42 protein-coding genes are annotated in these 50,792 nt (G+C 59.8%); 15 read left to right on the forward strand and 27 right to left on the reverse strand.

Annotated features, from left to right (window positions below):
- Positions 1 to 1,611: DUF3141 domain-containing protein (locus VEJ16_11065; GenBank protein HYB10202.1), on the reverse strand; the 1,611-nt coding region annotated here is incomplete at its 3' end.
- Positions 1,612 to 2,129: 518 nt separating this feature from the next.
- Here VEJ16_11065 and VEJ16_11070 point away from each other — a divergent pair.
- The 6 genes from VEJ16_11070 to fabI all read left to right on the forward strand — a co-directional run bounded on the left by VEJ16_11070 (position 2,130) and on the right by fabI (position 10,642).
- On the forward strand, positions 2,130 to 3,206 hold the full coding sequence (locus tag VEJ16_11070) for an efflux RND transporter periplasmic adaptor subunit (protein HYB10203.1): 1,077 nt from the start codon (positions 2,130 to 2,132) through the stop codon (positions 3,204 to 3,206).
- Complete coding sequence (locus VEJ16_11075; GenBank protein HYB10204.1) at positions 3,203 to 4,294, forward strand: efflux RND transporter periplasmic adaptor subunit; 1,092 nt, start codon at positions 3,203 to 3,205, stop codon at positions 4,292 to 4,294. Before VEJ16_11070 ends, VEJ16_11075 begins: the two co-directional genes overlap by 4 nt.
- Positions 4,295 to 4,337: 43 nt before the next feature.
- Positions 4,338 to 7,436 carry an efflux RND transporter permease subunit gene (locus VEJ16_11080; protein ID HYB10205.1) on the forward strand — a complete coding sequence of 1,033 codons (3,099 nt, stop codon included), beginning with the start codon at positions 4,338 to 4,340 and terminating at the stop codon, positions 7,434 to 7,436.
- A 276-nt stretch (positions 7,437 to 7,712) separates the two neighbouring features.
- A complete protein-coding gene (locus VEJ16_11085) occupies positions 7,713 to 8,654 on the forward strand; it encodes a phosphate acetyltransferase (protein ID HYB10206.1) in 942 nt (313 codons plus the stop codon).
- 7 nt (positions 8,655 to 8,661) lie between these two features.
- Positions 8,662 to 9,846, forward strand: a complete 1,185-nt coding sequence (locus tag VEJ16_11090; GenBank protein ID HYB10207.1) for an acetate/propionate family kinase — start codon at positions 8,662 to 8,664, stop codon at positions 9,844 to 9,846.
- A 13-nt stretch (positions 9,847 to 9,859) separates the two neighbouring features.
- Positions 9,860 to 10,642 (forward strand): enoyl-ACP reductase FabI, encoded by a 783-nt coding sequence (gene fabI, locus VEJ16_11095; protein ID HYB10208.1) that lies wholly within the window; start codon positions 9,860 to 9,862, stop codon positions 10,640 to 10,642.
- 22 nt (positions 10,643 to 10,664) lie between these two features.
- On the opposite strand, the gene VEJ16_11100 is transcribed toward fabI, so the two are convergent.
- The 5 genes from VEJ16_11100 to VEJ16_11120 form a co-directional block, all read right to left on the reverse strand.
- Complete coding sequence (locus tag VEJ16_11100) at positions 10,665 to 11,435, reverse strand: SDR family NAD(P)-dependent oxidoreductase (GenBank protein ID HYB10209.1); 771 nt, start codon at positions 11,433 to 11,435, stop codon at positions 10,665 to 10,667.
- Entirely contained in the window at positions 11,432 to 12,505 is a 1,074-nt protein-coding gene (locus VEJ16_11105) for a 2-dehydropantoate 2-reductase (protein ID HYB10210.1), read from the reverse strand. The genes VEJ16_11100 and VEJ16_11105 overlap by 4 nt, the downstream gene beginning before the upstream one ends.
- On the reverse strand, positions 12,496 to 13,197 hold the full coding sequence (locus VEJ16_11110; GenBank protein ID HYB10211.1) for a creatininase family protein: 702 nt from the start codon (positions 13,195 to 13,197) through the stop codon (positions 12,496 to 12,498). Before VEJ16_11110 ends, VEJ16_11105 begins: the two co-directional genes overlap by 10 nt.
- Before the next feature lie 29 nt (positions 13,198 to 13,226).
- Positions 13,227 to 14,138, reverse strand: coding sequence for a succinylglutamate desuccinylase/aspartoacylase family protein (locus VEJ16_11115; protein HYB10212.1), 912 nt, complete (start codon positions 14,136 to 14,138; stop codon positions 13,227 to 13,229).
- Between the two features lie 90 nt (positions 14,139 to 14,228).
- Complete coding sequence (locus VEJ16_11120; protein HYB10213.1) at positions 14,229 to 15,206, reverse strand: isoaspartyl peptidase/L-asparaginase; 978 nt, start codon at positions 15,204 to 15,206, stop codon at positions 14,229 to 14,231.
- 240 nt (positions 15,207 to 15,446) lie between these two features.
- Between VEJ16_11120 and VEJ16_11125 the strand changes: the two genes are divergently transcribed.
- A complete protein-coding gene (locus VEJ16_11125) occupies positions 15,447 to 17,012 on the forward strand; it encodes an ABC transporter substrate-binding protein (protein HYB10214.1) in 1,566 nt (521 codons plus the stop codon).
- 46 nt (positions 17,013 to 17,058) lie between these two features.
- On the opposite strand, the gene VEJ16_11130 is transcribed toward VEJ16_11125, so the two are convergent.
- The 7 genes from VEJ16_11130 to VEJ16_11160 all read right to left on the reverse strand — a co-directional run bounded on the left by VEJ16_11130 (position 17,059) and on the right by VEJ16_11160 (position 22,489).
- Positions 17,059 to 18,051, reverse strand: coding sequence for an oligopeptide/dipeptide ABC transporter ATP-binding protein (locus VEJ16_11130; protein HYB10215.1), 993 nt, complete (start codon positions 18,049 to 18,051; stop codon positions 17,059 to 17,061).
- Positions 18,048 to 19,085, reverse strand: a complete 1,038-nt coding sequence (locus tag VEJ16_11135) for an ABC transporter ATP-binding protein (protein HYB10216.1) — start codon at positions 19,083 to 19,085, stop codon at positions 18,048 to 18,050. The genes VEJ16_11130 and VEJ16_11135 overlap by 4 nt, the downstream gene beginning before the upstream one ends.
- Entirely contained in the window at positions 19,082 to 19,954 is an 873-nt protein-coding gene (locus VEJ16_11140; GenBank protein HYB10217.1) for an ABC transporter permease, read from the reverse strand. The genes VEJ16_11135 and VEJ16_11140 overlap by 4 nt, the downstream gene beginning before the upstream one ends.
- Complete coding sequence (locus VEJ16_11145) at positions 19,951 to 20,955, reverse strand: ABC transporter permease (GenBank protein ID HYB10218.1); 1,005 nt, start codon at positions 20,953 to 20,955, stop codon at positions 19,951 to 19,953. Before VEJ16_11145 ends, VEJ16_11140 begins: the two co-directional genes overlap by 4 nt.
- A gap of 181 nt (positions 20,956 to 21,136) precedes the next feature.
- Positions 21,137 to 21,592 (reverse strand): SRPBCC family protein, encoded by a 456-nt coding sequence (locus tag VEJ16_11150; protein HYB10219.1) that lies wholly within the window; start codon positions 21,590 to 21,592, stop codon positions 21,137 to 21,139.
- Positions 21,589 to 21,945: a metalloregulator ArsR/SmtB family transcription factor gene (locus VEJ16_11155; protein ID HYB10220.1), complete on the reverse strand. Its 357-nt coding sequence runs from the start codon at positions 21,943 to 21,945 to the stop codon at positions 21,589 to 21,591. The genes VEJ16_11150 and VEJ16_11155 overlap by 4 nt, the downstream gene beginning before the upstream one ends.
- Before the next feature lie 133 nt (positions 21,946 to 22,078).
- Complete coding sequence (locus VEJ16_11160) at positions 22,079 to 22,489, reverse strand: VOC family protein (GenBank protein HYB10221.1); 411 nt, start codon at positions 22,487 to 22,489, stop codon at positions 22,079 to 22,081.
- A 431-nt stretch (positions 22,490 to 22,920) separates the two neighbouring features.
- Here VEJ16_11160 and VEJ16_11165 point away from each other — a divergent pair, with 431 nt between their 5' ends.
- Both VEJ16_11165 and VEJ16_11170 read left to right on the forward strand, forming a co-directional pair.
- The gene (locus VEJ16_11165) at positions 22,921 to 23,967 is read left to right on the forward strand and encodes an aromatic ring-hydroxylating dioxygenase subunit alpha (GenBank protein ID HYB10222.1); all 1,047 of its coding nucleotides are present in this window, start codon (positions 22,921 to 22,923) and stop codon (positions 23,965 to 23,967) included.
- A 144-nt stretch (positions 23,968 to 24,111) separates the two neighbouring features.
- A complete protein-coding gene (locus tag VEJ16_11170) occupies positions 24,112 to 25,488 on the forward strand; it encodes a DUF2252 domain-containing protein (protein HYB10223.1) in 1,377 nt (458 codons plus the stop codon).
- A 103-nt stretch (positions 25,489 to 25,591) separates the two neighbouring features.
- On the opposite strand, the gene VEJ16_11175 is transcribed toward VEJ16_11170, so the two are convergent.
- A complete protein-coding gene (locus tag VEJ16_11175; protein HYB10224.1) occupies positions 25,592 to 26,449 on the reverse strand; it encodes an alpha/beta hydrolase in 858 nt (285 codons plus the stop codon).
- 134 nt (positions 26,450 to 26,583) lie between these two features.
- Here VEJ16_11175 and VEJ16_11180 point away from each other — a divergent pair, with 134 nt between their 5' ends.
- Both VEJ16_11180 and VEJ16_11185 read left to right on the forward strand, forming a co-directional pair.
- A complete protein-coding gene (locus VEJ16_11180) occupies positions 26,584 to 27,324 on the forward strand; it encodes a GntR family transcriptional regulator (GenBank protein ID HYB10225.1) in 741 nt (246 codons plus the stop codon).
- Positions 27,325 to 27,335: 11 nt separating this feature from the next.
- Positions 27,336 to 28,439, forward strand: a complete 1,104-nt coding sequence (locus VEJ16_11185; GenBank protein HYB10226.1) for an LLM class flavin-dependent oxidoreductase — start codon at positions 27,336 to 27,338, stop codon at positions 28,437 to 28,439.
- A 3-nt stretch (positions 28,440 to 28,442) separates the two neighbouring features.
- Here VEJ16_11185 and VEJ16_11190 read toward each other — a convergent pair whose 3' ends face one another.
- From VEJ16_11190 to VEJ16_11205, 4 genes are all read right to left on the reverse strand, one after another.
- On the reverse strand, positions 28,443 to 29,156 hold the full coding sequence (locus VEJ16_11190; GenBank protein ID HYB10227.1) for an ABC transporter ATP-binding protein: 714 nt from the start codon (positions 29,154 to 29,156) through the stop codon (positions 28,443 to 28,445).
- Positions 29,149 to 31,161 (reverse strand): branched-chain amino acid ABC transporter ATP-binding protein/permease, encoded by a 2,013-nt coding sequence (locus VEJ16_11195; GenBank protein HYB10228.1) that lies wholly within the window; start codon positions 31,159 to 31,161, stop codon positions 29,149 to 29,151. The genes VEJ16_11190 and VEJ16_11195 overlap by 8 nt, the downstream gene beginning before the upstream one ends.
- Positions 31,162 to 31,165: 4 nt before the next feature.
- Positions 31,166 to 32,104, reverse strand: a complete 939-nt coding sequence (locus tag VEJ16_11200) for a branched-chain amino acid ABC transporter permease (GenBank protein ID HYB10229.1) — start codon at positions 32,102 to 32,104, stop codon at positions 31,166 to 31,168.
- Positions 32,105 to 32,252: 148 nt separating this feature from the next.
- The gene (locus tag VEJ16_11205; GenBank protein ID HYB10230.1) at positions 32,253 to 33,491 is read right to left on the reverse strand and encodes a branched-chain amino acid ABC transporter substrate-binding protein; all 1,239 of its coding nucleotides are present in this window, start codon (positions 33,489 to 33,491) and stop codon (positions 32,253 to 32,255) included.
- 599 nt (positions 33,492 to 34,090) lie between these two features.
- On the opposite strand from VEJ16_11205, the gene VEJ16_11210 reads away from it, so the two are divergent.
- Both VEJ16_11210 and VEJ16_11215 read left to right on the forward strand, forming a co-directional pair.
- Positions 34,091 to 34,531 carry a hypothetical protein gene (locus VEJ16_11210; GenBank protein ID HYB10231.1) on the forward strand — a complete coding sequence of 147 codons (441 nt, stop codon included), beginning with the start codon at positions 34,091 to 34,093 and terminating at the stop codon, positions 34,529 to 34,531.
- Positions 34,506 to 35,519, forward strand: a complete 1,014-nt coding sequence (locus tag VEJ16_11215) for an ionic transporter y4hA (protein HYB10232.1) — start codon at positions 34,506 to 34,508, stop codon at positions 35,517 to 35,519. Before VEJ16_11210 ends, VEJ16_11215 begins: the two co-directional genes overlap by 26 nt.
- 89 nt (positions 35,520 to 35,608) lie before the next feature.
- On the opposite strand, the gene gltS is transcribed toward VEJ16_11215, so the two are convergent.
- Positions 35,609 to 36,814, reverse strand: a complete 1,206-nt coding sequence (gene gltS / locus VEJ16_11220; protein ID HYB10233.1) for a sodium/glutamate symporter — start codon at positions 36,812 to 36,814, stop codon at positions 35,609 to 35,611.
- A 310-nt stretch (positions 36,815 to 37,124) separates the two neighbouring features.
- Here gltS and VEJ16_11225 point away from each other — a divergent pair, with 310 nt between their 5' ends.
- Both VEJ16_11225 and VEJ16_11230 read left to right on the forward strand, forming a co-directional pair.
- The gene (locus tag VEJ16_11225) at positions 37,125 to 38,324 is read left to right on the forward strand and encodes a 3-hydroxybenzoate 6-monooxygenase (GenBank protein HYB10234.1); all 1,200 of its coding nucleotides are present in this window, start codon (positions 37,125 to 37,127) and stop codon (positions 38,322 to 38,324) included.
- Positions 38,325 to 38,535: 211 nt separating this feature from the next.
- Positions 38,536 to 38,964, forward strand: a complete 429-nt coding sequence (locus VEJ16_11230; GenBank protein ID HYB10235.1) for a VOC family protein — start codon at positions 38,536 to 38,538, stop codon at positions 38,962 to 38,964.
- A gap of 97 nt (positions 38,965 to 39,061) precedes the next feature.
- Here the strand turns inward: VEJ16_11230 and cyoD are convergent, their stop codons facing one another.
- From cyoD to VEJ16_11270, 8 genes are all read right to left on the reverse strand, one after another.
- Positions 39,062 to 39,427: a cytochrome o ubiquinol oxidase subunit IV gene (gene cyoD / locus VEJ16_11235; protein ID HYB10236.1), complete on the reverse strand. Its 366-nt coding sequence runs from the start codon at positions 39,425 to 39,427 to the stop codon at positions 39,062 to 39,064.
- Between the two features lie 5 nt (positions 39,428 to 39,432).
- On the reverse strand, positions 39,433 to 40,068 hold the full coding sequence (locus tag VEJ16_11240) for a cytochrome (ubi)quinol oxidase subunit III (protein ID HYB10237.1): 636 nt from the start codon (positions 40,066 to 40,068) through the stop codon (positions 39,433 to 39,435).
- A 10-nt stretch (positions 40,069 to 40,078) separates the two neighbouring features.
- Positions 40,079 to 42,028, reverse strand: a complete 1,950-nt coding sequence (gene cyoB / locus VEJ16_11245) for a cytochrome o ubiquinol oxidase subunit I (protein HYB10238.1) — start codon at positions 42,026 to 42,028, stop codon at positions 40,079 to 40,081.
- A 1-nt stretch (position 42,029) separates the two neighbouring features.
- Positions 42,030 to 42,956, reverse strand: coding sequence for a ubiquinol oxidase subunit II (gene cyoA / locus VEJ16_11250; protein HYB10239.1), 927 nt, complete (start codon positions 42,954 to 42,956; stop codon positions 42,030 to 42,032).
- Positions 42,957 to 43,398: 442 nt separating this feature from the next.
- The gene (locus VEJ16_11255) at positions 43,399 to 44,238 is read right to left on the reverse strand and encodes an enoyl-CoA hydratase/isomerase family protein (protein HYB10240.1); all 840 of its coding nucleotides are present in this window, start codon (positions 44,236 to 44,238) and stop codon (positions 43,399 to 43,401) included.
- 610 nt (positions 44,239 to 44,848) lie between these two features.
- Complete coding sequence (locus VEJ16_11260) at positions 44,849 to 47,161, reverse strand: molybdopterin cofactor-binding domain-containing protein (GenBank protein ID HYB10241.1); 2,313 nt, start codon at positions 47,159 to 47,161, stop codon at positions 44,849 to 44,851.
- Complete coding sequence (locus VEJ16_11265; GenBank protein HYB10242.1) at positions 47,154 to 47,624, reverse strand: (2Fe-2S)-binding protein; 471 nt, start codon at positions 47,622 to 47,624, stop codon at positions 47,154 to 47,156. The genes VEJ16_11260 and VEJ16_11265 overlap by 8 nt, the downstream gene beginning before the upstream one ends.
- A gap of 24 nt (positions 47,625 to 47,648) precedes the next feature.
- Positions 47,649 to 48,947 (reverse strand): cytochrome c, encoded by a 1,299-nt coding sequence (locus VEJ16_11270; protein HYB10243.1) that lies wholly within the window; start codon positions 48,945 to 48,947, stop codon positions 47,649 to 47,651.
- Positions 48,948 to 50,792 lie beyond the last annotated feature (1,845 nt).

Below are 50,792 nucleotides of genomic sequence, written 5' to 3' on the forward strand. Positions count from 1 at the left end.
GAAGAACATCAGCTCGGTCAATCCGTCGCGAAGGTCCCGCCATGCATCGAGCGCTGCGACGATCTGGCGGGAGAGTCCTTGCTCGGCGGCCGCGAGTGGATTATCGGCCGCAACGGGCATCCGGTTCTTACGCACCCATTCGGCGGCTGCCTTGAGGGGCGACATGGTGGGGTTGGAATCGCCGAACAATTCGTATTGCAATTCGAGCGGATGCAATTTGTGCATCCAATTCGCACCCGCGGCGGGCGACATGGCGCGGATGAGTGGCTGCAGATACGTGCGATAAAGCGCCAAATTGATCTCCGACACCTTGGCAACAGCGGCGAAGCTACGTTCATCGGCGGCGTCGTTGCCACCGATTGCGCGGATATCGGCGAGGGTCCGCGCTTCGCAACTCATCACCCAATCGCCCGAGGCAAGGTCCGCACCGGGCGTATCGGCGGTCTTCTTTTCGAATTTAGCCTCGTAAAGCCCCGGGGGCAGCACATCGATGAGATCGATGTTGCTCGAGAACTCGCTGTGCTCCTTTCGCGCCACCCCGCTGGATACGAATATCCCCAAGTGGCCGATGGTCTCGTGGATTGTGTAGACGATTGTCTGGCCGTGAGAGCGGATGTCGTCGACATCGTCGTAGAGATCGAGAATCCATTGGAGCGCTTGCTGAGGCGGGGTGATGTTGTCGCCCTTCGAGCAGAACACGACGATGGGCGACTGGATATTCCGCAAATCGATCGTGTAGCCCTTTGAAGTCTCGATTTCGCCAGCGACCAGCTTGTTGCCGACGAAAAGCTCGTCGACGATGAATTGGATCTCCTCTGAATTCAGTTTGACATGGCCGCCCCACCACCGTTCGAAGCCGAGATAGCGCTCGGCCTCGGTATCGACCTTCGAATAGAGGTTATATTGCTTAGTCCAATACGTGTTCGAGGGATTGAGATTCTCGAAGTTCTGAACCAGCCAGGAACCGTCGAACTTGCCGTGACCAAGGTCGCTGGTGAGTGCCGCAAGCCAGCTCCCGCCAAGAATGCCGCCGGTATATCGCATGGGATTTTTGCCGCGTACGCCAGCCCAATAGGAGAGCGGCGATCCCGCGAGAATAATGGGCCCGAATAGCCCGGGACAGACAGCGGCAAGCATCGCAACCGCCCAACCGGCCTGGCAGTTGCCGATCACGCATGGTTTGCCGTCGGCATCGGGATGAAGGGCAATGACTTTTTCCAGGAACGCCGCTTCCGCACGCGCGATATCTTCGATCGTTTGGCCGGGCATCGGGTCGGGCAGAAAGCCGATGAAATAGCAGGGATGGCCGGCCTTGAGCGCTTCCCCGATTTCGCTGTCCGCCTTGAAGCCGCCGATGCCAGGGCCGTGACCAGCGCGTGGGTCAACGACAACGAAAGGACGGCGCTTCGGATCTATCGAAGCTCCCGCCGGCGGAACGATACGCACAAGCATATAGTTGACCGGCCGCTCGAGCGTCCGGCCGTCCACCACAAGCTCGGCCTTGTAGTCAAGAACGTTCGGTGCCTTCATTGCAATATGTTCTCGATACTGATTGCCGCGCTGGCGCATAACGTCCCAGAACAACACAGTTCTTTGTGCCGCATCGACCATGTAGGCTGAAAACGGATTTGCGAACGGCGCGAACGCACCGAATACTGGCCGTGGTTGAACGGTCGAGCCCTGGGACTTTTCGATCGCTGACATCGTGACACCTTTCGCTTATGACGCCTGATCCGCACCCGTCGCTTCGATCGACGCGGATTTTCGCTCGCTGGTAAACATTAGAATACACTAATTTGCAGTTGTCATATCGCTCTTTGACCTGTGTCAATCGTCACACAACGTTCACGCGCTAGAGCTGCTCTGCGGCCGGGCTGCGCGGCAAAGTGAGCCGTAAAATCGACAGCCTCATAGTGCTCAGTCGCGCCGTAGGGTTTGCCAGTTGCAATGAACCGACTATAGTTTCCGTACGGGTTCCGGGTATCGTGATGCAGGACACTGTAGAGCGTTTCTAATAAAGCCGGTGCGTGCCCGTTTTGGGCGGTCGACCATTTGCCGAAGAGTGGAGTCAATGTTTTAAGTTGTGCCTTCGATGAAGCGTGGTGGGTGGGACCGGAGGGGGTCGAACCATGGCACCAAAGACCACATTGGCGATATTGTTCGCAAGCTTGGCACTCGGCGCGTGCGAACATAAGCCGACGACAACGGCCAAACTCACCGCCGTGCACGTAACGACCGTCCACATGCAGGACTACGACCAAACTCGTGCGCTAACGGGAGAGATCGAATCCCGAATCCAAAGCGATCTCGGGTTCCGAATCGCTGGAAAGGTGATCGCGCGACCGGTCGACGTCGGCACGACCGTTAGGCAAGGAGATCTGCTTGCGCGGCTCGACGAACAGGATCAGCAGAACGCGCTCAGCGCCGCCCAGGCCGATCTCGCTGCAGCACAAGCGGAGCTCACGCAAACCCAAGTAGAAGCACAGCGCCAGCGCGACCTGCTCGCAAAAGGGTTCACGACCAAAATCCGCTTCGACATCGCGGAAAAGAACTACCGTGCAGCACAGGCCCATATGGACTCCGCCAATGCCAGCGTCCAAATCGCGAAGGACAACGTGTCCTATACGGAACTGAAGGCGGACCGCGACGGAACCATCGTCGCAACGGGCGCTGAGCCGGGACAAGTCGTGACAGTTGGGCAGATGATCGTGCGTCTGGCGCAACCCTCCGAAAAGGAGGCCGTCTTTCGAATCGGAGGGGCGAGGCTAAATCTGGCGCCCGAGATCAAGTCGGTCGAGATTGCGCTCGTCGAAAACCCCGCAATCGTCACCCACGGCCAAATCCGGGAAATTTCGCCGGGAGTCGATCCGGTCACGCGAACCTACACGGTCAAGGTGGCACTACCCGATGCACCCGACACCATGCGCCTCGGTGCCACCGTGATCGGCACCGTTAAGCTCCCACTCGAGCCGGCTGTCGATCTTCCCTCGTCGGCCCTTTTCTCAACCAAGGCGGAAACGCCTGCTGTCTGGGTCGTGGATCGTGCGACCAGCACGGTTAGCCTCAAACCTGTGACGGTGGTGCAATACGACACTGGCACAATCGTGGTCACCGGAGGGCTCGATGTCGGCGAGCTCGTGGTTACCGGTGGTGCGATGAAGCTCAGGCCGGGCCAAAAGGTCGTCGTCAAGGACACCGGGACATGAGCCGTCAATCGACGAGACGGGTGCACATCGCCATGATCGCGGCCTTAGCCTTTATGACTACTGCCTGGAGCTGCGAAAAGGAGCATGTCGAGGAAGAACCGCTCATCCGACCCGTGCGCAGCATGACCATCGAGCCGCAAGCGCTTGGGGGCTTCATCGCCGTGACGGGTACGATCGAACCGCGCACGGAGGCGAATCTCGGATTTCGGATTGCCGGCAAGCTCATCGACCGGGCTGTGGATGTCGGCGACAAAATCGATCGCGACGACGTCCTTGCGCGACTGGACGATCAGGACCAGCGCAACGCCCTGGTTACCTCGCAGTCCAAGTTGGCCGAGGCGGAGGCCGAGCAGACCCGCGCGCGGAACGCGGAGGAACGTCAGCGCGTGCTCTTGGCCCGGGGTGTGGTGGCGCAAGCCGATTATGACCTTGCCTTGCGCGCGGCGCGCACAGCCGATGCAAAAGTCGATGCCGCCAATGCCGACGTGCGGGTCGCAACCGACCGTGTGAGCTATACGACGTTGACGGCGGATCAGGACGGCGTGATCACCGCAGTCGGCCCCGATGTCGGCAAGGTCGTGCAGGCGGGTGAGATGATCGTCCAAGTTGCACGCCCCGAGGATCGCGAAGCGGTGTTCCACGTTTCCGAGGCGATCCTGCGTAGCTCACCTGCAGATCCGGTCATCGAGGTCTCACTCGCCGAAGCACCCGGGGTCATGGCGACCGGCCACATCCGGGAATTCTCCCCGCAAGCCGATCCCGTCACTCGCACCCATGCCATACGGGTTACCTTGGAAAATCCGCCTGAGCTGATGCGCCTTGGCGCCTCGGTGACCGGCCGGCTCAAGGCTCCAGCCGAGGCCGTCGTGGAAGTGCCGCGCTCCGCCCTTCTCGAGGAGGCGGGCAAGACCCTGATCTGGCTTGTCGACACCAAGGATAAGACTGTGCATCGGAAGGAAATCGTGGCCGGCCCACCCGGTAAGGCGGGATATGTCATTGTTTCCGAGGGCCTTGGCAAGGGCGACGTCGTTGTCACAGCGGGCATTCATAGTCTCACGGACGGGCAACGCATCTTGCTTACCCCTTGATGAGCGACGACAACAACGTTGGCGAGGGTAAGAGACAGGCGCAATGACAGGATTCAACCTCTCCGAATGGGCACTGCGGCACCGGTCACTCGTCTGGTACCTGATGATCGTCCTGCTTGTATTCGGCGCGTTCTCCTATATCAATCTCGGCCGCGAAGAGGACCCGGCTTTCGTCATCAAGACCATGGTCGTCCAGGCCCGGTGGCCGGGTGCGACCATCGATGAAACGATCAATCTCGTGACCGATCCGATCGAGAAGAAGCTGGAGGAGACCCCGTATCTCGACTACGTAAAGAGCTACACGAAACCGGGCTCCTCCGTCGTTTATGTTTATCTTCTTGATTCAACTCCGCCCGATCTCATTCCCGATATTTGGTACCAGGTCCGTAAGAAGATAGGCGACATCCGAAGCACCCTTCCAAAGGATATCCAGGGGCCGGCGTTCAATGACGAGTTCGGCGACACGTTCGGCATAATTTACGCCTTCACCGCCGACGGATTCAGCTATCGCCAGCTCAAGGACTACGTCGAATCCGTGCGCACGGATCTAGCCCGCATTCCGAGTGCGGGCAAGATCCAATTCATCGGCATTCAGGACGAGAAGATCTATCTCGAGTTCCCAACGCGTCGCCTTGCCGGAATGGGTGTCGACCGCGATCAGGTCATCGCGAGCCTCCAGGCCCAAAACGCCCTTGCCCCAGCCGGCGTCATCGAGGCCGACAAGGAAAAGATCATCGTCCGCGTCAGCGGCGAGTTTTCATCGGAAGAGAGTCTTCGTGACATCAATTTGCACGCGAATGGCCGCTTTTACCGGCTCGTCGATCTGGCAGACGTCCGGCGTGGCTATACGGAGCCGCCCACGCCGATGTTCCGCTATAACGGCCAGCCCGCCATTGGCCTGGCAATCGGCATGGCCCCTGGCGGGAACGTGCTCAAATTCGGGAAGGAAGTCGCAGAGCACATCCGGCAATTCGAAGCCGCATTGCCGGTCGGCATCGGTGTTCATCTCGTCGCCGACCAGCCGGTGGTCGTCGAGGAGGCCGTCGCCGGGTTCATGAAAGCCCTCGAAGAAGCCGTGATAATCGTGCTCGTCGTGAGCTTCCTCAGCCTGGGTCTTCGCGCCGGGCTGGTGGTTGCGTGCTCGATTCCGCTCGTTCTGGCCATCACATTCGTCGGCATGGAGTTCGCGGGAATAGCGCTCCAGCGAATATCGTTGGGCGCTTTGATCATTGCCCTTGGGCTTTTGGTGGACGACGCCATGATCACGGTCGAGATGATGATCACCAAGCTCGAGGAGGGTTTCAACCTGGAGAAATCCGCGACCTTCGCCTATACCTTGACTGCCTTTCCGATGCTGACGGGAACCCTCGTCACCGTCGCAGGTTTCGTGCCGGTCGGCTTTGCCCGCAGCGGTGCCGGGGAATACTGCTTCTCCATCTTCTATGTCGTTTCGTTCGCACTGATCGTTTCCTGGTTCGTCGCGGTTGTCTTCGCACCGCTTATCGGCGTCTCGATCCTGCCTCGGGAGATGAAAAAGAAACATTCCGCGGAACCTGGACGATTAGGCCGAATGTTTCGCGCGGCACTTCGATTCGCAATGCGCGCAAAATATCTGGTGATCGTCGTGACAATCGCGGCGTTCGCCGCGTCGGTGTTCGGTCTGCGTTTCGTTCAGCAGCAGTTCTTTCCAGCATCCGATCGTCCCGAATTGCTGGTCAATTTGACGTTGCCGCAGGACAGCACCATTGACGCCACGCAAGCGACCGTCGACAGGCTTGAGAAAGTGCTTTCGACGGATCAGGACATCGCTCACTGGAGTTCCTATATCGGCCAGGGTGCGGTCCGGTTCTACCTTCCACTCGACGTGCAACTCGCGAACGACTACTTCGCCCAGCTGGTCATCGTGACCAAGGGTCTCGAGGAGCGAGAGCGGCTACGCGCCAAGCTCGATCGTCTCCTGAACGATGAATTCTCCGACGTCAACACGCGGGTGAGCCTGCTTGAACTCGGGCCCCCGGTCGGCTGGCCGGTTCAATACCGAATATCCGGTCCCGACATAGGCGACCTCCGCGACTATGCATACCAGCTCGCCGGCGTGATCGGATCGAGCCCCTATACCGAACTCGTCAACTACGATTGGAACGAGCCGAGCAAGGTTGTGCGCGTCGTGGTCGACCAGGACAAGGTTCGAATGCTTGGGATAAGTTCAGAGACGCTGCACGAGACGCTGCAGGCGACCGTAAGCGGAACGCCCTTTACTCAAGTGCGCGACAGCATTTATCTGATCGACGTCGTCTCTCGGGCCGGGACGGAGGAGCGCACCTCGCTCCAGACCTTGCGCAATCTTCAGGTGCCGCTTGCGGACGGGAGAACCGTACCGCTCGAACAGGTTGCCTCCTTGAGCTATGGGCTGGAACAACCGCTCATCTGGCGCCGCAATCAATTGCCGACGATTACCGTCCTCGCCGACGTCGTACCGCCAATCCAGGCTGCCACCGTCGTCAAGCAGCTTGAGCCAAGCATCCAGAATTTGCGCAAGAGCCTCCCGCCCAGCTACACCATCGAGGTGGGCGGCGTCGTCGAGAACAGCGAAAAGGGTCTCCGCTCGATCGTCGCGGTGTTTCCGGTCATGATTTTCCTGATGTTGACAGTGTTGATGATTCAGCTTCAAAGCTTCCAGAAGCTGATTCTCGTGATGAGCGTGGCGCCGCTCGGGCTAATCGGCGTCGTGGCCGCATTGCTGCCAACGGGCACGCCGCTCGGGTTCGTGGCGATTCTCGGAGTCGTGGCACTCATCGGCATGATTGTCCGAAATTCAGTCATTCTCATCGCACAAATCGACACGCACATAGAAGAGGGCGAACCGGCATGGGACGCGGTCATCAACGCAACCTTGCATAGGGTGCGCCCGATCCTGTTGACGACCGCCGCGGCAAGCCTTGGCATGATCCCCATCGCACCCGAGGTCTTCTGGGGTCCGATGGCCTACGCGATAATCGGCGGGCTGCTCGTTGCCACCGTGCTGACGCTTATCTTCCTGCCAGCGCTTTATGTCGCGTGGTTTCGCACCAAGGAATCCGTCGCGACGAAGGCGCCCGAGCCCAAGGAACATGGCGCGCACGCTCCGAAGTCGGCCGAGTGAGGCCGCGCGCCGACGGTAGCAAGTGGCTGTAGATTTTGGATAGAGGACGAAATACCGGGTTGCGGCAGCCATTCATGACCTGCTACGCCCGCGCATGATGCAAATCAATGAACGATTTTGATAACGATTTATGTTTCGGCCTCCCCCCGTTGGGAAAGACGGCACATAGCGTTGCCAAGTACGAGACATTCTAGTCAATCATGATCTCGGTTTCCGTTACGCGAATGCAAAATTACCCATTTGGCCCTGACGATAGGTGGTGCGATGGAAAGGATCGTGGCGAAGCGGCACGACAAATACGATCGACTAATCGCTCGCGCGAAAACACTCCGGCCGGTTCGGACGGCGGTGGCGCATCCGTGCGATGAGTCTTCGCTGGGCGGTGCGGCGGAGGCAGCCAAAATCAGGTTGATCGAGCCGATTTTGGTTGGGCCGGCGGAGCGAATTCGGAATGTAGCAAAGAAGGAGGGTATCGAAATATCCGCCTTCCCACTGGTCGACGCACCCCACAGCCACGCCGCGGCGGAAAAGGCAGTCGAACTGGTGCGCACCGGCAAAGCGGACGCGCTGATGAAGGGCAGCCTTCACACCGATGAACTTATGGCGGCCGTGGTTTCCCGCGAAGGCGGATTGAGGACGGCACGAAGGATCAGTCATTGTTTCATCATGGACGTACCAGGTCATTCGGATCCGCTCATCATCACCGACGCAGCCGTGAACATCGCGCCAACCTTGGAGGAGAAAGTCGACATCGTCCAGAACGCGATCAATCTCGCGCACGACCTCGGTGCGCCGGAGGTGCGCGTGGCGATCCTGTCCGCGATGGAGACTATCAACCCGAAAGTTCAGTCGACCCTGGAGGCGGCGGCACTTTGCAAAATGGCCGATCGCGGCCAGATCACCGGCGGTATCCTTGACGGTCCGTTAGCGCTCGATAACGCGATCGACCCCCAGGCCGCTGAGATAAAGAACATTAAATCGCCGGTGGCGGGGCGCGCCAATGTGCTCGTGGTTCCAGATCTTGAGGCCGGAAACATGCTCGCCAAAAGCCTTTCGTTCCTGGCGGGTGCGGACGCAGCCGGGATTGTTCTCGGCGCGCGGGTTCCGATCATCCTGACAAGCCGTGCCGACTCGCTTTTGACGCGACTGGCGTCATGCGCTGTCGCCTCCCTCATCGCGGAGGCTCGCCGCACATCCGCTGCCAAGGCAATCGCATAGGAATCCAATGGCCGATTTCGTACTCGTCCTGAACGCGGGATCATCGAGCATCAAGTTTTCGGTCTTCAAGGCCGAGGTGCCTGACCCGGCCTGCGAACTTAACGGGCAGATCGAGGGGCTTTACGCGAGCGCGCATTTCATAGCGCGTGACGCCAAAAAAAACTTGCTCGACGAAAAACGTTGGCCCGAGGGCGAGAAGGTCGGCCACGACGTCGGCTTGGCCTACCTGACGCAGTTTCTCCGCAACTATCGGGGCGAACGTCGCGTCCTCGCGGTCGGGCATCGCGTAGTCCATGGCGGCGCGGAGCATTCGCGCCCAGCACTGATCGACAAAACCTTGGTTGCACAACTGGAGAAACTTTCCCCCCTCGCACCTCTGCATCAGCCGCACAATCTTGCGGCCATCAAGTCTCTTTTGGAATTGGCCCCGCAAATCCCGCAGGTGGCGTGCTTCGACACGGCATTCCACCGGACGCATCCCGAGGTGGCGCAGGCGTATGCGCTGCCGCCGGAAATTACGATGCGGGGCGTGCGGCGATATGGCTTTCATGGGCTCTCCTACGAATATATCGCGTCGGTTCTACCAAAAATCGATCCTCGATCGGCGGCCGGCCGGGTCGTCGTCGCACACCTTGGCAATGGCGCAAGCATGTGCGCGATCCACGCCGGGAGAAGCATTGCCAGCACGATGGGATTCACAGCCATCGAAGGCCTGCCGATGGGCACGCGATGCGGCAACCTCGACCCCGGGGTCATCCTCTTTCTCATGGACGAGCTTGGGATGGACGCGCGCGGAATCGAGAAACTGCTTTACACCCGCTCCGGCCTCCTCGGTGTTTCCGGCGTGTCGAGCGACATGCGCGCCCTCGAGGCGAGCACGGAACCCCGCGCCAGGGCCGCAATCGATTTATTCGTCTACCGCATTGGCCGTGAGCTTGGTTCCCTGGTCGCTGCACTCGGTGGATTGGACGCGATCGTTTTTACCGCGGGCATTGGCGAAAACTCCGTTGCGGTCCGGTCGCGCGTGTGTGGTGACGCCCAGTGGATCGGAGTTAAGCTCGACGCGACCGCGAACGAACGGCATGGTCCCCTGATCTCGGTGAGCGAAAGTCCGGTCCGTGCCTGGGTGATCCCAACGAACGAAGAACTTATGATCGCCCGTCATACCCTTCAACTCGTTGGCGCGGCTTGAGAGCGAGGCGGACATGGCAAGCGAACACAAGGCTCTGATACTGCATGGCAAGAAGGCGCTGGTGGTCGGGGTCGCGAACGAATACTCGATCGCGTATGGATGCGCCAAGGCGCTCCGCGAAGTCGGCGCCGATCTCGCGATAACCTATCTCAACGAGAAAGCGAGACCGTTCGTCGAGCCGCTTGCGAAAGAGGTCAGTGCAGCGATTTTCGCGCCCCTCGACGTCTCCATCGCCGGCCAGACCGAGCAAGTCTTCCAGTCGATCCGCGATAAATGGGGCCGCCTTGACATATTGGTTCACTCGATCGCGTTCGCGCCGAAAGAGGATCTGCAAGGTGGGCTGCTCAACTGCTCCGCGGAAGGTTTCGCCAAGGCAATCGATGTCTCGTGTCACTCTTTTGTGCGTCTCGCCAAACTGGCAGTACCCTTGATGACCGATGGCGGAACGATGATGGCCATGAGCTATCACGGCGCAAGCAAGGTCGTGCCGAATTACAACGTAATGGGGCCCGTCAAAGCCGCACTCGAGGCGGTCTGCCGCTACCTCGCTTATGAGCTGGGCCCGAAGCGAATTCGAGTGCACGCCATATCGCCAGGCCCACTCAAGACCAGGGCCGCATCGGGTCTCAAGGACTTCGATCTGCTGCTCACCGAAGCGATCGAGCGCGCGCCCGTCGGCGAGCTCGTCGATATCATGGATGTCGGATTTACCTGCGCCTTCCTTGCCACTCCGTTCGCCCGTCGATTGAGCGGGAGCACGATCTACGTGGACGGCGGCATGAACATCATGGCTTGATTTGGCAGGAATCGTGCGGGCGTCACTTGCCCCCGCTCACCGCAAGCACCTGCCCCGTGATCCAGCCGGCATAGTCCGAGGCAAAGAAGAAAACGGCATGGGCGATATCGTCGGGCATGCCGAGACGGCGCATCGCGATGCTCTCGACTAGGCGCCTCTGGCCCTCCGGACCGTAGGACTCCCATTGCCGCTCCGTCGTAGGGTTGGAGCGTACAAATCCGGGGGCGACGCTATTGACGGTGATTCCGAATGGCCCAAGCTCGTGCGCAAGCTGGCGCGTCAAACCGATCAGCGCCGATTTGGCCGCGGCATAGGCTTGGATTCCTGTCAAGCTGACACCGAGCCCCGCGACACTCGAAATATTGACGATGCGGCCGGCCCGTCCCACTTTCATCGCGGACACCACGGCCTGGCTCAAATTGAAAGCGCCGGTCACATTCACGTCGAAGATTTCCTGCCATTGACCCGCGCGTACCGCCTCGATCGGCTGCCCAACCTGGCCGCGTACCCCACCTGCGTTGTTGACAAGCACATCGACACGCCCTCGGGCCGCGAGCGCTTCTTCCACAAAATTGCCGACGGCGGCACGGTCCGTGACGTCGACCGTCCGGACGACCATCGCGCCACCTTCCATAGGCCTTGCCTCGGCGGCGGTCACGCGCAAGCCGGCCTCGTTCACGTCGCACGCCCACGCAACGGCGCCGCGCGCCACAAAACCGTGCGCAATGGCGCGGCCGAGGCCGTGACCGCCGCCGCTCACGATAACCGTCTTGCCGCTGAAGTCGATTTTCATCGCGCAGGTCCCCTCTGGAAGATCACGTCCGCGGAAGCCTGCACCTGGGCGAGCGCCTCGGCGAGTCGGCCAAGATTTGTGCGCTCCAGGCCGAGCCTACCGTCCTCGATATCGTGGATGAGTGCCACCAGTCTGCGGATCAACGGGCTGCGACGACCATGCTTTTCGCCGATCTCGGCGATGATCGCGATTTGCGCGTCGATCTCGGTCTTGCGCTTGCGCACCGCCAGGTCGCGCCAGATACCGCTGTGGGACTTCGCCGATTTTCGATTGTGTGCAACCATCGCGGCGATGGAGCGCGCGAGTTGAGCGGGGTTCGCACCGACTGTAAAGGCGTCAGGATCGAAGCCATTGAACCCCTCCGGCTTGACGCCCTCTACTTCTGCAACCGCCATCACTTCGCGGCCCAAGGCACCGTAGAGGTCGGCGTATTCTTCGATGGCAAGAGCGTCCGCGATTGAGTCGTTGGTCAGTGCTGTGGCGAACAGCAACGTACCGTAGCCGAGCTTTCCCCAGAGATAGCCCCAGATGTTCTCCGTGACGATTGCTTCGGGTTCGAAGTCGCAGATCTCTTCATGCAATGCGGTCAGGCGTGGCGTAGTTTTTCCGTCGAGTTCTCCGAGAACAACGGCCCCGCGTCCGCCGTAGAGCACCACACCCGGTTCAAGATAGTCCGCACCGAAATTCACGAACGCGCCAATCGTCCGATTCCAACCGACAATGCTTGCTATGACAAGCTCATTGAGGCCATTCTGCATCGAAACGACATAGCCGTCGGACGACAGGAAAGGGCGGAGGGCGTTGGCGGCCGCTTCGGTATGGTGCGCCTTGACGCAAAGGAGAATTCGCGCGAAGGAGCCTGACAGCCGGTTAGGCGTGTAGGCCGGTGTCTTCACGTCGAATTGCGCGATCGGCCCCTCGATTCGAAGGCCATGCCGTTCGATAGCCGCGACATGCTCGACAACGTTATCAACGAAGATCACCGCGTGACCGGCACGCGCGAGGTGTGCACCGATCGTGCCGCCGATCGCACCAGCTCCCCAAATCAGGAGCGGTTCCGTCAATGCCACGGCCCCTCGATCGCGCCGCGCGTCTCGTCCACGGCGACCGACCAGAGCGCGAGCATTTCCTCGTCCGGGCGTTGATAACGGCCGCCAAAATTGCCATCCTCGATGTAGTCGCGCACTTGCGTGGGATTCATCATGCGCAGGCGTTCGGTTTCGATCATTGTCTTGCTTCCGCCCGGAAGCGCGATATTCGGCACCCGCGTCCAGGGAAAATTCTCCATCCACGACGCGTGGCTTGCGACCGGATCGATCTCTTGTACCTTCGCCCAAGTTTTTGGCGCGTTCCACCAATTGTAGAACCGCGCCGTAACGCCGGGGTTTTCACTCATCCATTCCTGAAAGAAAGCGCCGGCAGGCGCATTCCCGCCATGGCCGTTCACGAAAAGGATGCGGCGAAACCCTCCCCGCTTCAAGCTTTCGAGGACGTCGCGGACGAGTGACAGCAGCGTTTCGATTCGCAAGCTCACTGTGCCGGGAAAAGCTGTGAAATACGGCGTTATCCCATAGTTGAGCGCGGGAAAGACCGGCACGCCGAGTGGTGCCGCAGCCTCGACGGCGACGCGTTCGGCGAGAATGAGGTCGACGCCGAGACTCAGGTAACTGTGCTGTTCGGTGCTGCCAATCGGCACAACCGCACGGTCGTCGCTTCGAAGGTAAGTTTCGACCTGCATCCAATTCATTTCGGTGACGCGCATACGCCTGCCCCTCCTGAAAATATGCACCGTCAGACGGCAATACCAATCAACGCCTGGTTTGCATTGACCGCAAGGCTCGTGAGGTTGTAGAGCACCGGCCCGCTATGCTCGGCGAGAATCGGCTTCTCCCAGGCGCCCACAATATCGTAGATCGTGCCGATCCGCTCACCGCGCTCCACGGTCGCGCCGGGCGACACGGCCGGATGCCAGAAACCCGCGGCCGGCGACACCATTACCTCCATCCGGCAAAGCCTTGGCGACGGCATACCTGTCGTGCTCGCCGCGAGCATCCCAAGGTGGGCCATGATCCGTTTTACCCCGGCCTCGAGCCAGCCGACGCTTTCCTCGCTCCAGAGGCCGTTCGCACCCGACTCGAGGAGAACGGCCGGCACACCCGCCGCAGCAGCGGCCGTGTAACTGTGCCCGCGTGACTGGCTGCGCACGGCGAAGGGCAAGCCGCTTGCAATCGCGATCGCCTCGCTCGGCGAATGCCCGGCGGGAAAGATCGAGAACGGAGTCAGTGCTTCGACGACGTCGCCACTGTGCAGGTCGATGTAAGCATCCATGCCCGAGATTGCCGTGCCGAGCAGCCAGGCGGTAAGTCGTTCGCTCGCACTGCCGCTACTGTTGCCAGGGAACATGCGGTTGATGTTCTTGTCATCCGATGGATTGAAAAATGCGCGATGGGTCCAGAATGCCTTGATGTTCACGATATGCATGATGACCAACTCGCCCCGAAGCTCGCCGGGCGATATTGACGCGAGACGGCGCGCCGACTCGATTCCGGAATATTCGGCGCCATGTATCCCGGCGGACACGATGAGCTTCGGACCGGGCGCTCGTCCGCGAACGATCGTGCAGGGTAGAGACAGGCCGGCTTCGGGCTCGACATAGCCGCGCCAGCATTCCTTCCCAACACTTTCCGCAATTTTGAGTGGCATGTCGGCACCTCCCTCCACCCGCGTCCATAATCCTCCGGCGGCTCTTGCAGCGTTCGATGCCGCGCTCGGACGCGCCTGCCATCGCCCGAGTTAGCGATAGATCGCGGTGACGGGGGCATCGTTGCCGCGCGCGTAGCCGCGATACATCCCTTCCGTCGAGAAGGGCAGCGCGATCTTGCCGCTACGATCGACCGCGATCACGCCGCCGCGCCCACCGTATGCGGGAAGTCGTTCCATGATGATGTGGCTGCAAGACGCCGCTAGATCGGCCCCCGTGTATTCCATTCGCGCCGAGATGTCATGGCCCACGACCAGGCGCATGAACACTTCACCGCTTCCCGTCGCCGAGACGGCCAAGGTGCGGTTATTGGCGTAACATCCCGCACCGATGATGGGCGTGTCTCCGACCCGGCCGGCGTGCTTGTTTGTGAGGCCACCCGTCGAGGTGGCCGCCGCAAGATTCCCGTCGCGATCGAGGGCAACGGCGCCGACGGTCCCGAGCTTGTTGTCGGGGTCGGGACGCGTTTTCGGCAATACGGCGAACAAGGTCGCCGCATCGTGATCGAGTGCAGTACCACCCCTTTCGCGCACAAGCCGCCATTGTTCGCGTCGCGCCTCGGTCGCGAAATAGGCATTGTCGACAAGTACCAGGCCCTCTTCCGCGGCGAAGCGGTCCGCACCTTCGCCGACAAGGAAGACATAATCCCCACCCGCCATGACGGCACGCGCGGCCCGCACCGGATTGCGTATTCGCCGCGTGCAGCCGACCGCCCCGGCCGCAAGCGTGCGGCCGTCCATTATCGAGGCGTCGAGCTCGTGAGTGCCCTCGCTCGTGAAGACGGCGCCATGTCCGGCGTTGAAGAGCGGGCAGTCTTCGAGCGAAACCACGGCCTCGGTCACCGCGTCGAGCGCGCTGCCGCCCTGCATCAGGACAATTTGCCCGGCCTTGACCGCCGCCGCGAGTCCTGCGTGATAACGCGCTTCCTGTTCCGCCGAAAGTGAGCTTCGCGCGACCGTACCAGCGCCACCATGGACTGCAATGGCCGGGACAGGGCCAGGCCCGGTCATGTGATCTGGTCCGGGCAGGTTGGCGCAAAATCGGCTCGCATGCCGGTCGATCCTCCCGCATTGTGCTATTGCAGGATGTCTTCAAATGCGCTCGCTCGCACTCGAAGGCGCTGCGGCGACGGGATTATCCCATGCGATGCTTTGCGAGCAAATGATTTTTCATATAGAGTTTCGGCGTTAATCCCTTCAAAGAAGGATAAAACGAGACTTCAGCAAAACAACAGAGAGGAGCGTCCCGCCATGAAGCGATTTCTGTTGGTTGCCTTCCTCGTATTCGCTGCATTTACCGGAGTTGCGCGCGCCGACACGACGCTGGTCATCGCCATCGCGGCCGATCCGACCGGCTTCGACCCGGAGGCCGTGCTCAACAACACGTCCGGCTTTGTCATGGCCACGATTTACGACAGCTTGGTCAAATACAAGCCAGGCTCCGTCGACGTCGAACCCGGTCTTGCCGAAAGTTGGGACGTCTCACCCGACGGCCTCACCTACACGTTCCATTTGCGCAAGGGTGTCACGTTCCACGATGGCACGCCGTTCAACGGCCCGAATTATATCAAGACAATCAAGCGTCTTGTCGACAAGAGCGACGAAGACTCGATCTTCAAGACCGGACCGGTCGAGGGCTATATCGACGACACCTACGGGGCGGTGGAGAGCTACACGGCACCCGACGACAACACGGTCGTCTTCAAGTTCAAGGAATCCTCAGCACCCTTCACGACCAATCTGGCGATGGTGTGGAATGGCGTGGTGAGTCCGACCGCGGTGCACAAGCTGGGCAAGGACTTTCGCACCCATCCGGTCGGTACGGGACCGTTCATTTTCAAGGAATGGCGGCCGGGCGACCAGATAACGCTCGACGCAAACCCCAACTACTGGAACGGCAAGCCTAAAGTCGACCATATCGTTTTCAAGGTGATGCCCGATCCGCAGGCCGCCCTTCTCGCCATAAAGCGTGGGGACGTGCAAATCCTGGCTGATGTCGGAGCGCAAATCATTCCAGCCGCAAAAAGCGACGCCAATCTTGTCGTCGTGACCCAGCCGGGACTTGCCGTGAGCGGCGTTGGAATGCCGCCAGACACCAAGCCCTTCGACGACAAGCGGGTCCGCCAGGCGCTCAATTATGCAATCGATCGCGACGCGCTCGACAAGTCGCTGTTCCAGGGGTATGCCGCACCCATGACGTCGCCGCTGCCGGAAGCGCAGTGGGGCTTCGATCCCTCCCTCAAGGGCTACAGTTACGATCCGGCAAAGGCGAAGCAAATGCTCGCCGAAGCGGGTTACCCCAATGGCTTCAAGACCGAGCTTTTGACGTATAACAGCCCGCGTGGTTACAACTCGGCCGGTGCGGATCTCGCCGTCGCTGTACAGGGATACCTGCAGAAGGTCGGCGTCGAAGCCAATGTGCGCAAGGAAGAGATCGGCGCCTATCTCGCGGAGATTCGCAACAAGACGAACAAGTACAACAAGGGCATGTTCCTGGTCGGATGGACCGGCGACAATGGCGATCCGGACAACTTCCTCTTCGAACTCTTCGGTTCGGCGAATATTCCGGTCACGAACACACCGCGATACGTGAATCCTGAACTGGACAAGGTTCTCGTCGAGGCGCAGCGCGTTCCCGATCACGACAAGCGTGTCGCCCTCTATCATGAGGCCCAAAAGATCATCCTGGACGACGCGCCCTGGATCTTCTTGAACTCCGTCATGCAAGTCCGCGTCACACGCAAGGAGGTCAAGGGCTACCTCCTCAATCCAACTCAAATGTTCTTCGAGATGCAGCGAGTCTCGCTGGAGAAATAGTGGCCGATATTACGGCGGCGCGCCGGGACTGCCCCGGCGCGCCCCTTCATTCCGATTCCAATATGTCGTCGCGGATACATGCCTTGTAGCGGCCAGGCGAGATTTCGCGCAGCTCGGGCACTCGCTTGGCGCACTCGTCTATCGCATAAGGGCAACGCGTGCGGAAGACGCAGCCGGATGGCGGGTTGATCGGGCTTGGGATGTCACCCTTGAGGACGATCCGCTTGCCCTTGCGGTCGGGATCGGGAACCGGGACGGCGGAAAGGAGTGCCTCCGTATAGGGGTGTCTCGGCTTGCGGCAAAGCTCGCGGCCGGGCGCTGTCTCCATGACTCGGCCGAGATACATGACGACAATTCGATCCGAGATGTACTCGACGACCGCGAGATCGTGCGCGATGAACAGCATCGTCAAGCCGAGCTTCTGCTTGAGTTCGCGCAAGAGATTGACGACTTGTGCCTGGATCGAGACGTCAAGGGCCGAGACCGGCTCGTCGGCAACGATAAATTCGGGCCCGACGGCAAGTGCGCGGGCGATGCCGATACGCTGGCGCTGGCCGCCCGAGAATTCGTGTGGGTAACGGCTCATATGGTCAGGCAATAGGCCCACGAGGCGCAAAATCTCGGAAACCCGGGCATGCCGTTCGGCCCGCCCTGCACCAATGCCGTGAATGACGAGAGGCTCGGCGACGATCTCCTCAACGCGCATTCGCGGGTTGAGAGATGCGAAGGGATCCTGGAAAATCGGCTGCGCTTGGCGGCGGAACGCGCGGAGTGCTGCTTGCCCCAAGCCCGCGATATCGACACCCTTGAAGAGGATTGCGCCACTCGTTGCATCGTTCAACCGCAGGATCGTGCGGCCCACCGTCGTCTTGCCGGAGCCCGACTCGCCGACGAGGCCGAGCACCTCGCCCTGCTCGATCACGAACGACACGTCGTCAACGGCTTTTACCTGGCCCGCACCGCGCGAGAAGATGCCGCTTCCGGCGTCGAACCACTTCTTGAGGCCGCGGACCTCCAAAAAGGGAGCATTCTTGTTCACGACCGAACCCCGCTATCCCGATGTAGGGCGACGTCGCGCCACCTGACACAGCGAACTGCGTGATCGGCCCCACAGGCCTCGAGCGGCGGCACTCCTTTATCGCATATGCCCGGCACATTGAAGGCGCAGCGGGGGTGAAAGGCGCAGCCTCGTGGCAAATTGTGGGGGCTGGGCACGTTGCCGGGGATGGCGGACAGCGTGCGCCCGTTCGAGCTATCCGTGCCCAAGCGCGGCACGGAGTTGAGGAGGCCGATCGTGTATGGCATGCGCGGCTCGCGAAAGATCGCGTGTACTGGACCCTGCTCGACAATACGGCCTGCATACATCACCATGATGCGGTCCGCGATCTCGGCGGCGACGCCGAGATTATGGGTAATGAAGATCACGGCCATGCCGAACTCGCCCTGGAGGCGCTTTATCAGTTCAAGGATCTGCGCCTGGATTGTCACGTCGAGGGCGGTTGTAGGTTCGTCGGCGATCAGGAGTGCGGGATTGCATGAAAGCGCCATTGCGATCATGGCGCGCTGGCGCATGCCGCCCGACATCTGGTGCGGATAGGCGTGCATTCGCCGCCCAGGTTCCGGTATGCCGAGGAGTTCAAGCATGTGCACGGCGCGCTTGAACGCCTCGCTCCCGCTCTTGCCCTGATGCAGGCGGATCGCCTCGATGATCTGGTCGCCGATCGTGTAGACGGGATTTAGCGATGTCATCGGCTCCTGGAAGATCATGCCAAGGTCGTTGCCGCGAAACCCCCGCATGGCCACTTTGTCGAGAGTCGCCAGATCCCGCACGGCACCGTCGCGCGCACGGAAGAGGATGGCGCCCGATGCAATTCGCCCCGGCGGACTCTCGATGAGGCGCATGACGGCGAGGCTGGTGACCGACTTGCCCGAGCCCGATTCGCCCACGACGACGAGGGTTTCCCCTGGGTCGACATGGAAGGAAACGCCGTCGACTGCCGTCACTGTATCGTCCTCGGTCGCGAACTCGACCGTGAGGTCGTGGACCTCGAGTAGGTGCAGCGCTTCGCTCATTCCTTCCGCCGCCGCGGGTCGAAATGATCGCGCAAGGCGTCACCCACCAGATTGAATCCCAGCACGACGGCGAAAATCGCAAGACCCGGGAACGTCGCGATCCACCATGCGGACAGGAAATAGCTCTGGCCCTCGGCAAGCACCGATCCCCAATCCGGCGATGGCGGCTGCGCACCCATCCCAAGAAAGGAAAGCCCGGCCGTCTCGACCACCACGGTTCCGGCCTGCAGTGTCGCCATCACGAGAATAGGCGTAAAACTATTTGGCAGAATGTGACGCAATATGATTCGCATGCGGTTTGCGCCGAGGGCCTGTGCTGCGAGCACGAATTCCGTCGTCTTGACCGAGAGAACTTGACCGCGAATAAGACGGGCATATTGCGGCGTGTAGACGATACCGATCGCGATCATCGAGTTGAACAGGCTCGGCCCAAGTGCCGCCACGATAATGAGCGCGAGCAGCAGGTACGGGAAGGCGAGCAGCACATCGACCACGCGCATAATCGCGGAGTCGAGCCAAGCGCCGAAGAAACCTGCGATCAACCCCAGCGCGCAACCGAGTACGAGTGCCAGGCCGTCGGCGACGAAGATCGAGAGCAGGGCGGTTCGCGAGCCGAAAACCACCCGGCTCAGCACGTCACGGCCATATTGGTCCGTACCGAAAATGTGGTCGCCGGACGGCCCCATCAGCGCCTTCGCGAAGTCCTGGTCGAACGGGCTGTAAGGGGCGATGACGGACGCAAAAATCGTCAGCAGAAGGAACACGGCGACGATTGCGACCCCGATCCGCGCGGTCGGTCGCCGAAGCAGTCGTGCTGCATCGCGCGACCATTGCGGCCTTTCGACTGGGGCGATTTCGATCGCGCTCATCGATACCGAATCCTCGGGTCGAGGTAGGCGTAGCTTAGGTCGACGAAGAGGTTGACGAAGACGAAGACCGACGCGGTGAGCAGTGCGGCGGCCTGCACGACCGGGTAATCCCGCGTCAGAATCGCGTTCACCATGAGACGCCCGAGACCAGGCAGCGAGAATATCGATTCCGTCAAGACCGCACCTGACAATAGAAGGCCAAGCTGCAGGCCGATGACCGTCACGACCGGGATAAGCGCGTTGCGAAGCACATGTTTCAGGATGACGGTGCTTTCGGAGAGCCCCTTGGCGCGAGCCGTGCGCACATGATCGTGCGAGCGCATCGAGAGCATCTCGGAGCGCGTAATGCGCGTGATCAATGCGAGTGGAATGGTGCCGAGAGTGAAGGCGGGCAAGATCAGATATCGCAGACTCAGCAGGACGAACCGCCAGTCGCCGGAAATTATGCTGTCGACGACCGACATTCCGGTTACCCGCGGCGGTTCGACGCCGATGGGCATCAGGCCGCCAATGGGCAGCCAATCGAGGAATGCGCCAAACACGAGGATCATCATGAGACCGAGCCAAAAGATCGGCATGGACACGCCGAATAGGGAAAAGGTCATGACGATGTTGTCGAATCGCGACAGCGGTCGGACAGCGGCGAGGACCCCGCAAGGCACCCCGATCACAACGGCGACAAAGAGTGCCGCGAGCGAGAGCTGAATTGTGACGGGAAAGGCAATCCATACATCCTCGACAGCGGGCCGATTGCTGCGCAGCGACATGCCGAAATCGCCGCTTAGCGCATCGATCAGGAAGCGGAAATACTGCGTATAGATCGGCTGGTCGAGCCCGAGCTGCCGACGCAACGAATCGAGTTGCTCAGTCGTGGCACGGTCGCCGAGCAGCAACGTTGCGACGTCGCCCGGCAGCACGTGCATGGTCAGAAAGACAACGACGCTCACGCCGAAAAGCACCAGGATAAGCTGGACGAGCCGCCGCGCTACGTACTGGGCCACGCCGTTTCCCCCACCGTCGTCGGCGGGCAAATCATACCGAGGTCGAGCACGGGAAGGTTTCGCTCGACGGGCCCGCCATCTACAAGATGCCGGATGTGGCGTTTCCACTCAAGCGGGACAAGAATAATCAGTTCGTCGCGATGCCAAGGACCCGCCTTTTGAGCCTTCAATGCGACCGTGATTACCGCAGAACCGTGCCCAATCGGTCGAGAAGTGCCGCACTCCCCTGCTCGCGTGACGCGCGTCCATCGCTTCCGTCGAGAAAGGCGACCTGTTCGGTGAACAACATTCGCGTACCCGCACCCAGCGGCGTCAACTCAACCGTGGCGATCGACACCGAGTGCCGTTTCTGATCGAGGCGCATGTCGTAGACGGAAACAATGCGTTCGTCCTGTACAATGTCGTGGTAGCGCGCGACATAAACGGTGTCCGGCCCGTGACGGAAGCGCCCATGCAGAAGTTCGCTGCCGCCGATCCGGAAATCCAATTCCCGCTTGACGAGAGTCCATCCTTCAGGCCCGACGAACCATTGTGCCTTGATTTCCGGGTCCGCCCACGCCGCAAAAACGCGGACCGGCGATGATTCATAGAGACGTTCGATGGCGAACGTGCCGTGTACCACTGCCGGATTATTCATTGCTTCGTCCTCCTTTCACTGCTTCCCCTCATCGGTTCGCCGAGCAACTCGCCAAGCTGGTCGAACCGATGCTCCCAAAGCGCGCGGCGCTGCTTGATCCAAGCTTCGGCCAAGTCGAGCGCTTGCGGCGATAGTCGACATGTACGGACCCTCCCCTTCTTCCTTGTGAGGATCACACCGCTCTCCTCCAGGATTTGAATGTGCTGTACGACCGCGGCTAGCGAAATCTCGAGGGGCCGAGCAAGCTCGCTCACCGATGCTTCGCTTCGACTCAAGCGTTCGAGAATGCCTCTGCGGGTTGGGTCCGCCAGTGCATGAAAGACGCGGTCCAGCGTTATTCGATGGTCAAGCATATCCTTAACTATGCGTCCGCCACGCGGAATAGTCAAGCAACCACTTAAGTGTTGTGGAATAGTATTTTGAGACGGACTGAAAAGTTGGCGCTCGGCGCTTTAAAGTTTTGCTCGCAGCGTGCGGCTTAGCGCGTCAACTGCCGGTCTCGGGTACGGTCATCACTTCCAGCAAGTGGCCGTAAGGATCCTCAAAATAGAGACCGCGCCCGCCCCGACGTGTGTATAGCTGGCCATCGGTGTGGTTGTAGGGCCCACTACCAAAGGGAATGCCCTTCGCCTTTACGCGGGCGTAGATGGCGTCGAATTCCGCATTGCCAACGTGGAAGGCATAATGATGGCTGTTGCCGACTCTTGGGTCGAATCCGGGGCCGCCCCATGCCTCCGCCTCGTCGGCGAAATCGAAGGTCAAGCTTTCATTGACTTGCACCTGCGCGAAGTGGCTTTCGGCCGGCTTGACCGTCAAACCGAAGATCTCCGCAAAGAATCTGGCCGAAGCATTCTTGTCCTTTGCCGGCACGATCGTGTGGTCAAGGCGAATGGTCATAGCCCGCACCTCGATAGCTGGCTTGCGACGGGTGCGCGGCAAAGGCCCAGCACCTCGCCACTCTGGATTTCCGACGGATTGACTTCTAATTACCATAGTTCCGCGGACAGGGTGAGGTGGCGGCTCGAATCGGGGAAGTCAAGCCCACGCGTGGCGCCACGTCTCGGCCAAGAGCCTACGCTACGCCATTCATGCCTCGACGGTCGGCGAACTGCCATCGACGGTTGAGGAAATGCCCCATTGGGGATTGAGACAAAGCGGCTCGAAAGCCACAAAGTTCGCCGCACCGTCGTTCGGGCATTTGGCTCCAACAAATCAACGAACAAGCGACATATTTCGTGAGCATTTATTGATAGATAGAGTGTTGCGGTTTAATCTTGGCGGGTGCTGTGAGCGCCCGGCATTGCCCGAGCTCGATACTGGATCGAAATATGCCTATTCAGAACATGCCCGCGCAACTGAATTTGCCAGCGCGCTATTATGTAGAATCCGACATCTACGAGTCCGAGCGGCAGCGGATTTTCCGGCGCCATTGGCACATGCTCGGGCCGGCATCCGCCGTGTCCGAGCCCAGCCAATATCTCGCGACTGAACTCGCCGGTTGGAAGCTTTTTTTGCTGCGCGGAGAGGACGGCATCTTGCGCGCATTCCACAATGTTTGCCGTCACCGGGGCGCCCGTTTGTTGGAAGAGGGGCAAGGGCGCTGCACGATGCTCCGCTGCCCCTATCATCTCTGGGTTTACGATCAGGACGGCTCGCTACGAACGGCACCGTGGTTCGGCGAAGACCCCGGTTTTCGTCTCGAGGATTGGCCGCTGCAGGTGGTCTCGGTCGAGACGTGGCGGGGGCTTGTTTTCGCGTCACCGGCGCCGGGGATCAGCTTGCTCGAACAGCTCGGAGACCTTCCGGATGAAGTTGCCGATTATCCGATCGAATCGTTTAAAGCGGTTGCAACCGAGCGCTTTCTTATGAAATCCAACTGGAAGACCTATACCGACAATTTCGTCGAGGGGTACCACGTGCCCGGAATCCATCCAGCACTCAACAAAGTGATCGAGTTCGAGAAGTTCGAGACGATCGCACGACGAAACGTCGTGCGTATGACAGCGCCGCAGCGCGATGGCTCGATTTATGGCGGCAAATGGCTTTGGGCGTGGCCCAACTGGACCCTTTCTGTTTTTCCCGGCGGCATGAACACCAGCCGGATCAATCCGGTCTCAGCCTCCGAAACGGAACTTGTCTATGATTTTTACTTCGCCGATACCTCCCCCACCCGCGCACCGCAGCGCCAGCGCACAATAGAGACAAATTGCGCGATCGTTCGACAGGATTTCGGTATCTGCGAGCATACACAGCGAAACTACGCGTCGGGTGCCTATGTTCCGGGTCCGCTGAGCCCGCGCCATGAACAATCGGTCGCCTATTTCCAGCACAAGGTGTTGGAAACACTCACCGACTCACGCGAGGCAGCCGAGTAAAACGAATCCGTTCAAATCTTCTTGCGGTCGAAGGTAGCGATTGCCGTGCTCCGTTTCACACGGGACGCGCTCGAAGTTCGAACTTTCGCATGATATCAATAATAACGCGGGCCGAAAGGACCAACGATCAGAGGGGCGGAATCCATGAGCGTATCGCGCATCAGGTCTAGCGCGCGCATTTTGTCCGTCGCCGCCCGGTATGACATCGGCAAGAAACTGCGCGGGAAAATACGCCGCGCGGATCACGCAGAATGGTCGCCCCCGGCTTCCCGACGCGATCCAATTGCAATCCTCGTAGAAACAAGCCGTCATCGCATTCCGGAATTGTTAGCCATCCGCTATGGCCGCATGGCGGCTTCTCCCTTCGCGTTCCTGCGCGGCGCGGCGGCGGTAATGGCGGCCGACCTTGCCTCGACGCGCGACACGGGGCTGCGGGTGCAAACCTGCGGCGATTGTCATCTCGCGAATTTTGGCTCGTACGAATCGCCGGAGGGTAACGTCGTCTTCGATATCAACGATTTCGACGAAACGCTGCCGGCGCCCTTCGAGTGGGATATTAAGCGTTTGGCCACGAGCATCGTCCTTGCCGGCCGTGACGCCGGCCTTCCCGGAAAATCCTGCGCTGCCGCCGCCCGGAACTCCGTCGCCGCCTATCGCAAGCATATGTCCACCCTTGTGAAGCTCCCACCGGCCGAAGCCTGGCGTTCGCGCACGGATTTGATCGGGGCACTTGCCGAAATCGACGATCGCCGGGTGCGCAAACGCGAGGAGCAGCGCCTCGAAAAAGCCAGGGGATATCCGGCAGATGGGCTCTACGGTATCTCACGAGCCAGAGGGAAGTGGCGAATCAATGATAAGCGGCCCCTCGTTTATCACTTCGACGACAAACGAAGCGGCGTGCACGACCTCGCGGCCCGTGCTGTCTTCGCAAACTATGCTGAGACCCTCATGGAGGATCGCCGCATATTGCTCGATCGCTTCAGGCTTGTCGACGTTGCATTCAAGGTCGTCGGAATCGGGAGTGTCGGCACCTTCTGCGCGGTCGGCCTATTCATGACCGCAGACGATCAACCGCTGAGGCTTCAAATCAAGGAAGCCGCTCAATCGGTTCTAGCACCCTATGCGGGAGCGAGTGTGTACAGAAATCAGGGTGAACGCGTTGTCGTCGGCCAACGTCTGATTCAGGCGGCAAGCGATATTTTCCTGGGCTGGACACAAGACCGCAAATCCAAACGCGATTTTTACGTGCGCCACCTCAAGAACGCGCCGCTCGCCAATATTGCGGAAGAGATTCAAGCGACGGCGCTCGAATTCTATGCCCGACTCTGTGGCCGTACGCTGGCCCGCGCGCATGCCCGCTCCGGCGATGCGGCGCGGATTTCGGGGTATTTGGGCAATAGCAGCGCTTTCGATGAAGCGATCTCGGATTTCGCAGTCGCGTATGCGGATCAAAGCGCACGCGATCACCAGGCGCTGCTCGCGGCGATCAAGGCTGGCCGGATGAGCGCAAAGGCAACGTAGCCGCGGGTTGATAGCGACGATAGCCCTGCGCGCGCAATGTCGGTACATGTGCGAGCGAGCTGCACCGTCTGGAACGCCTATGATTAATCGACCATTCGCCGGTTCACCGAGAGTTGGGCAACGGCCGTTCGTCTTCAACGGAGAAGAACTCTCTGAGAATCCCGCCGACGAGCTCCGGCGCCTCGAGGAGCATATGATGGTGAAGCCGGGGTAAAATAACCAAATGAGAGCCGACGATTTCGCCGGCAATGAAGCGCGCTGCTTTCGGGCCCGCGCCGAGATCGTTTTCACCCGTGAGGACCAAGGTCTTGTGGCCGATGCGATGCAGTTCGGCGCCTAAGTCGTTGCGGACCAACACTTCGTAGGCTTTGGTGTAGCCCTCGCGATCGTTCGCCGAGATCGCGCGGCGGGTCCGCTCAATGATCTCCGGATGTGTCCTGCGGAAGTCCGCCGTGAACCACCGCTTGGACGCGTACTGGTCAAAATACGTGCTCGGCGGATTACTTCGAATGAAGGAAAGTCTCTCCTCGACTTGGGCCTGCTCCTCCCTCGTTCGGCCTGACGTCGCTGCGATGATGGCCAGCTTTTCGACGCGGTCCGCATGTCGTAGGGCAAGGCCTTGAGCGAGGAGGCCGCCCATCGAGAATCCGGCGACGTGCGTTTTTTCGATGCCGAGCCGATCGAGAATTTGCACGAGGTCCCCAATGAAATCGGCGAGCTGCCAATGACCGGCAGGACTACTCGATCGTCCGTGGCCTCGCGCGTCGGGCCTTATCGCCCGAAACCTGTCGCGAAAATGCGTTATTGGCCCGGTCCAGTCGTCGGAGCAACAACCAACGCCGTGCAGAAGCAAGACCGGATGGCCGCTGCCAGTGTCGCGCATATAAAGTTTGATATCGTTTCCGAGATGCAGGACGGATCCGATATTTTCGGCGTGCGTGCTGATACTGGGGTATGTCATTGGACAAAGGGCCGTGATTTGCCGGCCGTGCCATAATCGTTGAAGCGCCGACGAGTAATATGGTATACCATACGACAAAATGTGACAAGCACCGCTTGGCGCCGATCCAGCGCCCCTGACGGGATTTGGGAAAAATGGGTGAACAGGGACGAGTTCTGCGTCTGTTGGAACCCCAAAAGAGCCTGCGCGAGCTCGCCCAGGAAGCCGTTCGGCAGGCCATATTGGAGCTGAGGTTCCGCCCCGGCGAGCGTCTTATCGAACGCACGCTATGCGCCGAACTCGGTGTCAGCCGAACTGTGGTAAGGGAGGTGTTGCGATTTCTGGAAGCGGAGGGATTGATCGAGATTCCGCCGAATCGGGGACCGGTGGTCGCCACGATCAAGCCCGCAGAGGTCGAACAGATATATGAACTCCGCAGCATGCTCGAGGGCTTGGCGGCAGCAGAGTGCGCCAAGCTTGCCGCGGCACCGGACATCGAGACGTTGGGGCAAGCGATCAAAGAGCTGCGAACAGCGTGTACCAAGAGGGATCCGCGCATGTCGATGCGGGCAACCGATAAGTTCTACCGACAAATGTTCGCGACCTCGCAAAAGAGTGTGTCATGGTCGGTCTGTGAGTCCCTCAATTTGCGTGTCAACGCGTTACGGATGATGACTATCACGACGCCGGACCGGCAAAGGATCAGCTTGCGCGAAATGGAGAGAATTTTCAGGGCCATCGCCAACGGTGACGGAAAGGCGGCGCGTGCGGCCGCCATCGATCATGTGGAGCAGGCCGCCGCGGTGGCGCGTCGAGTGCTTTCGGAGGGGGGAGCATCCGAGAACCTGGGCGGTTCTGCTCATTTGCAAAAACGAAAGCTCGCCACCGCGGGCTAAAGGATAAGACGATGAAGTTCCAGCTCGTCATCAACATGGAGCGGTCGACACCCAGCATCGACCTACGGGATCTCGAGCGCCATACGCTTGAGATGGTGCAAATGGCGGACGAGGGCGGCTTTGCCATCGTGTGGGCGGCCGAGCATCACGCGCTTGAACTGTTCATCGGACCCAATCCGTTTGCGATGTTGACCTGGTGGGCCGCCCATACTTCGCAAATCCGCCTCGGCACAGCCGTTGCGGTGGCTCCGTACTGGCACCCGATCCGCTTGGCGGGAGAAGTCGGCCTCCTCGATCTCTACAGTCGAGGGAGGGTGGAATTCGGCATTGGTAGCGGCGCCTTCCAACGCGAGTTCGACCGAATGGCGCCCGGCCTGAAGCAAACCGAGGGCCATCACTACATGGAGGAAATGCTGCCCGTCCTGAAGGCGCTCTGGCGCGGGGATTACACCCACGACGGCAAATATTGGAAATTCCCGGAGTCGACCGCAGTGCCGAAGCCGTTGCAGAAGCCGCATCCACCACTCTGGGTCGCGGCACGCTCACCGCATACCTACGACATTGCGGTTAAGAACGGCTGCAACATTCTGTCTTGGGCCTTGTCGCGACCATTTGCCGAAGTCGAGTCCTACAAAGAGCGATTTGAGACGGCCCTCGCCAACAACCCGACTGCTCGCAGGCCAATCTTTGCGACGATGCGCTATACCGCCGTCTACGATCGCCCCGACCAGTGGGAAGTGCCCGTCAATGCCGCCCTGCGTCAAATGGGCCGCTTCGAAAACCTGTTCAAGAATTTGGGGGGCGTGCGGGAGGGTTTCCCCGAGGAGATCGACCTTGAAAGCCTGAACAGCCGTCAGGAATTCGACATTGGGGCGTTGCGGCAGAACCTGATGTTCGGCACGCCTTCCGAAATAATTAAGAAACTGAAGCCGTATGAAGCGCTCGGTGTAGACCACTTCACCTATTGCGCAAGCTACGGGCTCGGCTTCAAAGAACAGAAGCGTTCGCTCGAACTCTTCATCAAGGAGGTCATGCCCGCATTCGCCGGGGCCGATCGCGCAGGGCCGCAAATGCCGACTCAAGAGCAGCCCCGCTCGAGGGCGCCAGCCCGTTGACGGTCACGTAGACTTCTCGCCCAGGTAGGACTTGCGCACGAGGTCGCTCCGCAAGAGGCTTTCTGCCGAGTCGTGAAGAATGATGTACCCCGCCTGAATTACATAGCCCCGATTCGCAACGCGCAGTGCCATTCGGGCGTTCTGCTCCACGAGGAGGATTGTCGTCCCCTGCTGGCGTATGTTGGCGATCGTCTCGAAAATGGTCGCGACCAGGATTGGGGAGAGGCCCATGGAGGGCTCGTCGAGGAGGAGCAGTTTGGGACTAGCCATCAGCGCTCGCCCCATCGCCAGCATCTGCTGCTCACCCCCCGAGAGGGTCCCGCCTTTCTGGTGATGGCGCTCCTGCAGGCGGGGGAAGAGCGTGAATACCCGCTCGATGTCGCCGGCGATGTTGTGCTTGTCCGCACGCGCGAATGCGCCCAATTCCAAATTCTCGAGAACGGTCATGCGAGGGAAGATGCGCCGGCCTTCGGGGGATTGGGAGATCCCCATTCGGACCACCTTGTCGGTCGAGAGGCCGTCGATTCGCTCGCCCTCAAATCGGATCTCGCCTTTATTTGGGCCGAGCGTGCCAATGATCGTCTTGAGCGTCGTCGTCTTGCCGGCCCCATTGGATCCAATCAACGTAACGATCTCGCCTCTCTCGACATTAAGCGAGATGCCCTTCAGGGCCCGGATGTTTCCGTAGCTGGTGTGGACGTCCAGGAGTTCAAGCACTGAGCAAATCCGCTTCGTAGCCTTCGCCAAGGTAGGCTTCAATGACCTTAGGATCGCGCTGCACCTGCGCGGGCGGGCCCTCGGCGATCTTGACCCCGTAATCCAACACGGTGATGTGATCGGACAATCCCATGACGACCTCCATGTGATGCTCGATGAGCAGGATTGTCAGGCCCAGCTCTCGCCGGAGTCGTCCAAGGAACTCGCCCAAGTCAACCGTCTCGCGAGGGTTCATCCCTGCCGTCGGTTCGTCGAGCAGCAGAAGCCTCGGTCGGGTTGCGAGGGCGCGCGCGATCTCCAGGCGTCGCTGGTCGCCATAAGGAAAATTCTTCGCAAGCGTCTCCGACCGGCCTTCGAGCCCGACGAAATCAAGGAGTTCTAAGGCGCGATCGCGCGCCTCAAGCTCCTCTCTGACAATCCAGGGCGGACGGAACACGGCCGCGCCGACGGCGCCGCGGAGACGGCTATGCTCACCGACCAAAATGTTCTCGAGTGCCGTCATACTCGGGAAAAGACGGATCGATTGAAAGGTCCTGGCAATCCCACGCTCCGTGATTCGATTTGGACGCAACCCGGCGATGCTGTGCCCGTCGAACAGCAGCTCGCCGGAGCTCGGTTTGAGGAGACCAGTGATGATGTTGAAAAAGGTCGTCTTTCCGGCCCCGTTCGGGCCGATCAGGCCAGCGATCGAGCCTTCTTCGATCGAGAAGTCGACGTTGGTCAGGGCCGTGAGACCCTCGAAGTGCTTGGTGATCGCCCGCGCCTCGAGGATGGCGCCCTTCTTTCCATGGCCCGTGCTCGGCGCATGGCGCGCCGTTCCATCGCGCAGCCAGCCGAGCACGGGGAGATCCCGGTGCAGGACGGGTGCTGGGTGCGGTGCCGGGATCGCAGCCCCCTCCTCGGAATCGTCCGCGACGGTAACCCGGCGCCATCGCCCGGCCTCGATCAACCCGCCCGGTTTCAGGATCATCATGGCAACAAGCCCGAGCCCGAAGAAAAACCAGCGCCACAGCGTGAAATCCACGGTGGTCAGCGCGTGGATCCCGAGAATCCCGCCGAGCCAACGGGTCCAGTGAGTGAGCTGCGCGAGGAAAATCCGGTCGAACAGGGTGATCACAATGCCGCCCGCGATGACCCCACGGATCGAGCCCATTCCGCCGAGAATTACCATGCAGAGCAGCATGATCGAGACGTTGAACTCGAAAGCGCCCGGCGTGATGACTTGAAGCTTCGCTGCGTAGACGGAGCCGGCAAAACCCGAGAAGGTTGCTCCCAGCGCAAAGGCAAGAAGCTTGGATTTGACCGGGTCGACCCCCATGCAGGCAGCGGCGGTCTCGTCCTCGCGGATGGCCATCCAGGCCCGGCCCAACCGCGACTGGCGCAGCCGGTTCATGGCCCAGACGGAGATTCCGCCGATGATCAGGATCAGGAAGTACCAGGGGATGACGCTGGTCTCGAAGGGTACGCCGGGCAGGTGGGGCTGTCCGATCGGATTGACCCCATTCTCTCCCCCCGTGAGATTCAGGCGTGTGACCGGCTGCCAGCCGCCGATCTGGATCGTTATATCGCCCAAATTCCGAATGGCGACCGGGATGATCTCGCCGAAGGCAAGCGTGATGATTGCGAGATAGTCCCCTCGGACCCGCAGCGTCGGAGCCCCGATGATGACCCCGAAGGTCGCGGAGACGACGGCGCTCAGCCAGATAACTTTCCAGAAGCCCCACTCGAATCCCATGAGCGGGGAATTGAACAGCCCCATGGTGTAGGCGCCGATCGCAAAGAACGCGGCGTAGCCGAGGTCGAGAAGACCAGCGTAACCCACCACGATATTGAGTCCGAGGGCGAGCATAACGTAGATCATCGCGTCGGTGACCGCGTAGAGCGTATTCGTGCCAAGTGCCTGGTCGGCAAACGGGAAGGCGACCAGCAGGACAACGACGAGCACTACCGCGAGCGGGAGGCGAAGCGGCTGAGGCAAAGACATCCAGAGGGTATCTGTGGTCATGGTGCTAATGCTTCTCCGGTGCGCGTTCGCCCAACAGGCCATGGGGCCGGAACACCAGGACCAGAATCAAAATGGCGAAGACGACGGCGTTGGTCCAACGGGGCGAAATGTATTGATCGCTCCAGGCAGAAAGAAATCCGATCAAGAACCCCCCGATTGCCGCGCCCGGCATATTCCCGATCCCACCCAGCACTGCCGCGGTAAAGGCCCGCAAGCCCGCCTGATAGCCCATCCACCATTGGCCGATGTTGTAGTAGACACCCTGGACCACTCCGGCAGCCCCCGCCAAGGCGCCACCTACGAAGAACGTCAGCATGATCATCTTTTCCACGTCGATGCCCATGGCCGCGGCGGTCTCCCGATCCTGGGCGGTGGCGCGCATGGCCTTCCCCCAGGAGGTACGCGTAACGAAGAGATGAAGCGCAAATATCAGCGGGATCGTGACGCCGACGACCAGCAGATCCTTGGTGGTGATATAGATCTGGCTGTCGATCTGGAAGACGTCCCGGAGAATGTCGATGCTGGGGAATATGTCGGGGTAAGAGAGCACGTATGGCCCTTTCCAGACGAGCGTCAAATTTTCCAGCATGAAAGAGACGCCGATTGCGGAGATCAGCGGAACCAGCCGGGGCGCTCGCCGCAGCGGCCGGTAGGCTAGTCGATCGACGAGGAGGTTGAGGAAGCCGGTCAAAATCATGGTTACGACGAGGATAAGCGGCAGTATGGTCACGAGCTCCCAGCCATGGAGCGTGCGTGCCAGTCCAAAGTCGGTGAACAGGGTGAGCGAGATCATGAGGCCCAGCATGAAAATGTCACCATGGGCAAAGTTGATCAGCTCGATGATCCCATAGACCATCGTGTAGCCAAGGGCGATGAGTGCAAAAATCGACCCGCGGGTGAGGCCGTTGATGGTCTGCTGGACGATAAGTTCGAACAGGTTCATGGGACGCGACGCGAAAAGTTGGGTGTACGCTTAGCCACGTTATCGCTTAAGAGCGGACCGCCAAGCGGCCGCCGGGGCGCCCTTCGGCCAATTGGGGGACCCCGCGCGGGGGTGGGAGAGGGCCGAATCCGGCCCTCCCCGTCTCGCGCTACTTTAGGACCTCTATGAATTCGAACTTGCACCCTATTGGGTTGTCCGCCTTGACCACCTTAAAGCCGGACATGACCTTCATCGTGGTGTCTCCATTCGCGTCGAAGCTCCACTTGCCGTTGAGACCGTCGAAGTCTTTGGTGCTGGCGACGGCGGCCAGGATCTTCGCCCGGTCCTTCTCGCCCGCCCGCTTGATGGCGTCGACAGCCACGGCACCGGCTTCCCAGGAATAAAGGGCGTAGCCCGTGGGCTCGATATTGTATTTCTCCTTGTAGAGCTTGTAGAGCTCGGCGCCCTTGCCACTCATCTGCTCGAAGGGCAGGCTGGCGTACGTCATGTGCATGTCGACGGCCAGTGCTGCGTCGCAGGTGGCCGCCTTGAGAAGCTCGTCCTCATAGAGCCCGTCGGGACCCATGAATTCGACCTTGGGCGCCACCATCCCGAGATCCTTCATCTGCCGAATGATGGTCTGGGCCCCTGTCTCGACCACGGCACCCATATAGACAAGGTCGGCTCCGCTCGCCCGGATCTTGGTGAGAACCGGCTTCTGGTCGGGCTGCTTGTAATCGATCCCCTCGTTGCCCAGGACCTCCATGCCGGCCTGCTTGGCGGCGACTTCGAAGACGTCCGCGATGCCTTTGCCGTAGAGTTCCTGATCGTTCAGGATGAACACCTTCTTGTGGCCGAGCTTTTTCGCCCAAGCGGCGCCCACGGCACCCTGGATGTCGTCCGCCGGCGGCACACGGAAGTAGCTCACGATCCCGAGAGGACGGTACATCTCGGGCTCGCCCTCAGCGGCACCCGCCTTCTTGGTGAGGCCGGGATAAGTATTGGCCGGCGTGATCTGAGCCATGTGGGCGCGCTGGGTGATCGCCATCGAGACCTTGGCGGCACCCGAGTTATAAGTCCCGATATAGATCATGGCGTCAGGGTCAGACACGGCCTTGTTCGCGTTTTCCGCCTCGACGGCACCATCCCACTTGCCGGTCTGGGGCGAGGCATCGTCTAAGTTGACCACCTCGAGGCAGTAGCCGGCGGCCACGCCCTGGCTCTGGGCCACGGCGATGTCGACGCCATTCTTCATGCCCGTGCCTTCCGGGAGCATGGCGCCCTGCATCGGCCAGCTTGTGTATATTCTAATTTTGCCCTTTGGGCAGTCGGCGGCGTTAACGCTCATCGAGACGCCAGCCAGCGGCAACGCCACGATCAAAAAGGCGAAGGCATTCCATCGTTTCATCGGATTCCTCCACTTTTTACGTTTTTCGGGCAATCACCGCCTTGATGATTGCCTCCCTGTTTACTGAATAAGACGACTCTAATACTACCATGCTATCCATGCTGCATGTTCGATTCAATGGCGCTGTTGAATCTGTCGGCGTGACAATGGCGTCTACCGGGATTGAAAGCGGCAATTTGTTGCGCGATCCGACCTCGAATGCTGGTTATTCGCGCCCATCGAGTCGCGTTGTTACTCTCAGTAGTTGCCACCTTGGAGGCTATGACTTCTCATACTGGTGCGGCGCACCGATGGCCGTCGCCCGCGCGGCGTAACAGGGCTGTCGGCGCCTGCGATGCGAAAGGGCATCCAGTGAGAATGAGACTGTCCCGTCTTCACTGATAGCGGCAGAGCAATGGTTATCGCTCGCTGTCGGCTAGCCGGTATATCGGCCGTCCTGCGGTCGCTAATGGCGCTCTGGGCGATGTTTTTCGTCATCCCTTGCCTCCTAACATTCGAGAAGCCCGCTGCGGCGTGGAGTAGCTCTGCGCCGTATTGAAGTTTGGAAGGCACTCAGCGAGTAGAAGATTCATCTTCCGACAAAATTCGAGATAGAAATTTTGAAGACTCATAACAAAAGGGATTTGAGTCCGCGTCGCAGTCGCAACTGGATTGCATCGCTTTTCGCCATGTGGAGAACCACCGATCCGGGTGCAATGTGGTTAGATCCCAACTGCCGGCGATACTTCGCCGCAGACGTATTGAAGCGATGGGCGCTGGACTCGCCCGGCACCGAAGGCTTCGCCATGACCAGCGAAAGCATCGAAATGCGCGTCGACATAGGCGAGGGTACCGAAGTTGGCTTTTGGAACGGCCGCCAATTTGTATTTGTGGTGTGTTGCGAACGTTCAGATCGCGACGATCGCACTGACCATGTTAGCATTGGCGAAGGAGGGGAGAGCCTTGGGCAATGTGTCGGCGCGGACACCTTGGTGGGCATGGACGTGGCCTGTATTGGCTTGGCTGATATTGATTGTGACGGCCGTTGCCGGCGCCGGTAGCCTGATTCTAATAGTCGCGGGGGCGGTCCTCATTGCAACGGTGTTCGCGGCCGTCCATCACGCCGAAGTGGTCGCACACCGCACCGGTGAACCGTTCGGCACGCTTGTTCTAGCCGTCGCCGTGACCGTTATCGAGGTGGCACTTATCGTCTCCGTCATGCTTGCGGCTCCTGCGGAAAATTCCGCGCTGGCGCGCGACACGGTCTTTGCCGCCGTCATGATCGTCTGCAACGGCATCGTCGGCCTGTGCCTTCTCGCGGGTGGTGCGCGCTATGGCGAACAGGGCTTTCAACTTCGCGGCGCGAGCGCCGCACTTGCGGTACTGGCCGCGCTCACCACGCTCACCCTGATTTCGCCGAACGTTTCGGTGAGCGCGCCCGGCCCGCAGTTCAGTACGCCACAGCTTATTTTTGAGGGAATTGTCTCGCTGGTACTCTACGGCTCATTCGTTTTCGTCCAGACCGTACGGCACCATGACTATTTCCTCCCTGTCGAACGCAGCAACGAGGACGCGCACGCGACGGCCCCTTCAAACAGGGTTGCCCTGGTCAGTCTCGGCCTCCTAATCGTGTCCCTGGTCGCCATTGTGGGCCTTGCCAAGTCGCTCACCCCTATATTGGAGATTGGCGTAAGGCGGCTTGACCTGCCGGACGCGGTGGTTGGGATCGCCATTGCCGCACTGGTGCTGTTGCCTGAAGGTCTTGCAGCGGTCAGGGCTTCCCGCGCCAATCGATTGCAGACCAGTTTGAACCTGGCACTAGGATCGGCGCTTGCGACGATTGGCCTGACGATCCCGGTGGTTGCAGTCGTTTCCATCGTGATCGACCAGCCACTCGAGCTTGGCCTTGGTCCAAAGGACACTTTCCTCTTGGTCCTGACGCTCGTCATCGGCGTGATCACGTTGGGTACCGGCAGAACTACGGTGCTTCAGGGCATCGTGCACTTGGTCATCTTCGCGGTATTTTTGTTCTATGCGGTGTCACCGTGAAGCATTGCCCATCAAAGTAGTTTCGAGCGATCGATGTCGCCTAGCGAACGAGGTGCCTTGTTGAGCGGACACAATCGAGTGTTCAGTGTTCACCGGCCCACGATGAAGCCGGGCAACAAAAAGAATGTCAGCACTGCCAGATTCATCAAGTCTATGAAGAACGCGCCGACGAGCGGCACGACCACGAAGGCCTGCGGTGCGGGACCGTGGCGGCGAGTCAGCGCCTGCATGTTGGCGATCGCCGTCGCCGTCGCACCCATGGCGAATCCGCAGAAGGCCCCGGCGATGACAGCACTTTCGTAATCGCCGCCAACGACCCTGAACACAGCGTATGTGGCCCAGGCGGCAACAAGCACCGTCTGCGCTGCGAGAATGATCAAAAGAGGCCCAGCGAGCCAAAAGCTTGCGCCGAGATCCAAGGTCATCATCGTCCAGCACAAAAAAATCGAAAGGCAGATCGAGCCGATCAGTTCCGACGCCGCGTCGTGCAGCCTTAATCCGATAGCCGCACCGCCGTTGCGGATGATAAGGCCCATAATCAGGCACCACAGGAAATCCGGCACTGTTATCGCGCCACCCTGCAGCATGCTCCCCAGCATGCGGCCCACGATTACTGCGGCCAAAGCGGCTGCAAGCGAGATCGTAAACGACAACGTGGTGACCGGCGTCGTTACCGGTCCGCCGACTACGCCGCCGTCAGCGGCCGGTTCTACATCGGCGCGCGACAACTGCCGAATGAGTCGTTCAGCCACCGGCCCGCCGATAATGCCGCCAATCACGAGGCCGAGCGTCGCCGAGGTCATGGTCACGCCCATGACGCCGAGCAGGTCGTATTCCGCGGCGAAACGTTCCGCGTAGGCCGCACCCGTGCCGTGTCCGCCGACAAGTGTGACAGAGCCCGCTATCAAGCCGAGTGTGGGGTGGAGGCCGAGCAACTGCGCCATCATCACACCCAGGCCGTCCTGCGCGACAAGAAATGGAAATAGGACGAGCAAAAACCGCAGCAATCGGATTCCGCCCGATCGAAGCAATGTCAGGTCGGCCGTCAATCCGATCAAAGCGAAAAACGTCAACAGCAAGGGAACCCTGGTCGAAGTATCAAGCGAGACCTTGACCCCGGTCACCTGTTGCGCGAGCAGTGCAATTAACGCAAAAAGTATACCGCCGACGATCGGTGCTGGAATGCTGTAGCGCGCCAAGAAGGCCACGCGCTGGGTCAGGACACCGCCGACCACCAGCACCAGGCATGCGGCCAGGAGCGACGGGAGAAAGGGTAAGGCCAATTCGGACACCATTCCCGCCAGCTTGCCCGAACGCTACCGCTTATGCCAGCGGTAGAGACCGGCCTAAACGGAAACAGCGTGCTGCTCGCAAATTTCGAATTTTTCAACTTAACACAAATCCAAGGACGTACAGATCCCCTCCCACATCGAACTCGATGGCGCGAGCGTGCCCATGCCGTTTAGTGGCCCTTCCTTGTGTTATCCGAAGGTTGCTAGCAGTCTGAAATCGATGTCACGCACCGAATGCCTTTCATACTGAAAATAGCAATATAGTTTAATATTTCGACCAAATTGCCTTAACAACGTACGAGGGAAGAGTTCGATGCGCGCAGATCGGGCGAACGATCCAGTATTGGTGGCCGGCGGCGGCATTGGCGGGTTGGCGGTTGCCCTGGCACTCACGCGGCAAGGACTTCGCGTCAAAGTCCTCGAGCAAGCGCCACGGCTCGGCGAGATCGGCGCCGGCATCCAACTTGGACCGAACGCCTTCGCGGCGTTCGATGCGCTTGGCATCGGCCCCAAAGCGCGTAGTCGTGCGGTCTATACCGACGAGATGGTCATGCACGATGCACTGAATGAATATCTGGTCGGTCGCGTGCCGACCGGCGAAGCATTTCGTGCGCGTTTCGGGAACCCCTATGCCGTGATCCATCGCGCCGACGTGCACATGTCGTTGCTCGAGGGTGCCAAGGGGTCCCAGCGGATCGAAATCGCGACGTCGACGCAGGTGCAGCGCATCGAACAGGATGACAATGGTGTGACCGTCTATGATGCCAACGGCGGTAAGCATCGTGGCGTCGCGGTCATCGGTGCTGATGGCGTCAAGTCGGCAGTGCGCCAGCAGTATGTCGGCGACGAAGCGCGCGTATCGGGCCATGTCGTGTACCGCGCAGTGGTCGATAAGAAAAACTTCCCGTCGGACCTGCAATGGAATGCCGCCAGCATCTGGGTCGGGCCCGACTGCCATTTGGTGCATTACCCCTTGCGTGGCGGTGAGCAGTACAACGTCGTCGTCACCTTTCATAGTCGCGCAAAGGAGAAGTGGAGTGTGCGCGAGGGAACGCGGGAGGAAGTGCAAAGCTATTTTGAGGGGATCTGTGCCCGCGCCCGACAGTTGATCGAACTGCCTAAGGACTGGAAGCGCTGGGCAACAGCCGACCGCGAGCCGATCGGCCGGTGGACCTACGGCCGTGTCACACTGCTCGGCGATGCCGCACATCCAACGCTGCAATACCTCGCGCAGGGTGCGTGCATGGCGCTAGAGGACGCCGTGACGCTGGGCGAGGCGCTGCGCGTTCATGCCGGAGACTTTCAGCTTGCCTTCGCCCATTACGAACGTTCGCGCATCTCCCGCACGGCGCGCGTCGTGCTTTCGGCCCGCGAGATGGGGCGTATCTATCACGCCAAAGGTGTTGAGCGATTGGTGCGGAACGATCTTTGGAAGGGTCGTACGCAGGAACGTTTCTACGACGCGATGGAATGGCTTTACGGCTGGAAGGTCGAGGATTGCTTGGCCGTGTGAGAGGCCTCCACCCATCGCCGATGCGTGGAGATTGGATCTCGCGTGAACTCCAGCACCTCGAGGGCTTCCCATATCTCATCGCATTGCCGCATTGCGTCAATGAACAATGCGGGCGACGAAAGTCTTTTTGGCCCAATTGCTGACGTGAGACGGTCGGCCAGACGTGCAAAAATGGGGCGTTCTGTCGGCAGTGACACAGGAGGGACGCGCCATGCCGCGACATGCTTTGATTCCTTGTCTGCGCTACGCCGACGCGCCGGCTGCAATCGAATTTCTTTGCAACGCCTTTGGCTTCAGTGCTCATGTAGTTTATGCCGACGATAAAGACCCTTCGATCATCCACCACGCCCAACTCGTGCTCGATGGCAATATGATCATGCTCGGAACCGATCGGCAGGGGGAAACAAAGGCGCTTTACGGGTGGATGACGCCGGCTCAGGCGGGTGGCGTGACAATGTGCGTGTGCGCAGTCATCGATGATCCCGATGCGCATCATTTGCGGGCTGCGGCAGCCGGCGCACGCGTGATTCGCAAGCCTCATGACAATGAGGGCTATCCGGGCCGCGCGTACGACGTGTTCGATTGCGAAGGAAATGTGTGGAACTTTGGCAGCTACGATCCCTGGTCAAGTGTGGAATGATAGCGGCACAATGCTGGATGTGCGGCGGCGGGCCGATCCGGTAGCTTAGCGGGCCGTCGGTAATCCCGCGAGATCGTTCGTGATGACTTTCCCCTTTTTACTGCATGGGCATCGACATCATGTTGCTGTTGAGATTGGCGATGATCCAGAGCGAACCTGCAATGACGAGGAAGACGATCAGCACGCCGAAGGCGAGGGCCAGAATATTGTTCGTGCTATCGGCTCCGCTGCCCAGATGCAAAAAGAAGACGAGGTGTACGCCGATCTGCGCGAAGGCGAGCACGATCAACCCGACCGGGATGCCCGGGGGCCAGAGCAAATTGGTCTGCGACACGACGAACGAGGCGATCGTCGCCAGGATCGCAAGCGCCAGCCCCGCCGTGTACGACAGATAGTTGGCTGTGCGCTCATGCTCTTCGACGCCCGGCGTGCGGTCGTCGAAAACGTGCTCGTGACTGTCCATCAACGTCAAGCTCCCATCAGATAGACCAACGTGAATACCCCGACCCAGACGATGTCCAGCGCGTGCCAGAATAAGCTCCAGCACAATAGACGCCGCAGCACGGCGGGTCGCAGGCCGTGTGCGATCGCCTGGGCAACCAGATAGACGAGTGCGATCAGACCGCTGGCGACGTGGATGCCGTGAGTGCCGACCAAAGTGAAGAAGGCGGACAGAAAGCCGCTGCGCGACGGCCCAGCACCCCTCTCTACCATGCCAGCAAATTCCGTGGCCTCGATGTACAGAAAGGCCGCACCGAGCACGAATGTAAAAGCTGAGAAGATCAAGAAGCGCGCCGGTTGCCGCCGCTCGGCGGACAACGCACCGAGCCCGCATGTATAGCTCGAGAACAATAGACACATCGTCTCGATGAAGACGCTGCGGATATTGAAAAGCTCGGCCCCTGTCGGTCCGCCCGCGGTATTATGCGACAAGACCGCATACGCTGCGAACAGCGCCGAGAACATGATCATGTCGCCGAGAATGAATATCCAGAATCCATAAGCGACGACGATGCGCTTCGAGGCCGGCCCACCGCCGCCGCGCCCTCGGGCGAACTCGGTCCGGAGCGCGTCCGGAGCTCTATCGGCTGTTCCGATCGTCATGCCGGCTACCTCACCGAGCCCGTTCCATTTGCGCAACCTCGGTGGCCGAGATTTCGCGCTCACGCTCGATGCTCCAGCCGGCTATCAGAGCCACGACTATCGCGGCGACGAAGCCGAGGATCGCCAACCACCAAATCTGCCAGATCAGCGAAAAACCCATGATCACCGCAAAGAATGCGGTGACGAAACCCGCTGCACTGTTGCGCGGCATTTCGATCGCTTCATATACCGGCTCGGCCGGGGCTCGGCCCGCACGCTTCATGTACCAGAATGCGTCGATCGCCTCGACTTTGGGTAGCACGGCAAAATTGTAGGCTGGTGGCGGTGACGAGGTCGACCATTCAAGGGTCCGTCCGTTCCACGGGTCCCCGGTCAGGTCGAGTCGACGCTCGCGCGTGCGAATGCTGACATAGAGTTGCGCAATCTGGCAGATGATTCCACAGAGAATCACGATGGCTCCGAACTCCGCAACGAGCAGCAGCGGCTGCCAGCTCGGCTCGGCTATCTGTTCCAGGCGCCGGGTCATCCCCTTCAGGCCCAGGGCATAGAGAGGCATGAAGGCGAGATAGAAGCCGACGAACCAGCACCAGAAACTGGCATGACCCAGGCGTTCGTCGAGGGTGAACCCGAACGCTTTCGGGAACCAGAAGTTGATACCCGCAAGCGCGCCGAACACGACGCCGCCAATGATAACATTGTGAAAATGGGCAACCAGGAACGCGCTGTTGTGGAGCACGAAATCGACCGGCGGAACCGCCAGCAAAACGCCAGTAAGGCCGCCGATTACGAACGTGATAATGAACCCGATGGCGAACATCATCGGCGTCTTGTACACGATCCGACCACGAAACATCGTGAACAGCCAGTTGAAGACTTTGACTCCCGTCGGCACTGCAATGATCGACGACATGATCCCGAAGAACGCATTGACGTTGGCGCCCGCTCCCATCGTGAAAAAGTGGTGCAGCCAGACCATGAAAGAGAGCACACAAATTCCGAGCGTCGCCAAAACCATCGAGCGGTAGCTGAACAGCCCCTTGCCGCAAAAGGTCGCGACCACTTCGGAAAAGACCCCGAACGCCGGCAGGACCAATATGTAGACTTCGGGATGGCCCCACGCCCAAAACAGATTGACATACATCATCTGGTTACCGCCGGCATCGTTGGTGAAGAAATGCATGCCGAGGTAACGATCGAGCAGCAGCATCACGAAGGTCGCGGTCAGGATCGGAAAGGCGGCGACTATCAACAGATTTGCCGACAGCGCGGTCCAGCAGAACACCGGCATCCGGAAATAGGTCATGCCCGGAGCGCGCAATTTGAGAATCGTGGTCACGAAATTGATGCCGGTCAGTAAGGTTCCGACACCTGAGATCTGTAATGACCAGAGGTAGTAATCAACGCCGACATCTGGCGAAAAGGCCAGCTCGGAGAGCGGCGGATAGCCCATCCAACCGGTGCGCGCGAAATTGCCGATGACGAGCGACATATTGATCAGCAGCGCGCCCGTTGCCGTAAGCCACAGGCTGACCGAATTGAGCACAGGAAAGGCGACGTCGCGCACGCCCAGTTGCAACGGCACGGCAAAGTTCATCAGTCCGATGACGAGCGGCATCGCCACGAAAAAAATCATGATCGTGCCGTGTGCCGAGAAGACCTGGTTGTAGTGCTCTGGCGGCAAGTATCCCTGCGCACCGCCGACCGCGAAAGCCTGCTGTGTGCGCATCATGATCGCATCCGAGAAGCCACGCAGCAACATCACCAGGCCGAGACATAAGTACATGACGCCGATGCGCTTGTGGTCGACGCTGGTCAGCCACTCGCGCCACAGATATGGCCACCAGCCCTTTACGGTGACGATCACGAGGATGGCCAGAATGACGATGCCAACGACCGCTCCGCTGAGCAGCGGCAGCGGCTCATTGAAAGGAATTGCTGACCAGCTCAGCTTTCCCAGCATGTCACCCTCCCGCCTGTCGCGCCGCAGGACAACAGTCCCCAGCGATGCCCACCTTTTCGGGGCCCGCCACCGTCCGTTCAAGGATGCGTTCGAACAGCTTCGCGTCCACCGAGCGATAGGTTGTGGGCGGCACGGCTTTGCTCGGCTTTGCTAACTCGGCGTAGGCGGCATCGTCGAGCGCGGGTCCCGCGCCGCGCACCTGCTCGACCCAGGCGCTGAAATCGCCGGTGGTTACCGACTTGACGATAAACCGCATTTGGGAAAAGCCATCGCCACTGAAATTCGCCGAAAAGCCGCGATATTCGCCCGGCTGATCCGCGAGAAGGCTGAGATGGGTCGTCATGCCGCCCATCGTGTAGATCTGGCTGCCGAGCTGTGGCACGAAGAACGAATTCATCACTGTCGCCGAGGTGAGCCGAAATTCGATGGGCGTTCCAGCCGGGATGACAAGCTGATTGATTGCGGCTATGCCCTGGTCGGGATAAATGAATAGCCATTTCCAATCAAACGCTACCACGTCCACGCGAAGCGGGTCGGACTTCCCCTGGATCGGCGCTCGCGGATCGAGCTGGTAGGAACCGATCCAAATGACCCCGCCCAGCAAGATTACGGTCAACGCCGGGATCGACCAGACGACGAACTCGACACGCCCTTCATAAGACTCGTCCATGCTTTGTTTGGCGCGGGTGTTGGACGAGCGGTACCACCAGGCGAACGCCAAGGTGACCAGGATCACGGGAATCACGACAACGAGCATGATTGCGGTCGAATTGATCAGGAGAAGTCGCTCCGCCGACGCGATGGGCCCTTGCGGATCCAGCACTCCCTCTCGCCCACAGGAAGCGACAAGAACGGAAGCACATACCACCGGCCAGCGAAGCCAGCGTGAATGACATGAGCGGCGCGGTGGATTGGTTGTTCTTCTCATCGGACTGGATCGGCCCCTCTCCCGCGTTCGGAAATCGAGTTGGCGTATCTCCCGTCCTGTCGTTGATCGTATGCGAAATGGCGCGCTAGCGCCAGAGGTTCGTATCCGCAAGATCGATGATTTCGGCGATTCGTCCGATCATAGCAAAGGTCGTTGAAGCGATCGCCGACGACGCCGCAAGCTCGCGCGACACCCGCTGTGGCCGAAGCTTCAACGAATTGATCAGCAACGGGTCTGGCCATGCGACGCACTCCCCCGTTGGCGCGACACGAAGATTGGCTGTCACAGAACTTGCACAAAAACGAGTACCGGTCGTAACGGAGCCATCACACCAGGAAGATGAAGTTGCGACAATGGGACGATGGTAACGTCGATGCATGTAACGACCGTCAAGCCAGGCGCCGCTTTGATCGACGGAGCCAGGCAGACAGCCTACGAACATTTACGGTCCAAGTTGACCAACGTAGTGACCGAGACGATTTTCCGCGTCGCCCGGTTTGTGGAAACCCCGCTCCATCAGCTTCTTGATTCTTGCCTGAGCGGCGGGGCGTTGCACCGAAGCAATGAACGCATCCCACTCTGGGGCAATTTCCGCATCCGAAGGTAGGCTGGCGATATTGACCAGACGTTTCGTTTCAGCGAGCGCCTGCTTGTCAAACGTCGCTATCCGCCGTGCAAGCGCGTCGACAAATCCGTCAAGCTCTCGATCAGGGAGCGAACGATTGACGTAGCCGTAGAGCTCCGCAAGATCTCCAGGGATATCGTCGGCCCCTAGAAACACTTCCAACGCACGCCCACGGCCAATCAAACGCGGCAACCTCGCCATCGGCCCTCCGCCAGGCACCAAGCCAGCGCCGACTTCCCATTGCGAGAGGATGGCCTTTTCGCGGCTGGCGAAGCGCATGTCGGATGCAAGGGACAGTTCGCTTCCGACCCCTGTCGCTCGTCCCCGAATTGACGCAATCGAAACAACCGGCGCACGGCTGAGTCGGGCGAGCATATCAGGCAGGGGCTGCAGCCCTGTCGGGCCGGGAGGCAGGCTTGTCGAGTCCTCTAGCTTCGCAAGGAAATCATAGTGAGTCAGGAAGAAGCCTTCGACCGCACTGTCAAAGACCACAACCTTTACGTCCGGATCGACCTCGAGTGATTTGACGACCTGTTCCAATTGCGGGATCGACTCCGGCCCAAAGATGTTCAGAGGCGGATGATCAAAAGTCACTCGCCAATAGAAGGGCGACCGGCGCTCAAGGCGAATCCGGCGGGATGCTACTGGATTGTTCATTTCCTTACCCTCTCACTGAACGAAATGTGCGAATAGCATCGGCGGGTGCTTCGTCATCGCAGCCGCCACTCGATAGCAGCTACTCACGCAAAGCCGCGATCGCGCAGCCATCGCCACCCACAGTATTGCGCTGGAATAGTTACCCGACATCGGCCCCTAGACGCCCCAGCCGGGTAAGAGCTGTGTAGACGGCCATCCGTACGACCGAGGAATTCATCTCTCGCCTCCGCTAACGCGACATTCGCGCACACGTTTTCCGGCATGGTCGGGCGCAGACTTGCTGGACGTTCGATTCGTCGTAACCCTGGTACGACAGACTCTACGCCGAGCATGTGCATGTCAATCTGAAGCAATAAAAAGTGCGACAAGTGCAGACGCAAATCGATTAGACGAAGGTGTCGGTGACACTATCGTCCAATGCCGTCGCATTGCGCTCGATGACATGTGCGATTGGCTCCCATTGATTTGAATGTGCGAGCATGTCGTTCTTGGCGACGACTATGCTCTGCCGCAACTGCATGCGCTGCGACTTTTTCGATCGCCTCGTCGACTGACAATCGAACATCGCCCATGGCGGGAAGCCATCGAGTGATGAGTTCGCTTTTGCGGATCAGCTACGCGTGAGTGTCTCGAGGATAGCCGCTGGACGAATGGGCAGGTGTCGAAGCCGCACGCCTACGGCAGCAAAGATAGCATTGCCGATGGCGGGAGCAACCACGGTTGTCGCCGGCTCGCCGAGGCCAACTGGCGCTTCCTTACTCTCGACAAGCTCGACATCGAGATCGGGCACGTCACCCATGCGCAGCGGTGTGTATGTGTCGAGATTGGTGTCTCTCGGCGACCCGTTCACGAATTCCGACCCCTCATGCAGCGCCATGCTCAATCCCCATAGCGCAGCGCCTTCAATTTGCGCCTTGGCGCCATCAGGGTGCACGATCGTGCCTGCATCGACGACCAGGGTCAGTTTTTCGACGATGATGCGACCGCTCGCGCGATCGACGCGCACACGCGCGACGCATGCGAGCCAGGTCGGCATGCTGCGCTCCTGACCGAACGTCGTCGCAATGCCCAGCCCGACGTCCTGAGGCATCGCACTACCCCATGCTGCTTTTTCGGCAACGCGAGCCAGTACGGCCGCTTGCCGTCGCGCGCCGCCTACGGCGTTCGGTGCGCTGCCGGCATTTCGTCCAGCACCGTCGAGAAGGCGTAACCGGAAGGCCACCGGATCGACTTTCGCAACGTGTGCGGCTTCATCCATGAAGCTTTCCAGCGCCCAGTTGACCCAACCCGAACCAACCGAGCGGAGCCAGCCCGGTCGGAAGGTTTGATTCGCGAGATCGTTGAGCAAGGCGCGGACCCGGTGTGCACCCACGGTGTACCAATGGTCTGCGCCGTGGATGGCAAACGGATCGTACGCGACGCCATTTTTGTCCTTCGGCATGAAAAACGGCGCGTAGGCGGCAGTGGGCCAACCGGCCGCCGCATCATGCTCCATCGCCGTAACCTGGCCGTTTTCTCCGAATGCCATACGCAATCGCTGCACCGAGGGCGACCGGGGGCAGTCGAAACGCATGTCATCCGCTCGCGTCGCGATCATCTTGACTGGCCTTCCCACCGCCTTGGCAGCGAGTGCGACCGGCACGGCGTAGTCGCCGCCAAGCCGTCGGCCAAACCCGCCCCCAAGGAGGTAACTGCGTATGACGATCTTGTCCTGGCTGCGGCCGAGCGCCTTGGATAGCCAAGACAACGCCAAGGTCGGCCACTGGCTTCCCGTGTGCACCTCAAACACACCATCTTTCTCGAACGCGAGACCGTTGATCGGCTCGAGCGCAAAATGCATCACGGTGCTGGTCGTGTAGGTCTGGTCCAGCGTTCGTTTCGCCGCCGCGAAAGCGGAATCCACGCCGGGATCGTCGACAACAAGCGCACCACCATTTTTGTCAGAGATCAAATCGGCAGCACGCCGTTGCAAATCCTGTTCGGAGACATGCGCAGCCTTGGGGGTGCTCCAGTCGACCTTTACTAAGTCGGCAGCTCGGTTAGCCGCCGTGAAGCTTTCGGCATAGACCATTACCCAACCCGGCGCTGTGCCAGACGGGTCATCGAGCGCCAAGCTTTTGATGTAGCCGGGCACGCTCTTGGCTGCAGAATCATCGATCGAGACGACCGAGCAGTCGTAACGCGTCGGCGGCACCTTTGGACGAGCGTAGACCATCCCTTCCACCGCCACATCGATCCCGTAGCGTGCCTCGCCATTGACCTTGGCAGGAATGTCGAGTGCCGTTGTGTCGCCTCCGATCAGACGCCGTTCGGCCGCAGGCTTTATCGGCATCTCCTTCAGCTCGTCCGGCGTGTAGCTTCGGTTCAGATTGCCGCGCACCACGATATCGCCGTATGCAACCGACTGGCTTCCAGACACGACTGTGCCGTTTCGTGCCGTACATGTATTTTTATCAACGTTCAGAAGTTTCGCTCCCTCTTCTATGAGAGCGATGCGGCCCGCAGCACCCGCGCGGCTGAGGACAGGAAAACTCTGCCATACCGACCAGCTGCCGCCGGTAATCATCTCGCCCCATTTCGGATCGGTATCGACATGTACGATCACCACCTTGTTCCAGTCGGCCTCCAGCTCGTCGGCGAGGATGCGAGCAAGCGCCGTGCCGACGTGCTGACCCATTTCCGATCGAATAATGTTGACATTTATCTGGCCGTCGCGGCCGATTGAATACCAGATCGTCGGCTCAAACAGGTTGCCGGGAGCGGTCTGCTGCTCGACAGTCAACGGAAATTCGACCGCGCTCAGCGCGGAGCGCGCGTATCCCAGCACAATCCCCGCCTCGATCGTCGCAATCAGAAAATTTCGCCGCGATAGCGCAAAATCCGCGGAATCGGATGAAGACGGCTTGCAGAGGCGGCTAAGCATGCGATCCTCCTCGTATGCGCGACGCCGCGAGTTTGATGGCACTCCGAATGCGGACGTAAGTCATACAACGACAGAGATTGCCCGCCATCACCGCGTTGATGTCCTGGTCGGTTGGATCCGGATAGTCCTTGAGCAGGGCAACCGCCTGCATGATCTGGCCCGACTGGCAATAGCCGCATTGTGGAACCTGCATTTCAATCCAGGCCGTTTGCAGGGGGTGGCTCCCATTGGGATCAAGTCCTTCGATGGTCGTGATTTTTGCGCCGGCGACAGCGCCAACTGCCGTGATGCACGATCGCGTGGGTCGACCGTCCACGTGAACGGTGCAGGCGCCGCACATCCCGATCCCGCAACCGAACTTGCTGCCGGTGAGACTAAACTCGTCGCGGATCACCCATAGGAGCGGTGTGTCATCCGGACTTTGTACCGAGACGGTACGGCCATTGAGATCGAGCGTAGTCATGATCGAACGGCTCCTGCTTTAATCTCAGTTGGACGTCCGTTGCGCGCGGGCGGCGGCTATCTTCTTTTCGAGATCTGTCCAGGGCGGCTTGTCCGTGCGAGTGCGCCGCAGATAAGCCGCAAGCCGCGCGATATCGGCATCTGAAAGTGCCGCAGCGTAGCTGGGCATCACGAGGCCTAGCCCACCTTCCGATACGCCGATCCCATTGAGCACAACGTGGATGAAATTCGCGGGCTCAGGCAGCGTCAGCGCGCTATTGAGCGCGAGTTCCGGACGCACGGCGAGCGGAGTGGGGCCGGCATTGTAGTGGCAACCGATGCAAACGCTGGCATAAAGACGGGCGTCGGGATCGTACTCCCACGTACTGCCGAGGCCGGACTTCGTCAGCGCTTCTTTCACCGTCGCATCGATCGCGCTTGTACGACTGGCCGCATGGTCGAGGTCCGCGAAATAGATCGCTTCGGCGCGGACATCGGAGTCAGGTACCGCCGAAAGACCGGCATGAACGACCGGAGACATCGGACCGGCGGTAACCCCATGAAGCGGGGCCACGCCGCTGCGCAAGTAACTGAAAAGTTCATCCTCGGTCCACGGTACGGGCGAGGGATTAGCATCCGTCAGGGCAGGTGCAATCCAGTTATCGACTATGGCACCTGCATAGGCATCCCCGCCCTTTTCGGCGCCAAGCATGTTGCGTGGCGTGTGACAATCGCCGCAATGACTAAGGCCTTCTGCCAAGTAGGCGCCGCGATTCCACTGGGCACTTTTCAATGCGTCCGGTTGATAGCGGCCGCTTCTGAAGAATAGGATTTTCCAGCCTTCCTGCAGAAAGCGGATGTTGAATGGGAATGGAATTGTGTTATCCGGCGCCTCGGCCCTGACTGCCGGCTGCGTCATTATATAAGCGTAGATTGCTTTGACATCGTCGTCCGAAACCTTGGTGAAGTGATCGTATGGGAATACCGGGAATAGGTGCGATCCGTCCCGCGAAACTCCCTCGCGCATCGCGCGGGTGAATGCCTCCAATGACCAGCGGCCGATTCCCGTCTCTGGTTCTGGTGTGATGTTCGGCGAATAAATCGTTCCGAACGGTGTGCGCAGTGCAAGTCCGCCGGCCAACGGTGGTCCGCCCTGCCGGGTATGGCACGCCGCACAGTATCCGGCACCGGCGAGGACCTCACCCTTTGCGATCAATTCGGGGGGAAAGTTGGTCTTGTCCGGCGGATCGACGGTCGCGATGGCCGGGCGCCACGCAAGCGCGAGAAACACGAGCAGACACGCCATTCCTAGGGACCCGGCGCCGATGGCAATGCGTTTAAGCATGAAGCACCATCAAAGACATGCCGCCTGTTGGCTACGAGCCTCGGCAGTATCAGCAGCTCTCGCTCGTAACCGATAACTGCGGCGGGACCCTGAACGATCGAGCCCGGAGGAGCCCCCACGACCCGTTCCACAACTGTACCAAATGCGCCGGCGAATCAATTAGACGAAAGTGTCGCCAATACATCGGCGTCAATGAACGCCCAGCACGGCGACCATGCGCCATTCACCGGCACACCTCACAACGCCGCTGTGGCTGCACTTGATAGAGTTTTTGACGCCCATCGCTTGTCTCTTGAGAAACGCCGCCGCGGAGCCACTCGCACTCGAGTAACTCCGAATGCTTGGTAACAGCCGACGACCGTCACGTCAAATGACTCCTGGTTATCGGCGACACCATCGTCCAATAGCACCGCGTTCGGCCTCGTGGCATCTGTAAATCGGGCTAGCTGCCGAGCCGGCTCGACATTCGGCCCGCGGTGAACTCCGACGCTCGCGGAACCGACAGGACGAGGCTCCCAATGGAAAGGAGCATGGCTGGAAGTTACGCGACTCAATTTCGCGAAAAGATTAGGGAAGCATGCAATCATCCCGAATTTGACGTAGACCCTTGGCCACGTTAGGTACTTCTACGATTGATGGGGAATTTCCATACCCAAGTTCAGGAGACACATTCACCAATAGCTAAGACTAAAAGAACCAATCCAAATCCGGCAAAAGGATTTTTATCATGTCGTGATTCGGATGTGCAAGGGTTTGGCTTACCGATTAGGCCACTTTCATCGCTCTTGTCATTACTGCTTTAGCAGCCATCGCTATTCGCTTTTTTACGTGGCGCACGACTCAATTCACTAAATTACAAACTAAAACAGTGAGAGCTCTTGAGGGCGACCGTGTCGATGTGCGCTTCGGGAAAATAGTAAAGCGCGATTCTGAGTGGGACATTGTTATTAGCGTCGCAATTCTGGACACGCGGCGGCTTACGTAGAGAGCATGAGGGTTATTTTTAATGACAAAGATAGCTCACAACAACCCCGGAAATATGAAGGTGCGAACCGACGCAATATCAGGGACGTTCATTCTGCGATCAAGGGTCCTACGACATGGAGCCCTGGCCCTCCTTTCAAATTTGCGAGAGCGACAACTCCATTCTGTTATGGGTACGTTCGTTATGAGGTCACCTTTGGCCACAAATGGGCCTCTAGATTCTCTATCCAAGTTTTTCCAGACAGAGCCGACCTCGAACGCTGCCCAAGTGTTGGACCACGTGAATATCGCGAGGAGACAGAAGGCTGGGAAGAAAACGAGTCGAATGCCGGACTGTCGCAGCCACCTGAATAGCAGTCGTTTCTAAGTACTTTCAGATTTGAGATATTCGCCTAGGGAACGCAAGCGGGCACTGGTGCGGCCCGGATCGCGGCAGGCGGGCAGCGGCTTGCAACCCCGATTTTGTGCATCCCTATTTATTAGCCAAAAATCGGCCATGCTCCGCCATCATTCCACTAAATCTTTGATTTCAGGGCGCCCCCACGGGGACGGGAAGCTTTGTTCCAAAAACCGCAGAAAACGACCCCATTCGAACCAGCGTCTAACCCATTTTAGACACATTTTAGACGCCCCTCTTGCCTCTGAAAAGACCGTCTTCTATCTGCAGGCCGTGGTCCGGTTTAAAGGGAGTATTGCGAAACAGTCCCATCCCTGCAATTCCCGTTGTGCTGCTCAGACCACATTTTCCTCTTCTAAGAAACAGCAGCACCGAGCGGCCCCCGGGGTTTCGTAAGGAAAGCTGTGGCTGGCGCGGCCGCCGATAGCCGATTTTGTACCTAGTCTTATGTTGAGCACGCTGGT

This window comes from Alphaproteobacteria bacterium (assembly GCA_035625915.1).
Lineage (GTDB): Bacteria > Pseudomonadota > Alphaproteobacteria > JACZXZ01 > JACZXZ01 > DATDHA01.

Bases quoted from the DNA above. Each gene is read 5' to 3' on its own strand.
- VEJ16_11070 (HYB10203.1), top strand. From the start codon at position 2,130: ATGGCACCAAAGACCACATTGGCGATATTGTTCGCAAGCTTGGCACTC.
- VEJ16_11075 (HYB10204.1), top strand. From the start codon at position 3,203: ATGAGCCGTCAATCGACGAGACGGGTGCACATCGCCATGATCGCGGCC.
- VEJ16_11080 (HYB10205.1), top strand. From the start codon at position 4,338: ATGACAGGATTCAACCTCTCCGAATGGGCACTGCGGCACCGGTCACTC.
- VEJ16_11090 (HYB10207.1), top strand. From the start codon at position 8,662: ATGGCCGATTTCGTACTCGTCCTGAACGCGGGATCATCGAGCATCAAG.
- fabI (HYB10208.1), top strand. From the start codon at position 9,860: ATGGCAAGCGAACACAAGGCTCTGATACTGCATGGCAAGAAGGCGCTG.
- VEJ16_11100 (HYB10209.1), bottom strand. From the start codon at position 11,435: ATGAAAATCGACTTCAGCGGCAAGACGGTTATCGTGAGCGGCGGCGGT.
- VEJ16_11110 (HYB10211.1), bottom strand. From the start codon at position 13,197: ATGCGCGTCACCGAAATGAATTGGATGCAGGTCGAAACTTACCTTCGA.
- VEJ16_11115 (HYB10212.1), bottom strand. From the start codon at position 14,138: ATGCCACTCAAAATTGCGGAAAGTGTTGGGAAGGAATGCTGGCGCGGC.
- VEJ16_11120 (HYB10213.1), bottom strand. From the start codon at position 15,206: ATGACCGGGCCTGGCCCTGTCCCGGCCATTGCAGTCCATGGTGGCGCT.
- VEJ16_11125 (HYB10214.1), top strand. From the start codon at position 15,447: ATGAAGCGATTTCTGTTGGTTGCCTTCCTCGTATTCGCTGCATTTACC.
- VEJ16_11135 (HYB10216.1), bottom strand. From the start codon at position 19,085: ATGAGCGAAGCGCTGCACCTACTCGAGGTCCACGACCTCACGGTCGAG.
- VEJ16_11140 (HYB10217.1), bottom strand. From the start codon at position 19,954: ATGAGCGCGATCGAAATCGCCCCAGTCGAAAGGCCGCAATGGTCGCGC.
- VEJ16_11150 (HYB10219.1), bottom strand. From the start codon at position 21,592: ATGAATAATCCGGCAGTGGTACACGGCACGTTCGCCATCGAACGTCTC.
- VEJ16_11155 (HYB10220.1), bottom strand. From the start codon at position 21,945: ATGCTTGACCATCGAATAACGCTGGACCGCGTCTTTCATGCACTGGCG.
- VEJ16_11160 (HYB10221.1), bottom strand. From the start codon at position 22,489: ATGACCATTCGCCTTGACCACACGATCGTGCCGGCAAAGGACAAGAAT.
- VEJ16_11165 (HYB10222.1), top strand. From the start codon at position 22,921: ATGCCTATTCAGAACATGCCCGCGCAACTGAATTTGCCAGCGCGCTAT.
- VEJ16_11170 (HYB10223.1), top strand. From the start codon at position 24,112: ATGAGCGTATCGCGCATCAGGTCTAGCGCGCGCATTTTGTCCGTCGCC.
- VEJ16_11175 (HYB10224.1), bottom strand. From the start codon at position 26,449: ATGACATACCCCAGTATCAGCACGCACGCCGAAAATATCGGATCCGTC.
- VEJ16_11180 (HYB10225.1), top strand. From the start codon at position 26,584: ATGGGTGAACAGGGACGAGTTCTGCGTCTGTTGGAACCCCAAAAGAGC.
- VEJ16_11185 (HYB10226.1), top strand. From the start codon at position 27,336: ATGAAGTTCCAGCTCGTCATCAACATGGAGCGGTCGACACCCAGCATC.
- VEJ16_11195 (HYB10228.1), bottom strand. From the start codon at position 31,161: ATGACCACAGATACCCTCTGGATGTCTTTGCCTCAGCCGCTTCGCCTC.
- VEJ16_11200 (HYB10229.1), bottom strand. From the start codon at position 32,104: ATGAACCTGTTCGAACTTATCGTCCAGCAGACCATCAACGGCCTCACC.
- VEJ16_11205 (HYB10230.1), bottom strand. From the start codon at position 33,491: ATGAAACGATGGAATGCCTTCGCCTTTTTGATCGTGGCGTTGCCGCTG.
- gltS (HYB10233.1), bottom strand. From the start codon at position 36,814: ATGGTGTCCGAATTGGCCTTACCCTTTCTCCCGTCGCTCCTGGCCGCA.
- VEJ16_11225 (HYB10234.1), top strand. From the start codon at position 37,125: ATGCGCGCAGATCGGGCGAACGATCCAGTATTGGTGGCCGGCGGCGGC.
- VEJ16_11230 (HYB10235.1), top strand. From the start codon at position 38,536: ATGCCGCGACATGCTTTGATTCCTTGTCTGCGCTACGCCGACGCGCCG.
- cyoD (HYB10236.1), bottom strand. From the start codon at position 39,427: ATGGACAGTCACGAGCACGTTTTCGACGACCGCACGCCGGGCGTCGAA.
- VEJ16_11240 (HYB10237.1), bottom strand. From the start codon at position 40,068: ATGACGATCGGAACAGCCGATAGAGCTCCGGACGCGCTCCGGACCGAG.
- cyoB (HYB10238.1), bottom strand. From the start codon at position 42,028: ATGCTGGGAAAGCTGAGCTGGTCAGCAATTCCTTTCAATGAGCCGCTG.
- cyoA (HYB10239.1), bottom strand. From the start codon at position 42,956: ATGAGAAGAACAACCAATCCACCGCGCCGCTCATGTCATTCACGCTGG.
- VEJ16_11255 (HYB10240.1), bottom strand. From the start codon at position 44,238: ATGAACAATCCAGTAGCATCCCGCCGGATTCGCCTTGAGCGCCGGTCG.
- VEJ16_11260 (HYB10241.1), bottom strand. From the start codon at position 47,161: ATGCTTAGCCGCCTCTGCAAGCCGTCTTCATCCGATTCCGCGGATTTT.
- VEJ16_11265 (HYB10242.1), bottom strand. From the start codon at position 47,624: ATGACTACGCTCGATCTCAATGGCCGTACCGTCTCGGTACAAAGTCCG.
- VEJ16_11270 (HYB10243.1), bottom strand. From the start codon at position 48,947: ATGCTTAAACGCATTGCCATCGGCGCCGGGTCCCTAGGAATGGCGTGT.